Here is a 56343-nt window from a genome sequence, read left to right as displayed (position 1 = left end):
CGTCGCTGCTGCATCCGTTCGGCACCGACAACTTCGGCCGCGATATTCTCTCCCGCGTCATCTGGGGCGCGCGCCTCGATCTGCAGATGTCTCTCATCGGCGTCACCTTCCCCTTCCTGATCGGTACGACGGTGGGTTCGATAGCCGGCTTTTACGGCGGTATCGTCGATGCGCTGTTCATGCGCCTCGTCGATATCATTCTCGCCTTCCCCTTCCTGGTGCTGATGCTGTCGATCATCGCGATCCTCGGTCCCGGCCTCGGCAGCTTCTATATCGCCATGGCGCTGGTCGGCTGGGTCTCCTATGCGCGGCTGATCCGGGCGCAGATGCTGGTGCTAAAAAGCAGCGATTACGCGGTCGCCGCCGTCAGCCTCGGCTTCAGCCGTCCGCGCATCATGTTCCGGCACCTGCTGCCGAACGCGGTCGCCGGCTCGATCGTCTTTTCGATGTCGGATGCGACGCTGGTGCTGCTGAGCGGCGCCGCCGTCAGCTATCTCGGTCTCGGCGTCCAGCCGCCGATCGCCGAATGGGGCGTGATGGTCGCGGAAGGACAAAGCTTCATTACCACCGCCTGGTGGATCACGCTGTTTCCCGGCCTCTCCATCGTCTGCCTCGCCTTCGGCTTCAGCATGCTGGGCGATGCTCTCGGCGAATTGCTGGGGGTACATGAATGAGCGGCTCCGTGCTCTCCGTCCGCGATCTGACCGTGAGGGCGCATCTCGATTCCGGCACGCGCACGCTGCTCGACGCGGTCTCCCTCGATCTTGGCAGGGGAGAAATTCTCGGTCTCGTCGGTGAGAGCGGTTCGGGAAAGAGCCTGTTCTGCCGCTCGCTGGTGCGGCTGCTGCCCTCCTCACTGCTGAAGATCGAGAGCGGTTCCGTACTGCTCGAAGGAAGCGACCTGACGCGGATCGACGATAGGGAGATGCTGCAAGTGCGCGGCGGCGAGATCGGCATGATCTTCCAGAACCCGACGAGCCACCTCGATCCGGTCATGCGGATCGGCGACCAGGTCGCCGAGGGCATTCGCCACCACCAGGGCCTCGGCGCCCGCGAGGCCCGCGCCGCGGCGGTCGAAATTCTGTCGCAGGTCGGTTTCCCCGATCCCGCCCGCCAGTACGACAGCTATCCGCATGAATTTTCCGGCGGCATGCGCCAGCGGGCGATGATCGGCGTTGCGTTGTCCTGCAATCCGAAGATCCTGATCGCCGACGAGCCGACCACGGCGCTCGACGTGACCATCCAGGCGCAGATCCTGCGGCTGTTGATCGACATTCGCGACCGGCGCGGCCTGTCGATCATTCTCATTACCCATGACCTCGGCATCGTCGCCCAGACCTGCGACCGCATTGCCGTGATGCGCAGCGGCAAGCTTATTGAAGTGGGGCCGAAGCGTGCGATCCTGGCGCGGCCGCAGCATCCCTATACGGTCAGCCTGGTCGACAGCCACCCTTCCATATCGGGCGAGCAGCCCGCGCCGCCGTCCGTTCATGGGGACACAGGCGGATCGGCCAGGCCGCTGCTGGAGGTCGACGATCTGCATGTGCGCTTCAGGGGCGGCGGCCTGTTCAAGGGCGGCGCCAAGACGATCAGTGCCGTCGCCGGCGTCAGCTTGAGGATCATGCCGGGCGAAACCGTCGGCATCGTCGGCGAATCCGGCAGCGGCAAGAGTACGCTTGCCCGCGCCGTGCTCGGGCTGACGCCGCTTTCCGCCGGCCACGTTACCTTCGACGGTGTCGATCTGGCGCAGCAGAGGAAGGCGGGCTTGGCCAAGCTCAGGCGCGAAACGGCGATGGTGTTCCAGGATCCCTACAATGCGCTGAACCCGCGGCTGACGATCGGGCAGATGCTGGCCGAGGTGTTGAAGGTCCAGGGCAAGGTCGCCAGGGCCGAGATCCCGGCGCGCATCGGCGAACTGCTCGATCTCGTCGGCCTCGAGCGCGAATTCGCCGACCGCAAGCCGCGCAGCATGAGCGGCGGCCAGTGCCAGCGTGCGGGCATTGCTCGCGCGCTCGCCGTCGATCCGAAGTTGATCATCGCCGACGAATGCGTGGCGGCACTCGACGTCACCATCCAGGCGCAGATCATCGAGCTTTTCCGGCAGCTCACCGCGAAGATGAACCTGACGCTGATGTTCATCGCCCATGATCTCGCCATCGTGCGCGATCTCTGTGAACGTGTCGTCGTGATGTATCGCGGCGAGATCGTAGAGGAAGGCGGCTCGGAAGAGGTCTTCGCCCGGCCGAAGCACGCCTATACCGCGGCGCTGATCGCAGCCATCCCCGATATCGATCCCGACAAGCCGCTGCTGCAGGGCGCCGGCCGCAGCCACGATCCGCAATCCACATCAAGCAAGCGCATGCCATAACAACGAAGGGAACGACTCATGACGAATAACTGGAAATCGATCGGGCTTGCCGCCCTGCTCGCCGGGCTGACGCTCGGCGCAAGCTATGCCGAGGCCGCCGGCGTGCTCACCATCGGCCGCCGCGAGGATTCGACGACATTCGATCCGATCAAGACCGCACAGAACATCGACAACTGGGTGTTTTCCAACGTCTACGACGTGCTGATCCGCGTCGACAAGACGGGCACCAAGCTGGAACCGGGGCTTGCCGAAAGCTGGACGATCTCGGATGACGGACTGACCTACACCCTCAAGATCCGTGAAGCGAAATTCTCCGACGGCTCGCCGCTGACGGCGGAGGATGCGGCCTTCAGTCTGTTGCGCATCCGCGACGATGCCGCCTCCCTCTGGAGCGATTCCTATAAGGTGATCGACACGGCAGTGGCGACCGATCCGCACACGCTGACGATCAAGCTCAAGAACCCGTCCGCGCCATTCCTGTCGACGCTGGCGCTGCCGAACGCGTCAGTCATCTCGAAGAAAGGCATGGAATCTCTGGGCGCAGATGCCTATGCGGAAAAGCCGATCGCATCCGGCGCCTTCGTGATCGACGAATGGCGGCGCGGTGACCGCGTCATCCTCAAAAAGAACCCGAATTTCTGGGAAGCCGACCGCGTCAAACTCGACGGCGTCGAATGGATCTCGGTGCCCGACGACAACACGCGAATGCTGAACGTTCAGGCCGGCGAACTGGATGCGGCGATTTTCGTTCCCTTCTCCCGCGTCGAGGAACTGAAGAAGGATCCAAATCTCAAAGTCGGCATCGACGCTTCGACCCGCGAGGACCATCTGCTGATCAATCACGCGCATGGCGCGCTCGGCAAGAAGGAAGTCCGCCAGGCGCTGGATCTTGCCATCGACAAGAAGGCGATCGTCGACACCGTCACCTTCGGCCAGGGCACTGTGGCCAATTCCTACATTCCAAAGGGCGCGCTCTATTATTACGCCGACAATCTGCAGCGACCCTATGATCCCGCGAAGGCCAAGGAAATGCTGGCGGCCGCCGGCGCATCCGACCTGACGCTGAATTACGTGGTTCGCGCCGGCGACGAGGTGGACGAGCAGACGGCCGTCTTGGTCCAACAGCAGCTGCAGAAGGCCGGCATCACCGCCAATTTGCAGAAGGTCGATCCGAGCCAGGAATGGGATATGCTGGTTGCCGGCGACTATGACATCTCGGTCAACTACTGGACGAACGACATCCTCGATCCGGACCAGAAGACCACCTTCGTGCTCGGCCACGATTCCAACAACAACTATTTGACCAACTACAAGAACGAGGCGGTGAAGGAGTTGGTGGCGAAAGCCCGTCTCGAGCTCGACCCCAAGAAGCGTGAAGCCATGTATGTCGATCTGCAGAAGATGGCCAAGGACGACGTCAACTGGATCGATCTTTATTACAGCCCCTACATCAACGTCTCGCGCAAGAATATCGACAATTTCTACCAGAACCCGCTCGGCCGGTTCTTCCTGGAGGATACGGTCAAGAACTGAGTTCGGGCAGCATGCAAATGCTCCGTCGCCGTAAAGGCGGCGGAGTTCCACTTCTTGCTGCGACACGTCGCTGGGGCCGCCTGCCTACTCGGCGGCCGCGAGCTTGTCCTGCGTCTTCGTGTCGAAGTCGCTGGCGTCGTGACGCTCGTGCAATTGGCTCGAAGGGTCGCCGGAGAGGCGGTTGACCATCCGGCCGCGCTGTACGGCCGGCCGGCTGTGGATGGTATCGGCCCAGCGCTGGACGTTCTTATAGTCCTCGACCTGCAGGAATTCGGCCGCGCCGTAGGTCCAGCCCTTGACCAGCCCGCCATACCACGGCCAGACGGCAATATCGGCGATCGTATATTCGCCACCTGCCAGATACTCGCTTTCGGCGAGGCGGCGATCGAGCACGTCGAGCTGGCGTTTCACCTCCATGGCGAAGCGGTCGATCGCATATTCGATCTTCGTCGGCGCATAGGCGTAGAAATGGCCGAAGCCGCCGCCGAGATAGGGTGCGCTTCCCATCTGCCAGAACAGCCATGACAGGCATTCGGCGCGGGCGGCCGGCTCTGTCGGCAGGAAAGCGCCGAATTTCTCAGCGAGATAGGTAAGGATGGCACCGGACTCGAAGACGCGGATCGGCTTTTCGCCGCTGCGGTCCATCAGCGCCGGGATCTTCGAGTTGGGGTTGATCTTGACGAAATCGCTGCCGAACTGGTCGCCATCGCCGATCCGGATCAGCCAGGCGTCATATTCGGCACCGCTATGGCCAAGGGCCAGCAACTCCTCGAGCATGATGGTGACCTTCTGGCCGTTCGGCGTTCCGAGCGAATAAAGCTGCAGCGGATGACGGCCGATCGGAAGCTCCTTCTCATGTGTCGGCCCTGCTATCGGGCGATTGATGCTGGCGAACTGGCCGCCATTCGCCTTGTTCCAGGCCCAGACTTTCGGGGGTGCGTAATCGGAAGAACCGCTCATCTTTCAAACTCCTGGCATTGATCGGACAGAGCGCGGCGGCAATCGGCTGGCCACCGCATTTTTCCTGACATAGCAGAGGCGATGCGGTTTGTCAGAGGTGTCGGGGCGGCTTCACACAATCGTCAGAATATTAGCAAATGCAGGAGAAAGGCCGCATCAGAGCTCCGCGTCGACAAGACGCCTGCCCGTCGCGGCCTGAACGCCGTAGATGAGCTTCTCGCCGGGATCGGCCGTGCCGGGGCGCAGCGTTACGTTCAGGCCGCCCCCTCGCCTTCATGATTGACCGCCGTCCTGGTGCCGGAGGAGAACATGATCAGCGCGAAGAGCGGTTCGGTGCCGAGGGCGCGCGCCCAGTGGCGGACATTGCGGGGAATGCGGATGGCGTCGCCGGCTTCGAGCCGGTAAAGTGCATCGCCGAGCTTGTGCTCGCAATGGCCGGAAATGACGTAGAGGATCTCCTCGCAATCGGGATGGGAATGCAGCTGGTTGCGCTCGCCGGGATTGATGCGGCAGGTGCCGAAGGTCATCTCGGCGCCCGGTGTGCCGTCGCCGGTGATCTTCCAGTTGAGTTCGCCCCAGGTGGTCGGCATGAATTCGCCGCCGGATTTCCTGAAAATCACATCTGTCTCGGTCAAGGCTGTCTTTCCCCCATTCAGAGATTGGTGGTGACGCCGGCATCCGCGCGTCTAAAAAAGTCGAAGAGCTTCATGATCTCGCGGGCGATTTCCAGCGTGCCCCGGCTGATTGATGTGCCGGCGAGGATCGCATCCGTCAAATGCAGGATCTCGGGCACATAGCCGAGATAGAAGAGATTGCTGTTGTAGAGCTGGCCGAGCGAATGCTCCGGCTCGTAGATGAGCGCGGCATTCTCGTCCGGCTGGATGAAGCTTGCGGCGCGGCCATAGGACGGCAGATCCGCCCTGCGGAAATAGGTCAGCCGGCTGCCGTTTTCGACGATCGCATTGGCGCCTTCGCCGATGATCTCGACCCGCTCGAAGCTGCTGCCGCCGGATTGGCCGGCGGCAAGGTGCAGTGTGCCGATCGCGCCGGAGCGGAAGCGCAGGCTGGTGACGGTCGCCCCCGACAGCGCCTCCCATTCATAGCTCGCGCGTTCGATCTCGCCGCCGAGGAAATTAAGGATCGCGCCGGGATGATAGATGTGATCGAGGAAGCTCTGCATCTTGACGAGATCGGTGCGGTCCTCGGGTCTCGGCAGGCTCTGGGGATAACGGACATTGATCGAGGTCAGCCGGCCGAAGCCGGGCGAGCCGATCAAATCCTTCAGCTTCTCGATCGTCGGGAAGAAGGTCTTCTTGAGACCGGTCATCACCATGCGGCCGGCTGCAGCACTTGCCGCCTGCAGCCTTTCGATGTCTTCCATAGTCGCGGCGGTCGGTTTTTCCATCCAGACATGCGCGCCCGCGGCGAGCGCGTCGAGCGCCAGATCCGTTGCCTGCACCCGGCCGTCGGGATGGTAGGCGGTGACGAGAAAGACCAGCTCCGGCTTTTCCTGCTCCAGCATGTCGCGGTGATCGGTATAGGCCTTGCCGGCGCCGAAAAGCTTGGCGAATTTTTCGGCGCGACCGAGATCGAGATCGCAGATGCCGGCGATCTCGACCGGCGCATACCGCAGCGCCGGGTAGATATTGCGGTAGGCATGGCCGCCGGCGCCGATAAAGCAGGCTTTGATGCGGTGGTCGAATTCGAAATTGTAGCGGATTTCCCGCTGGACGTGATGCGACATGGTCAGCCCTTGATTGCCCCCTGGGTCAGCCCCTCGGTGAAACGGCGCTGCATCAGGATGTAGAGAAGAATGATCGGCAGGAATGAAATGACCGTCCCGGAGAAGACCAGACGGTAGTCGGAGGCATAGGTGCTGGCGAAACGCACCAGCCCGAGCGGCAGGGTCTGCACTTCGGGGCTGATCAGCACGATCAGCGGCAGAAAGAAATCGTTCCAGGTGGAGAGCGCGCTGATGATGACGAGCGCCTGCACCGCCGGCGTCGAGATCGGCAGGAAAACCTTGGTGAGGATCTGGAGATGCGAGGCGCCGTCGATCTTGGCGGCCTCGATCAGATCATCCGGCACGCCGATGAAGAAGCTCCGCATCAGGAATATGCCGAAGGGGATGCCGTTGCTGACCTGCACCAGGACGATGCCAGTCAGCGTGTTGACGAGGTCGAGCCCGAAGAGCACCTGGTAAAGCGGAATGACGATCGCCTGGACCGGCACGGTGAGGCCGAGAATGAAGGCGTAGAACAGCCATTCGCGGCCGGGAAAGCGGATCTTGGCCAGCGCATAGCCGGCAGGGGCGCAGGTGATCAGCGACAGGGTGACGACGCCGACGAGGTTGATGAGGCTGTTGCCGACGAGATCGCCAAATCCGCCGATCTGCCAGGCATCCAGATAGTTCCGCCACATCAGGTCGGCGGGCCAGGTGAAGGGATCGGCCTGGCCGATCTCGGCTTCGGTCTTGAAGCTGGAGATCAGCAGCCAGACGAAGGGGGCGAGGATCAGGATCAAGACAGGCGTCAGCGCCAGCGCCACCGGCCATTCGCGATTGCGCCTACTCATTGCGCAAGCCTCGCACGCCAGCGGTTGAAGACGATGGTGATGACGATTGCCAGCAGGCTGAGCAGGATGCAGAGCACCGCCGCCAGCCCGTGATCCTGGGACTGGAAGGCGAGCCGGTAGATATAGGTCGTGATCAGTTCGCTCTGGTAGAAGGGGCCGCCATTGGTCATGACGAAGACCGTCGCAAAGCCCTTCAGGCCATTGATCATCGCCAGCGAGACGACGAAGGTCATGACCTCGCGAAGCCCCGGTAGCGTCACATAAATCAGCTTCTGCAAGGCGTTGGCACCGTCCACCTCCGCCGCGTCGTAAAGCGAGCGGTCGATATTCTGCAGCCCGGCGATGAAGAGCAGCATATAGAGGCCGAAGCCCTGCCACGAGCTCGCGACATTGACGGAAAACAGCACCAGAGCGGGATCGGAAAGCCAGCCTTGCGTGAAGGCGCCGAGCCCGATCCGCGTCAGGGCCGTGTTCAGGAGGCCGAAAAACGGATCGTAGATATTGGCCCAGATGACGCCGACGACGGCCAGCGACACCAGATGCGGCAGGAAGAAGGCGGTGCGGAAGAAGACCTGGGTGAAACGCAGCCTGCTGACGGCGAGGGCCAGCAGAAGGCCGAGCCCGCCTGCCATCACCACATGGTAGGCGAGCCAGACGAAGGTATGGACGAGGCTCTTCCAGACGATCGGATCATGCGCCGCCTTTGCGTAATTGCCGAAGCCGACGAAGATCGCGGAGGTGTTGAAACCGGCCGAACTGTTGAAACTCAGCCAGAAAGTCGCGGCGATCGGCAGCAGGGTGAAGACGGCATAAAGGCCGAGCGCCGGCGCCATCAGCCAGAATGCGGTGCCGGCATCCCGATCGGCTGAGCCGGACCCGGCCGCCCGGGGTTTGGACATATGGGCGAATGTTCCGCCCGTATGTCCTGCCGCGGCAGGGGGAGTGCTGAGAGAAGCCACGACCTTGCTGCCTGATGTTTCGGGGATGGCCACTATTTCGCCTCTGCCATCTTCGCCTGGATCTGCTTCATGCCGTCCTCGCCGCCGATCTGGCCGGAGATCAGGCCCTGGATGACCTGGAAATAGGTGTCGAGCACCGGCCCGGGCAGATAGACGCTCGGATTGTAGCCGACGCCGCCGGCCGCGGCCGCGAAGATCTCCTTGAGCACCGGCGTCGGCGGTTCGAGGCCGGGGATTTCGCGCGGATAGATCATCGTGCTGGCAGGGTCCTGGGCGCGTTTCTTCATCACCGCGTCCGACAGCATGAAGTCGATCCATTTCATCGCGAGTTCAGGCTGCCTCGAATTGACGGGGATCAGCCAGCTCCAGCCGACGCCGCCGGTCGGAATCGCCGCGCCCTTGATGTCGGAGGGCATCGGTGCATAACCGGCGTTAGTGAGGTCGTAGCCGGCCTTGCGGGCATTGGCGGTGAACCAGGGGCCGGCAACGAACATGGCGGCGCGCTTGTTGAACCAGAGCCGCGAGGCGCCGTCGAGATCGAGACCGGCCATTTCCTTCTTGATGTCGCCTGCCTCGACCAGCTTCTGCAGCCGGATGGCACCGGCGGCGACGGACGGGTCGTCCCACGCAATTTCGCGACGCAGCGCCTTGCCGATCACCTCCTTACCGCTCGCCGACTGCAGCAGGTTGCCGAAGAGATGACCGGCGCTGCCCGTCGTGCGCGGACCGATGGCGATCGGCTGCAGGCCGGTCTCCTCGATCGATTTCATCAGCGCTTCGAATTCGCTCCAGGTGGCTGGGATCTTCCAGCCGGCCTGCGCGAAAATGTCCTTGTGGTACCAGATGCCCAGCGCATCGAGCCCATCGGGAACCTCATAGATCTCGCCGGCGAACTGGCCCTTCAGCTCGGTGTAGAGCCAGGGATAGATCTTGTCCTTCCAGCCGCGCTTTTCATATTGCTCGGTGAGCGGCATCACCTGCTTGGCGTTCTTGACGACGCTGATGCGGCCGATGCCGGAGTTGGTGAGGATCACGTCCGGTCCGGCATCCGACTGGATCGCCGCCTGCACGGCGCCGTTGCTGATCGTGCCGGTCGGCGGCATGAATTCGACGGTCACACCGGGATTGGCTTTTTCGAAATCGGCCTTGATGCCGTTCCAGAGCTGCGCGACCAGCGGCTCGGTGATCTGCTCGGGCCCCCACATCTTCAGGGTTTCAGCATGTGCCGCCAGCGAGCTTGCGGCGATCATCGCCGCCAGTGCGGTGCTGCGGGCAAGTAATTTCAGCATTGTTCCCTCCTCCGGGCCGCTCCGCGGCCCATGTTTTTCGGTTGCTGAAGGAGACCTCCCTCTCCTTCATGTCCTTCGGCTAACCCTTCTGAAAGCGCGCCATGACGGCCTGCTGGACATCGCTGATATGCGCGTGCATCAGCGCTTTGGCGCGGGCAATGTCGCGCGCCCTGAAAGCCTGCAGGATCTGATCGCGCTCCTCGGCCGCCCTTTCGGCCAGATCGCGGCTCTCATTGGCGATCGAGCGGCAGATCTGGATCTGCAGTGCGAGTCGCGCCAGCGTTTCGATCAGCGGCGCGCTCCCCGAAAGCTCGGCAATGGTCTCGTGGAATTCCTTGTCGCGAATGCCGTAGGTTTCCATGTCGCCGCGGCGCAATGCGGCCACTGCTTCATCCAGGATACGCTCGAAGTTTGCGATATGCCGGTCGCTCATCTCCGGAACGGCGAGCTCGACGGCGAAGCATTCGAGCGTCTTGCGCAAATTATAGAGGTCGTCGATCTCTTTCGGCGTGAAGCTGCGCACGAAGAAGCCGCGATAGGGCTTGATCTCGATCAGCCCTTCCTTGGCGAGCGTGCCGATCGCCTCCCGGAATGGCGTGCGGCTGACCTGCAGCCGTTCCGTCAGTTCTTTTTCGTCGATCGAGACGCCGCTCGGCAGCTCACCCGAGACGATCAGGCGAACGATTTCCTCGTAGATCCGCTCGCGAAGGGTGAGGTGGCGCGGTGCGTTCATGGTTTCCATTTCCGTCTGGCGTTGATGAATTAAGTATGCAATATGCGAAAGAATATACAATATGAAAAATACATAAAAAGGAATTTTATCGAAAGCTCACAGAGAAAGTTTGAAAAAGGAGGAAAAACAATGGGAAAGGTCTATATCGTCGGCACCTGCGACACCAAGAGCGCGGAACTGAATTACGCCAGGGAGGTGGTTCGTGCGGCCGGCGCCGATGCCATCCTGGTCGATGTCGGAACGCTCGGGGATAACGCCGGCGCCGATATCCGGGCGCGGGAAGTGGCCGAATTTCATCCCGAGGGCGCGGCGGCCGTGCTGGGGCAGACCGATCGGGGAACGGCGGTTTCGGCCATGGCCAAGGCGCTGACGGCATTCCTGACATCACGCAGCGACATCGGCGCCGTTCTCGGTCTCGGCGGTACCGGCAATACCGCGCTCGTCACGGAAGCGATGCGCGCACTTCCCATCGGCCTGCCGAAACTGATGGTCTCGACGGTCGCCTCCGGCAATGTCGCGCCCTATGTCGGGCCGAACGATCTGACCATGATGTATTCGGTCGTCGACGTCGCCGGCCTGAATGCGATCTCGCGCAAGGTGATCGGCAATGCGGCGAATGCGGCGGCCGGCATGGCCGGCAATCCCATTCCCGCTTCGAGCGATGATCGGCCGGGCATCGGCATGACCATGTTCGGCGTCACCACGCCTTGCGTCACGCAGATCCGTGAGATGCTCGGCAAGACGCATGAAATCTACGTCTTTCACGCGACCGGCGTCGGCGGGGAGTCGATGGAGAAGCTTGCCGATTCCCGCCTGCTGCAGGGCGTGATCGACGTGACGACGACGGAGGTTCCCGATCTCCTCGTCGGCGGCGTCTTTCCGGCGACCATGGATCGCTTCGGCGCCATCATCCGCACCGGCCTGCCCTATGTCGGCTCGGTCGGCGCCGTCGACATGGTGAATTTCGGCGCGCGGGAAACCGTGCCGGCGCCTTTCCGCGACCGCAGGCTTCATGTCCACAATGCCCAGGTGACGCTGATGCGCACCACGCCGGCGGAAAACGGCCGGATCGGCGCCTTCATCGTCGAGCGGCTGAACCGGATGCAGGGGCCGGTCCGTTTCCTGCTGCCGCTGCAGGGCGTTTCGGCCATCGACGCCGCCGGTCAGCCGTTCCACGATCCGCAAGCCGACGCGGCGCTGTTTGCCACCATCCGCGCCGGCTGGCGCAATGCGGAAAACAGGCGCCTTGTCGAGATAGACGCCCATATCAACAGCCCGGAATTCGCCGCGGCACTCGTTGCCAACTTTCATGACATCCATGCCTCAAGGAGGGAATTTTGACCCGCATCGATAGAAGCGACATTCTGAACAGGCTTCGCCGCAAGATCGCCGAGGGCCGGCCGATCGTCGGCGGCGGCGCCGGCACCGGCCTTTCCGCCAAGAGCGAGGAAGCCGGCGGCATCGACCTGATCGTGATCTACAATTCCGGCCGTTACCGCATGGCCGGACGCGGCTCGCTGGCCGGCCTGCTCGCCTATGGCAATGCCAATGAGATCGTCAGGGAGATGGGCCGCGAGGTTCTGCCGGTCGTGCGCCACACGCCGGTGCTTGCCGGCGTCAACGGCACCGATCCCTTCATGCTGCCCGATCTCTTCCTCGACGAACTGAAGGCGATGGGCTTTGCCGGCATCCAGAACTTTCCCACCGTCGGGCTGATCGACGGCACCTTCCGCGCCAATCTCGAAGAAACCGGCATGGGCTTCGATCTCGAGATCGATATCATCGCCCGCGCGCACGCCAAGGACATGCTGACGACGCCCTATGTCTTCAGCGCTGAGGACGCCATGGCCATGACCCGGGCCGGCGCCGATATCGTCGTCTGCCATCTCGGCCTGACCACAGGCGGCGCGATCGGCGCCGAAACGGCGCTGACGCTCGACGGATGCGTGGAGAAGATCAACGCCTGGACGGATGCCGCCAGATCCGTGCGCGACGATGTCATCGTGCTCTGCCACGGCGGTCCGATCGCCATGCCGGCGGATGCCGCATACGTGCTCGCCCGCTGCAAGGGATGCAACGGCTTTTACGGCGCAAGTTCGATGGAGCGATTGCCGACCGAAGTCGCGATCAGGGCACAGGTCGAGGATTTCGTAAAGATTTAGGCGCGGCTTGGACCGGCCGTACGCCAGCTGCCGGCGCCCCGGTGTGGGGCGCCGGCAGCGGGTAAGTGCTACGGCATGACCATCGCACCGGCGGTTTCCGGGGAGCCAAGGATCTCGTCCAGCCGTCTGACCAGCACGCGGCTGCCCTTGACGTCGTCGGCCAGCCTGGAGAAAACATCAGCCATGCCGCGAAAAATCTCCGCTGCCGGATCGTCCTTTCCCAGGAAGTCGGCGATCTCCTGCATTTCGGCGACCCAGCGGTAGGCTTTCGGATACATGTCGGGAATGGATTTCGACAGTTTGATGTCGATATCGGGGAGGCTTTCAGAGAGTTCGGCCTTCAGGCTTTCGGCAGCGCCAGAGCGGGATGCGGCCAGCAGCATTGCGGCGCCGAGGCCGATAAAACCCTTGTTGATGCCGGCATAACACATCTTCAGCGCCGAAGCCGCGCCGAGCGGGCCGTCGAGCTTGCGGACCCGCAAGCCGTAATCTTCGAGCAGCCTGCTTCGCTCCGCGCTATCGCCGCTGATATAGATGGCCGGCCCTGATTTGCCGGGAACCGGCGGCCCGCCGATGATAGCGCCGTCGAGAACCTCTACCCGGCTGCCGTCGAACCGCGCCGCCAGCGCCTGCATGGTTTTCGGCGCGATCGCGTTGAGGTCGATAAAGGGCGGCGGTGCCGGCATGCTCGACGATATCTCCGCGACCAATTCGGCGACGCCGATCGCTTCCGCCGGCGGAACGATCGACAGGATCAGCTCGGCCTCCGCCAGCGCCCGGCGTCCGACCGGCACCATGCCGGCTGTCTTGGCGCGCGCAATCGTCTGATCGCTTCTACCGTCGAGATGGGTCAGCACCGTGGCGCCATGGTCGATCAGCCGTCTGGCGACAGCGCTTCCCATTGCGCCCGCTCCGATGATTGCGAAATTCGGCATGTGAAACCTCTATGGTGTGACGACATCGCATGAGAGCTACCGCCGATCGGGCCGCCGTCAACTGCGACAAGGCGGCAGGATGCTCGTGTCGAAAGCGGGCGGCGGCTTTCCCGTGCACGCCGCCGCTTCACTGACGGACTTGATTTTGGTCAAAGCAGGCGTCGTCGATCTAGGTAAGATCACGGCAATGGCTGGCATTCGAGGATATTGATTTCAATGTATCGCACGATCATCTGCGGCATCGGCATGGGTTCGAGGCGGACGGCAAACCGCTTGCTGCGCCGGGCTGCGGCGCTTGTGGACGAAGGCGGAACCATCCTCGTCATGCATGTCATCGAGAATGTCCCGCAGCGTCGCCTGACCGGCATTCCCGAGGAAACGGAAACGGCCGCCATCGTCGACGCCGAAAAGAAGCTCGTGTCGCTCTGCAAGGAGTTGGGAATCCCTGTGATGATCGAGGTTCGCATCGGCGTTGCCGCTTCCCTGCTGGTGTCGGCCGCAAGGGAGAGAGCGGCCGATCTCATTCTGCTGTCATCCCACGTGCCCGATATCACCGACTACGTCTTCTCCTCGATCGTCGAGAAGGTCGTGCGTCATGCGGGATGCTCGGTTCTCGTCGATCGGCGTTCAGACGACGCGCATGAGGGCTCCGCGCCCCAAACCGAAGACGCCGTTCCGCTCTGAGCTCTGGCAAGTTCCCGCCGATCACGGGATCACCGGCTTGAGGTGCCCCGTGGGTTGCCCCTCCCCGGCGGCGGCCCGACAACCTATATCAGTGCCAAGCCAACCAGCAGCATGGACTGCCCGACCGGAGATATGCATGAGCCAGGATCCCTATGAGCTTCTGGGCGTGAAGCGGGATGCGACGCAGAAGGATATTCAGAGTGCGTTCCGCAAGCTCGCCAAGAAACTTCACCCCGACCTTAACCCCGGCGACAAAAAGGCAGAGGACCGGTTCAAAGATATTTCGACCGCTTACGAGATTTTGAGCGACGAACAGAAGCGGAGACGTTTCGACCGCGGCGAGATCGATATGACGGGCGCCGAGCGGGCGCAGCGCAGCTATTACCGCGACTATGCCTCGACGAGCGGTGCCAATGATCCCTACCGCAACAATTCCGGCTTTGCCGATTTCGCCGACATCGACAATACCTTTGCCAATTTCTTTTCGCGCCGCGCAGGCGGCGGCAGGACGCGCAGCCACGGCCAGGATCGGCGTTTCTCCATGGAGGTCGATTTTCTCGAGGCCGTCAACGGCACCAGGACCGAGATCAAGCTGCCGGATGGGCCGCAGCTCGATGTGCAGATCCCGCCCGGAACCCGCGACGGCCAGACTTTGCGGCTGCGTGGCAAAGGTGAACCGGGCCTTGGCGGCGGGCCGGCGGGCGATGCCCTGATCGAAATCCGTGTGGCCCCCCACCGCTTTTTCACGCGCGACGGCGACGACATCCGCCTGGAACTGCCAATCTCGCTTGGCGAGGCGGTGCTCGGCGGCAAGGTTCGCGTGCCGACACCTTCGGGACCTGTCAACGTGACGCTGCCTGCGCACTCGAATACGGGCAAGGTCCTGCGCCTCAGGGGCAAGGGCGTTCCAAAACGCGGCGGCGGACACGGCGACGTCTATGTCTCCTTGAAGATCGTGCTGCCCGATAATCCAGACGAACGGCTGGCCTCCCTGGTGAAGGAATGGGCGGCGGCAAATCCATACGATCCGAGGAAGAATATGGAGGCCTGATCATGGATGATCATGAGTTCCGTCTTTGCCTGAAAATCGATGTCGTCCAGCTCGACTTCTGGGTCGAACGGGGCTGGTTGATTCCGGAGATGTCAGGCGAAGGGCGGCAGTTTCACGAGGCCGATGTCGCCCGCGGCCGGCTCATCCTCGATCTCATGGGCAATATGGGTGTCAACGAAGCCGGCGTCGATGTCGTCATGGATCTGGTCGACCAGCTTCACGGAATCAGGGGAACGATGGGCAAGCTGGTGACGGCCATCGGCCGGCAGGACCGGCAGGTTCAGCAGCGGCTCATCGAGAGCCTCGAGGATATCGACCGCTTTTGAGGAACCGGCCGCATGCGGCGGCTCTCCTCACGTGGTGAACCAGTAGCGGACGATGTGGAAGAACAGCGGTGCGGCGAAGGTGATGGAATCCAGCCGGTCGAGCACGCCGCCATGGCCTTCGATCACATAGCCCCAGTCCTTGGCGTTGAGATCGCGCTTGATCGCCGAGAGCACGAAGCCGCCGAAGAAGCCGGCAACGACGATGACCGCGCTGACGGCTGCCGCCTGCAGGAGTGAGAACGGCGTCAGCCGGTAGAGCAGCGTTCCGACAAGGATCGCCGAGGCGCCGCCACCGATGAGGCCCTCGAGCGTCTTCGACGGGCTGATGTTCGGGGAGAAACGATGTTTTCCCAGAAGCTTGCCCCAGACATACTGGAAGACGTCGCTGAGCTGCACGACGATAACGAGATAGACAAGAAGAAGCGCCGGCGGCGTGCCGGTCTCAAGCATCAGGAGCGCGGGCGCATGGCTGATCGAATAGACCGTCAGCATCAAGCCCCATTGCACCCTGGCGGTTCGCGCCAGGAATTCCTTGACGTCACCCGTGAGCGTCGCCACTGCCGGCAGGATCAGGAAGGCATAGACCGGAATGAAGATCGCAAAGAGGCCGTACCATAACGTTCCGAGCAGCACATAGTGCAGCGGCAGGACGACGAAGAAGGACAGGAACAGCGCCAGGTGATCGCCGCGCCGTGACGGCGTCAGCGTCCAGAATTCGCGCAGCGCCATGAAGGACAGGAATGCGAACAGGATGACCACCGCCGTATCGCCGAGCAGGATCGCGCCGCCGAACACCGCGACCATGATCCACCAGGAGCGAATGCGGGCATTGAGGTTCTGGACGGTGGCGACGGAGCCGGGCTCGGTCGCCCGCCGCTGCAGGATGAAGCCGATGGCGGAGGCGACGGCGAGCAGGCCGAGGATCGCGGCAAGGACGATGGAGAAAAGGCTGGTCATGCGGTGCGCCCTCCGTCTGCCAGCTCGATGACCGCGGCGCGGGCCCGCGCCAGGAATGCGTCCTTGCCTTCGCCGGGTTCGACACGCAGCGGCTTGCCGAAGCGCGCCGTGCAGGTGATCGGCACGATCAGTATGCTTCCCTTCGGCAGGATGCGCTGCAGATTGTCGAGATGGATCGGCACGAGATCGACATCGGGGAAGCGGCAGGCAAGGCGATAGATGCCGCTGCGGAATGGAGCGATCTCCTCGGTGGCGCTTCTCGTGCCTTCTGGAAAAATCAGGATCGAACGCCCTTCCTCGAGCAGGCGCTCGAGCGGCTCCAGCGGGTTGCTGTCCGGCAGAGGTTTGCGGTCTATCAGAACGGCGCGCAGGCCTTTCTCCGCGATGAAACGGCGGAGGGCGCTGGTTCCCCAATAGTCGCGCGCCGCTACCGGATGGGTCAGCCGCCGCACCTGATACGGCAGGGCGGCCATGACGGCGACCGTATCGACATGGCTGTTGTGATTGGCGAAATAGATGCGGCGGCGCGTATCGGGCGTGCAGCCCCGCCACTCGCTTCGGGCGCCGACCATGATACGGACGAACAACACAAGGAGGCGACGGACAAGCGCGGTCATAGTCTCTCCAGCGAATGGGAAAGCGTTATCGCACGGGTGGTGCAGGTGACAAGGCTGCCGGCCGCGATGATGATGGAGGGGGTGATCGGATGTGAGGTGAACAGGATGAGCGCCGCGCCGATGCCGGCAAACAGGATCGAGAGAAGCGAAATGCTGTTCAGCGTGACGCCGGCGCGCGCCAGCCACGCACTCAGGCCGATCGCCCAGGACGACGACCGGCTCGCGATCGGCCGCCGCGAGACGTCCTGTTCTTCACCCATTTTCTTGTTTCCCCAACCCGACAGTTCTCTGCATATCCTGCAAATATCGTCGCGCCAAGCCCTGCAGGTCCGGTCCGAGCTCCCTTGCGCCGAAGCGAAGGACGCGTTTGTTGGGATGGAAATTCACAACCAGGAGGCGCGGCGGGATCGAGGTGCAGCCTGCCACGCCACGTTTCTTTCCGCCATGTCGCGACGCCCTGCAGGCACGTAAAAATTCGGCGGGTGAGGAAGGAGCCTAAAGGGGTCGATCAGCCTGATTTTTAAGCCTGTTCTCTCCTTGACACCTTTTTAGGCGCTACTATGATTTTTGAACCAGATGGTAAAAAAAAGGGGAGCAATCGATGACCAAAGACATCCTGATTTCACGCCGGGCAGTGATCGCATCGGGCATTGCGCTCGGCGTGAGCAGCTTCGTCCCGCTCGCAAGGGCTGCCGCCCCGCTGAAAGTTGCCGGCATTCATGCCTCGCCGGTCGAAAACGCCTGGAATTCCTGTCTTCACAAGGCCCTTCAGGACGCTGCCAAGGAAGGCGTCATCGAATATGTCTTTTCCGAAGGTGTCTCCGGCACCGATTATCCGCGCGCCATGCGCGAATATGCCGAACAGGGCAACAAGCTGATCATCGGCGAGGCCTATGCGGTGGAGAAGGAGGCCCGGCAGGTCGCGGCCGACTATCCTGATACGGCTTTCGTGCTGGGTTCCAGCGGCGAGCAGGCCGGCCCCAATTTCGGCGTCTTCGGCACGTGGAATCATGACGGCGCCTATCTGGCCGGCATGCTTGCGGGCAAGATGACCAAGTCGAACGTCGTCGGTTCGGTCGGCGCCATTCCGATCCCCGAGGTCAACATGCTGATCAACGCCTTTGCCGCGGGCGTCAAGGCCGTCAATCCCGATGCAAAGCACCTGGTCTCGTTCATCGGCACCTTCTTCGATCCGCCGAAGGCCCGCGAGGCCGGTCTCGCCCAGATCGACGCCGGCGCCGATATCCTGTTCGGCGAGCGCATCGGCACGGCCGATGCCGCCAAGGAACGCGGCATCAAATCGGTCGGCTCGCTGGTCGACTACACGCCGCGTTATCCCGATACGGTCTTCGCCAACGCCATGTGGTATTTCCGCCCGATCCTGAATGCCGCGATCGCCGATGTCGCTGCCGGCAAACCGGTCGGCCGGAACTACACGTCCTACGGCCTGATGAAGGAAGGCGGCAGCGATATCGTCTTCGTCAAGGGCGTTGCGCCTGCCGAGGCTGAGGCCGCTATGGAAACCAAGCGAGCGGAGATCAAGGCCGGCACCTTCGAAGTGCCCAAGATGATGGACGAGCCGAAGTAGTTCGGTTGATGCGGGGCGACGCGACGGAACTGGCGGCAGCGATCAGGCATGGCAGCCTGAGCGCTGCAGAAGCGATGCAGATCTCCCTCGAGGCCGCCGCGCGGCATGCGCCGCTCGGCGCGATCGCCTATCTCGACGGCGCTTTGGGTCTCGCGGCCGCAAAGGCCTGCGACGAGGAACGGCAGCGCGCGCCCGATCGTTTCGCGGCGCGGCCCTTTGCCGGCGTGCCGACCCTGGCGAAGGATCTCGGCGGTCCCTTCCGCGGACTGCCGGTAACGGCCGGTTCCCGCCTCTTCGAGAGAAAGGGCGGGGAAGCCGATTCCGATCTCGCTTCGCGGTTCCGCGAAGCAGGCTTTTGTCTGTTCGGCCTGACGACGAGCCCGGAATTCGGCCTTTCGCTCGCCAGCGAACCGGCGATCGGGCCTGTCTGTCGCAACCCGCTCGATCCCACGCGCACTGCCGGCGGCTCGTCCGGCGGTGCGGCGGCAGCGGTTGCCGCCGGCATCGTCGCGATTGCCCATGCCACCGATGCCGGCGGCTCGATCCGCGTGCCTGCCGCCTGTTGCGGCCTGGTCGGAATGAAGCCGACCCGTGGCGCCATCCCCGGCGGACCTTCTTTCGGCAACCACCTTGCCGGCATTGCGAGTGAACTGGCGGTCTGCCGCTCGGTGCGGGATACGGCGCTGACTTTTGATCGGCTGAGTGGCAATGCACGCGGACCCGTTCCGGATCCCTCTCCCGCCGATGTCGACACCGGCCGTTTGCGGATCGGCCTGCTGACCGACACCGGACAGGCCTATCCGACCGAGGATCGCCGCCTTGCAGCCGTTGCGGACGCAGCACGTGTGCTCGAAAAGGACGGTCACATCATCGTTCCCTTAGCCTGGGCCGATTTGGAATGGAGCGTCGCTGCCAGCAGCCGTGCCTTCGCCGATATCGTTTCCGTCAACCTCGCCGCGCTCATCGAGGCGGCAGCCCTTGAGGAAAGCAGGGCCGAGCCTCTCACGCAGGCTTTTGCGATGCGCGGGCGGGCGCTTTCAGCCGCCAGGCTCTGGCATACGTTGAACGATGCAGTGCTGGTAAGCCATGCGGTCTGGGGGCTGTTCGATACGGTCGATTGCATCCTGATGCCGATGCTTGCCTCTGCGCCCCTTGCGATCGGCTCGTTTCCGACCGATCATGCCGACACCGATCTGCATCTGGAGCGAATGACTGCGTTTGCGCCGCTTGCCTGCCTTGCCAATGTTTCGGGTTTTCCTGCTTTGACGCTGCCTTTCGGACAGGATGAGCACGCCATGCCGCTGTCGGTGCAGCTCGTGATGCCGATGGGTCGCGAGCGGGGGCTTCTGTCGCTGGCGGCGCGCCTGGAGGCCGAGGGGCGATGGCAGCACCGTTTTCCGGTGGCGGGGTTGCCGTCATGACCGGGCCTGTTCTGGAAATTGTCGGCGTCAGCAAACGCTTCGGCGCCAACCTTGCCAATGACGATATTTCCATGACGCTGGCCAGGGGCGAGGTCGTCGCCCTGCTCGGCGAGAACGGCGCGGGCAAGACCACGCTGATGAGCATCCTTTTTGGCCACTACATGCCGGATGCCGGCCGAATTTTGATCGACGGCGCCGAGCTGCCGCAGGGCAAGCCGCGCGCGGCAATCCGCGCCGGCGTCGGCATGGTGCATCAGCATTTCTCGCTCGCGCCCAATCTGACCGTCCTGGAAAATGTCATGACCGGCACGGAAGGCCTCTGGTCCTGGCGATCGGCAACATCGGCGGCGCGCAAGAAGCTCCTGGCGATTTCGGAGCGCTTCGGTCTCCAGGTCGATCCGGATGCCCGCCTTGGCGACCTTTCGGTCGGCGAGCAGCAAAGAGTGGAAATCCTCAAGGCTCTCTACAACGATGCCCGCATCTTGATCCTCGATGAGCCGACGGCGGTGCTGACCAACATCGAAGCCGAGCGGCTGTTCACGACCCTGAAGGAAATGGCCCGCCAGGGCCTGTCGCTGATCTTCATCTCGCATAAGCTCGACGAGGTGATGGCGGCGGCAGACCGCATCGTCGTGCTGCGCGCTGGCAGGATGGTCGCCGAGCGCAGGGCGTCGGAAACGAACAAGGCGGAACTCGCCGAGCTGATGGTCGGGCACCGCGTAACGCGGCCCGTTCGCGAACCGTCGACACCCGGTCACGTTGCACTCGAGGCTTCGGGCGTGACCGTGCGAAGCGGCGGCATCGATCGTCTGAAATCGATCAGCTTCCGGCTGCATCAGGGAGAGATCCTCGGCATTATCGGCGTCTCGGGCAACGGCCAGGCGGCGTTGGCGCATCTTCTCTCCGGCACGCTGGCGCGCAGCAGCGGCGACCTCAGGCTGTTCGGCGAAGTGGTCGGCAATCTTGGCGTCGCCGACGTCGTCGACGCCGGCATCGGCCGCATTCCCGAGGACCGCAACCATGAGGGCGTGATCGGGGAAATGGCGATCTGGGAAAACGCCGTGCTGGAGCGCATCGCCTCGCCGGCATTCTCGCGCCATGGTCTCGTCAACCGCAAGGCCAGCATAACCTTCGCGCGCGCGATCATCGACGGCTTCGACGTTCGCGGCGGCGGCCCGGCGATCCGTACGCGGCTGCTGTCCGGCGGCAATATGCAAAAGCTCATTCTCGGGCGCAGCCTCTATCGGCGGCCGCGCATCCTGATTGCCGCCCAGCCTGCCCGCGGCCTCGACGAAGGCGCCGTTGCCGCCGTGCATGCGCGCCTGCTGGAAGCCCGTCGGCAGGGGACTGCGGTGCTGCTGATCTCGGAGGATCTTGACGAGGTGATCGCGCTCGCAGACCGCATACAGGCGATCGTCGGCGGCCGGCTGTCGCCGCCCGTCGATGCCGATGGCGCCGACGCCCGCAGGCTGGGGCTGATGATGGCCGGCGAATGGCAAGAGACCCGCGAGGCCGATCATGCGATTTGAGCGCCGCGAGCACCGCCCGCTTTACCTGCTGATCGCCACACCCGTCATCGCCATCATCGCGGCTCTGGCGCTGGCCGGCATCTTGATCTCGATCGCCGGCGCACCTGTTCTGGACGCCTATTGGCGCATCCTGACCGGCGCCTTCGGCTCGCGGCTTTCGGCGACCGAAACGCTGACGCGGGCAACGCCACTGATGCTGACCGGACTTGCCGCCGCCGTCGCTTTCCGCGCGCGGCTCTGGAATATCGGCGCCGAGGGCCAGTTCTATCTCGGCGCCATCGCCGTTGCGGCGGCAAGCTCGAAACTGCTGGGCAATCTTCCCGCACCCCTTCTCATTCCGCTGCTGCTGCTTATCGGCGCCATCGCCGGCATGGTGCTGATTTTGATCCCGCTGTGGCTGAGGTTGCGCTTTTCCGTCGATGAGGTCGTCACCAGCCTGCTGATGAATTTCATTGCCGTGCTTTTCGTCTCGATGCTCATAGACGGCGTTCTCAAGGATCCGCTCGCCTTCGGCTGGCCGCAGTCGCAATCCGTCAGCGATCACGCCATGCTGCCGAAGCTGATCGCCCGCTCGCGCCTGCATATCGGTTTGGCGATTGCGATCGCCCTGGCGGTCGCCGTCCACTTCGTCCAGTCCCGCACGGTGTTCGGCATGCAGTCCCGCGCAGCAGGCCTCAGTCCCGCCGGCGCGGTCTTCGCAGGCGTGCCGCTCGGCAGGACGCTGGTAAAGGTCGCCTGTGTTTCGGGCGGGCTTGCGGGCCTCGCCGGCGCGATCGAGGTGATGGGCGTCAAGGGTTATGTGACGACGGACCTGTCACCCGGTTTCGGCTATGCCGGTATCGTCGTCGCCATGCTCGCCAACCTCAATCCGCTCGGCGTCGTCTTCGCTGCCATATTTACGGCCACGATGTTCGTCGGCGCGGACGGCATGAGCCGGGGTCTCGGCATCCCGACCTATATTGCCGACGTTACGGTGGCGCTGTCGCTGCTGACGATGCTGATCGCATTGTTCTTCACCCAATACAGGATAAGGCGATGACGCAATTGTTCGATATCATCGCTTCCGCCGGGCTCTGGGCGGCAATCCTGCGGATCGCCACGCCGCTGATTTTCGGCACGCTCGGCGCCCTGCTCTGCGAACGGGCCGGCGTGCTCAATCTCGGTATCGAAGGCATCATGACCTTCGGCGCGATGATCGGCTGGCTTTCCGTCTATCACGGCGCCGATCTGTGGACCGGCCTGCTGATCGCCGCGGTCGCCGGCGGCATCTTCGGCCTGCTGCATGCGTCGCTGACGGTGACGCTCGGCCTGTCCCAGCACGTCTCCGGCCTCGGCGTCACCCTCTTTGCCTCCAGTTTCAGCTATTATGTCTTCCGGCTGATCGTGCCGCTTGCCAATACGCCGCCGACCATCGTGCCGTTCCAGCCGATCGCCATTCCCGGCCTCTCGACGCTGCCATTCATCGGCCCGGCCTTCTTCACGCAGACGGCGCCGACCTATCTTGCGATCCTTATCGCCCTCTTGATGGCCTACATCATCTTCCGAACTCCCGTGGGGCTCGCAATCCGGATGACCGGTGAAAATCCGCATGCAGCGGAAGCCCAGGGCGTCAATCCGATGAAGGTGCGATACGGTGCAGTCATCATCGGCAGCGCGCTGATGGGAATGGGCGGCGCTTTCCTGACATTGTCGGCGTTCAACAGCTTCTTCCCGACCATGGTGCAGGGGCGCGGCTGGATTTGCATCGCGCTTGTCGTGTTCGCCTCCTGGCGGCCGGGCCGCGCGCTGTTCGGGGCCCTGCTCTTCGCCTTCTTCGATGCCTTTCAGCTTCGGCTGCAAACGACGTTAAGCGGACTCGTACCCTATCAGCTCTTCCTGATGACGCCCTATATCCTTTCCATTGCGGCTCTCGCCATCATGGCCCGCCGCGCCCGCGTCCCGCAGGCGCTGATGCAGCCCTATCGTCGCGGTGAACGGTGAAGCCGCCTTTTCCAACGAGGTTCCGATGTTCGATCTAATCGTCAGAAACGCAAATCTCCCTGATGGCCGAACCGGCATCGACATCGGCATTGAGGGCGACAGGATCATTGCCGTCGAGCGCAATCTGCAGGCGCACGCGCCGGAGGAAATCGATGCAACCGGCAGGCTGGTCAGCCCGCCTTTCGTCGATCCGCATTTTCACATGGACGCCACGCTATCGCTCGGCCTGCCGCGGATGAACGTGTCGGGTACGCTGCTCGAAGGTATCGCGCTCTGGGGAGAGCTGCGCCCGATCGTGACGAAGGAGGAATTGGTCGACCGCGCGCTGCGCTATTGCGATCTCGCGGTCACGCAAGGCCTGCTTTTCATCCGCAGCCATGTCGATACGAGTGATCCCAGACTGGTGACCGTCGAGGCGATGATCGAAGTCCGCGAAAGGGTCGCGCCCTATATCGATCTGCAACTGGTCGCCTTTCCCCAGGACGGCTATTACCGCTCGCCGGGCGCGATCGACGCGCTCAACCGGGCGCTCGATATGGGCGTCGATATCGTCGGTGGCATTCCTCACTTCGAACGGACGATGGGCGACGGCACGGCGTCGGTCGAGGCGCTCTGCCGCATCGCCGCCGATCGCGGCCTGCCGGTCGACATGCATTGCGACGAAACCGACGATCCACTCTCGCGCCATATCGAGACGCTGGCTGCGCAAACCATCCGCTTCGGCCTGCAAGGACGTGTCGCCGGCTCGCATCTGACCTCGATGCATTCGATGGACAATTATTATGTTTCCAAGCTCATCCCGCTGATGGCAGAGGCGGAGATCAACGTGATCCCCAATCCGCTGATCAACATCATGCTGCAGGGCCGGCACGACACCTATCCGAAACGCCGCGGCATGACCCGCGTCCGCGAGCTGATGGATGCCGGGCTGAATGTCTCCTTCGGGCACGATTGCGTCATGGATCCGTGGTATTCGATGGGGTCCGGCGACATGCTGGAGGTCGGCCACATGGCGATCCATGTCGCGCAGATGGCCGGCATCGACGACAAGAAAAGGATCTTCGACGCGCTGACCGTCAATTCGGCGAGGACGATGGAGATTGCGGCCTATGGCCTGGAGAAGGGATGCAATGCCGACCTCGTCATCCTTCAGGCAAGCGACACGCTGGAAGCGTTGCGGCTGAAGCCGAACCGGCTGGCGGTGATCCGCCGCGGCAAGGTCATCGCCCGCTCGGCGCCGCGCATCGGCGAGCTTTTCCTGGAGGGGCGCCCGACGCGGATCGACGGCGGTCGGGATTACACGCCGCGTCATTGAGATGCGACGGGTTTCCGGCTTCCCGGAGCAGTTTCAATTTGAGCCAAAATAATAGGGGTCGCGACGCAGCGACCCTTTCAATTCGCTCCGGCCTGAAAATTATTTCTTCGAAGCCTCATAGAGCGCCCTGGTGTCGGCGTTCATCGGATAGAGGCCGGGCAGCGGCACGCCTTCATCGATCCTGCTCATGATCCAGGCTTCCATGCGCTCCTGTTCCGGCGCTTCATCGAGCACGGTGTCGAGCAGATCGGCCGGGATCAACACCGCGCCGTCCTGGTCGACGACGATGATGTCATCGGGGAAGACCGCGACGCCGCCGCAACCGATCGGCTGCTGCCAGGCGACGAATGTGAGGCCGGCGACCGAAGGGGGAGCTGCGACGCCGCGGCACCAGACCGGCAGGTGGCTGTCGAGTACACCGGCGAGGTCGCGCACGACGCCGTCGGTGACGAGGGCCGCGACACCGCGCTTCTGCATGCGGGCGCAGAGGATATCGCCGAAAATGCCGGCGTCGGTGACACCCATCGCATCGACGACCGCAACGCAACCTTCAGGCATCGCCTCGATTGCGGCACGTGTCGAGATCGGCGAGGCCCAGGAGGCGGGTGTTGCCAGATCTTCACGGGCTGGAACGAAACGCAGGGTGAAGGCCGGGCCGACGATGCGCGGCTGGCCGGGCTTCAACGGAACGGCGCCGCGAATCCAGACGTTCCGCAGTCCCTTCTTCAGAAGAACGGTCGTCAGGGTCGCCGTCGAGACGGTCTTGAGGGTTGCTATCGCTTGAGCGTCGAGGGTCATGGTATCGTTTCCAATCGGGGTTCGTTCAGATGCTCTGGATCATGCCGCCGTCGACGCGGATCACCGATCCGGTGAGATAGGAAGCAGGTTCGCTCGCCAGGAAGGCGACGACATTGCCGTATTCTTCCGGCCGACCATAACGGCCGAGCGGAATGCCGCCGGTGCTCTCAGTGATGACGTCATCAATGGATCGGTTTTCGCGCTTGGCCTTCTGCTCATCGAGGAAGGTGATGCGGCCGGTGGCAATGCGGCCCGGCAGGACGATGTTGACGGTGATGCCGTCGCGGCCGACCTCGCGCGCCAAGGTTTTCGACCATCCCACCAGCGACAGGCGCAGCGCGTTCGAGATGCCGAGATTGGGGATCGGCGCGACCACGCCCGACGAAGTCGAGGTGACGATGCGCCCCCATTTGCGCGCCCGCATCCCGGGCAGGACACGATCGGCTATCGAGATGACGGAGAGCACCATGCTCTGGAAATACCGGTTCCAGATATCAGCGCCCTGGCCGGAGACCGTGGTCGGCGGCGGGCCGCCGGTATTGTTGATGAGGATATCGACCGGTCCGAAGTCACGTTCGATTGCGGCGACCTGCGCGTCGATCGAGGCGAGATCGGCAAGGTCCCATTGCAACGCCAACGCCTTGCCGCCTTCGGATACGATTGCGGCTGCGGTCTTTTGCGCGGCGGCGAGATCGATATCCGCAGCGGTAATTCTGGCGCCTTCGCGCGCAAGCCTGGCGGCGATCGCGCTGCCCAGTCCGCCGCCGGCGCCAAGCACAAGAGCCGTCTTGTCCGTGAGGCCCAAATCCATATCGCTCGTCTCCTCATATGGTCGAGCCATCTTTCGGAGCATCGGACTGTAAATAAAATATCGCTTTTGCTTTATTCAGGAGATAGAAAAACTATCGATGGACACGCGTTTTCTCGAAACATTCATTGTCGTTGCCGAACGGCACTCGCTGGCGCAGGCGGCCCAGCGGCTGAACCTGACGCCGGCCGCCGTCGCCCAGCGCATCCGTGCGTTGGAGACCGAATTGGGGGTGCGGCTGCTGGTGCGTTCCGGCCGCGTCATGCGGCCGACCGAGGCGGGTTTTGCCATTCTCGAACGCTGCAGGGACCTGGTGCGCGATACACGCGACCTGAAAGCGATGGCCGGTACCGCGACGATCTCGGGCGAGATGCGGCTCGGCGCGATCAACACGGCTCTGACGGGTCTTGTCCCCGGCATTCTCCACCGCCTTGCCCAGGATTTTCCGCTGATCGAGATCTTCATCCGGCCGGGGGCTTCGATGGATCTCTATATCGAGGTTCTGAACGGCGCGCTGGATGCGGCCTTCATCATCGAACCGCGATTTCCGATGCAGAAGACGCTGACCTTCAATACGCTGCGCCAGGAACCGCTCGTGCTGATCGGGCCGCGAGGCTTCGAGCGGGCCGATCCGCTCGAGCTGCTGAGGACCCAACCCTTCATCCGCTACGATCGCAACCAATGGGGCGGCCATATCGCCGACGAATATCTGCGCGAGATCGGCATTCGCCCCATCGAGCGTTATGAACTCGACGCGCTCGAGGCGATCGCGGTGATGGTCAATCGCGGTCTCGGGATCTCGGTCGTGCCGGATTGGGCGCCGCCGTGGCCGGCCGGGCTCGATATCGTCAAGCTGCCCCTGCCGCGTGCGTCGGCAATGCGCACGGTCGGCATTGTCGCGCCGCGTTCGTCGCCGCGGGCAAACCTCATCGCCGCACTTCTGCAAACCAGCCGCGCGGCGATGGAGGCCTGATGGCTCAGGCGATCTTCTGACGGACCGGTAGCTTCCAGCCGGGCCGGACGAAGTGGCAGGTATAGCCGTTCGGGATGCGCTCCAGATAATCCTGGTGCTCGGGCTCGGCCTCCCAGAAATCGCTCACCGGCACGACTTCGGTGACGACCTTGCCGGGCCACAGGCCGGATGCGTCGACATCGGCGATCGTATCCTTGGCGACACGCTCCTGCTCGGGGCTGGTATAGAAGATCGCCGAGCGATAGCTCGTGCCGACGTCGTTGCCTTGGCGGTTGCGCGTGCTCGGGTCATGGATCTGGAAGAAGAATTCGAGGATGTCGCGATAGCTGGTCTTGGCCGGATCGAAGATGATCTCGATGGCTTCGGCATGGGTCCCGTGGTTGCGGTAGGTCGCATTCGGCACCTCGCCGCCGGTATAGCCGACGCGGGTCGAAATCACACCGTTCAATCGGCGGACCAGGTCCTGCATGCCCCAGAAGCAGCCGCCGGCGAGCACTGCACGTTCTTCGGTCATTGGATGTCTCCTTGTTTGCCCAGAAATAGTGTCTCGCGTCGCCGATTTCCATACGGCGCAATGAGACGCGGCCTCGCTATCGTCCCCAAGGGAAGATGATGCTGAGGTCAATCAGGCTTTGATACGGAAGCCTTCCTTGAGCCAGGGATGCAGCGCCTTGCTGGCGGCGAGGATATCGCCCCGCCCGCTGACTTCGGCGCCGGAAAAACGGGTGACGATGCCGCCCGCCTCTTCGACCATCAGCGCCGAGGCACCGAAGTCATGGATCGAAAGCCCGTCCTCGAAAAAACCGTCCAGCCGGCCGCAGGCGACATAGGCGATCGACAAAGCCGCCGAGCCGAGGCGGCGCACGCCGGCCGTATTGGCCATCAGACGCTTGATGGCGTCGAAATAGGTTTCCTCGGCGACCGCCTTGACCTGGCCGGGGATCGGCAGGCCGGCGCCGATAAGCACGTTCTCGATGTCGGCGACATCGGCGCAGTGGATAGGCTCACCGTTGAGATAGGCGCCGCCGCCGGCCTCGGCGCTGAACAATTCGTCCTGCATGGCGTCATAAACGACGCCGGCGACCAGCCTGCCGCCTTCGGCGATGGCGATCGTCATGCCGAAATGCGGGACGCCCCAGGCGTAATTGGTGGTGCCGTCGATCGGGTCGATGTAGATGATCGGCGTGTCCGGCCCGCCCGTGCGGTTGCCGACGGCCTCTTCGCCCTGGATGGCATAATCCGGAAAGGCCTTCGTCATTTCCTCGACGATGATACGCTCGACGGCGACATCGATTTCGGTCTGGTAATCGCGTGGCGCCTTGGCCAGGATTTCTGCCGATGTCCGCCGCCGCAGCGAGGCTCGGGCCGTTTCTCCCGCCTTCAGGACCGTTTCGGCAAGCACGACGAGGCGGGGCGACGCGGCCGGCGAAAGACGCGCTGATATCGGGGAGGATGCCATGAGAAGATCCGGATGCTGCAGGTGAAACGCAAGTGACTCGTCCGAAAGCACTCCCTTCGCAGAGGCCGATGATGGTTTTATGAAGCTGACTGCCGCCCCTGTCCACCGGTTGTTATATCAGGCGGTCCGTCGATGCATCGAAGAGATGGATCTGAGCCGGGTCGACCGAAAGGCCGATCATGTCTCCTGTTTTGACCCTGTCACGGCGCGTCTCGACGATCGTCAGTTCCGGCTCGGTCGCCGCGACGATGAAGGTCGAGGAGCCGGTCGATTCGACGAAGGCAATCGGCACGTCGAAACTGCCCTGCCCGGGAGCGACAACCTCGATATGTTCAGGCCGGACACCTGCGATGAGCTTGCGTCCGGGCTCGATGGTGCGGTTCATGGCAAGTCTCTGCTTCACGGCGCCGAAATCCAGGATCAGGCTCTTGCCGTCTTCCGCGACGATCGCCGGAATGAAATTCATCGCAGGAGAACCGATGAAGCCGGCAACGAACCGGTTTGCCGGCCGGTCGTAGAGATCGAGCGGTGCGCCCTGCTGTTCGATGATGCCGTCGCGCATCACCACCACATGGTCGGCCATCGTCATCGCTTCGACCTGGTCGTGGGTGACATAGACGAAGGTTGCGTTCAGCCGGTCGTGCAGCGATCGGATTTCCTTGCGCATATGGACACGCAGCGCCGCATCGAGGTTGGACAGCGGCTCGTCGAACAGGAAGGCCTTGGGATGGCGGATGATGGCGCGGCTCATGGCGACGCGCTGGCGCTGGCCGCCGGACAGTTCGCGCGGATAACGCTTGAGGAGATGCGAAAGACCGGTTGTCGCCGCCACCTCCTCTGCCGCCTTCTTGGCTTCCGCCTTGGCGATGCCGCGAATGCGCAGGCTGTAGGTCAGGTTTTCCTCGACCGTCATGTGCGGATAGAGCGCATAAGACTGGAACACCATGGCGACGTCGCGCTTGCGCGGCGGCACGCCGTTCATCAGCTCGCCGGCGATCCGGAGGTCGCCGGTCGAAATGCTTTCAAGACCGGCAAGCGAGCGCAGCAATGTGGACTTGCCGCAGCCCGAAGGGCCGACGAGCGCGACGAAAGTACCCTTGGCGATCGACAGGTCGATGTTCTTCAGGGCGTGGAAGGCGCCGTAATATTTGTTGACGCCTCTGAGCTCGATCTGTGTGGTCATTTGAGGGCTCCAGAGGTGAGGCCGGATACGATGCGGCGCTGCAAGAGAACGAAGATGGCAAGGATCGGCGTCACATACATCGTCGCGTAGGCCATGATGTTGTTCCACTCGTTGGTGTTCGGCCCCATGAAGGAGTTGAGACCGACGCTTGCCGGCTGAAGGTCGACCGCCTGGATCATCGACTTCGAATAGACGAATTCGCCGAAGGCCTGCATGAAGATCAGGATGGCGCTGACGAGGATGCCGTTGCGGGCGAGCGGCAGCACGATGTTGAAGAAGGCGCCGACGCGCGAATTGCCGTCGACGAGGGCCGCCTCTTCCAGTTCCTGGGGAACGCTCATGAAGGTGGCGCGCACCAGGATGACGAAGAAGGGCATGCTCTTGGCCGCGACCGCGATGATGACGGCAAGCCTGGGATAAGAGAGCATGCCGATCTGCGAGAATCCGACGAAGATCGGCGTGATCATCAGCGAGGCTGGCAGGACCTGCAGCATCAGGATCAGGAACAGGCCGATATCCACCCAGACGTTGCGGTATCTGGCGAGCACATAGGCGCAGCCGACGCCGAGCAGCGTGATCAGCGCTACCGAGCCCAGCGCGATGACCAGCGAATTCCAGAGATAGCGGCCCATGCCGCGGCTTTCCCAGACATAGGTGTAGGTGCTCCATTGGGGTGCTGCCGGCCAGAAACTCGGCGGCGTGGCGAACATCTCCGAGCCGCTTTTCAGCGCGGTGATGTACATCCAGTAGAGCGGGAAGAGATAGATCGCCGCCATGACGATCGATATTGCCAGCATCAGCCGGTCGCGGTTCGTGGTCGTGCTCATCCGCGCACCTCATGACGTGTGGAGCGGACATAGACGACGGAGGCGAACATGACGAAGACGATCATGATGACGGAGATCGTCGCCCCCTTGGCGAAGTCATATTGGCGGAAGGAGAGGTCCCAGGCCCAGTACTGCGTGACATTGGACGAATTGTTCGGCCCGCCCGAGGTGATCGCGGCGAAAAGGTCGAACTGCTGCAGGGTGAAGATCAGCCCGAGCGCGATGATCGCGCCGATCGTCGAGCGCATCATCGGCAGCGTGATCGTCCAGAAGCGCTGCCAGACATTGGCGCCGTCGAGTTCGGCCGCTTCGTAGAGATCGGCGGGAATGCCGGCGAGGCCGACGGACAGCAGGATCATGTTGAAGGAGGTGCCGAGCCAGATATTGGCGATGATGACGGCATAGAGCGAATAATGCGGATCGGAGCGCCAGAAGATGTTGCCGGAGATGATGCCGCTTTCCCTGAGGATGAAGTTCAGCACGCCGAAATCGCCGGACAGAATCCAGTTCCAGATGGCGCCGACGACGAGGCCGGGCATCACCCAGGAGACGAGGAACAGACCGCGCATCCATGAGGCGCCGGGGAAATTGACCCAGAAGAACAGCGCCAGACCGAAGCCGATCAGAAACTGGCCGGCAATCGAGCCGGTGACGAAGATGACGGTGTTATAGAGGATCGGCAGGGTTTCCGGCTGCGCGAAGAGGTCGGTATAATTCTTGAAGCCGACGAAAGGACGCGAGAAGGTTCCGAGGCTGAACATGTCGACCTCCTGGAAACTCATCACCACATTGTAGATGAGCGGCAGCCCCGCCATCAGGAACAGAAAGCCGAGCGGGAAAGCGACGAGCACGATATCGAAACCGCGGCCATCCCTGACGCTCATCAGGATCCTTTTCATGCGTCCTCCGATGCTCCGATCGGGGCCGCCTGGCGCATGATGCGGAAGACGGCCCCTGCCGGGAGGAAATGGTTGAGTTTCCCCTTCTCCCCCGCGGGGAGAAGGTGCCCGATAGGGCGGATGAGGGGGCGGCGAACTCGGCGTTTGCTGTTCTTCACTTGCGTTCAGAACGTTCGTCGCTTGTGCTCCTCACCCCCCTCATCTGCCCTTCGGGCATCCGTACCTGGGTCGAGCCGCGTGTCTCGACCCGTCCTTCGGACCCCCGCCGGGGAGAAGAGGGAGCAAGCTTCACCCAAGTACAGCCTTGATCTTGTCCGCGGCCTGGTCGAGCGCGTCCTTCGGTCTCATCTGGCCGGTCAGTGCCGCCTGGATGGCGTCCTGGATCGCCTTGGAGATCTTCGGCCATTGCGGATGGGGGCCGCGCGGCTTGGCGTATTTCAGCTGTTCGAGGAAGACCTTGAGGGCGGCGTCCTTCAGCGGCTGGCCGCTTTCGGGGATGGAGATGTCGGAGCGGGCCGGAAGCTGGCCGAAATTCTTGAACATCTTGTCGTCCTGCGAGGCGAAATATTCGAGCGCCTTGAAGGCTTCGGCCGGATGTTTGCTGCTGGCGAAGATCGCCCAGTTGAAGTCGCCCATGGCCGACGACCGTTCAGCCCCTTCCTTGGGAACCGGAAGCAGGGTGACGCCCCAGTCGAATTTCGCTTCCTGCGTCATGCGGTCGAGTTCCCAGGGACCGGAGATCGCCATGGCCGCGTTGCCGGAGTTGAACGTGCCGGTCGAATCCCACTGGCCGCGCGTCAGCGTGTCGGGCGAAGCAAGCTTCTCGTCCATGATCGTCTTCCAGATCCCGAGCGCCTTCACCGCGCCGTCGGCATTGATATGCTCGTAGCTGCCGCCGCCCATCTGGGCCCAGGGGAGGAACTGGAAGGTGCCCTCCTCATTGGCCTTGGCCGAGAAAGCGAGACCGTAGATGTTCTTGGCGGGGTCGGTCAGCTTGCGCGCATCCTCGACCAGCTCGTCCCAGGTCTGCGGCGGCTTCGCCGGATCGAGGCCCTTCGCCTTGAACATGTCCTTGTTGTAGTAGAGCGCGATCGTGTTCGTCGCCTTCGGCACGCCGTAATATTTGCCGTCCCATTCGACCGATTTCAGTGGGCCGGGGAAATAATTGTCCGGCTTGATGACGGTCGACTTGGCGATCATGTCGGTAAGATCGAGGAAGGCGCCGCGCGACGAGAACATCGCATGCTCCGGATTGTCGACGGCGATGATGTCGGGCGCCTGGCCGGTGGCATAGGCGCGCATCGCCTCGGTGACGACGTCGTCGAACTGGATCAGCCGGTATTCGATCTTGATGCCGTTGTTCTGGGCGTTGAACTCCTTGACGAGGTTCGGCGCCGGCTGGGTGTCCTTATCAAGCGACCAGAGTGTCAGCGTGACGTCCTCGGCCTTGGCCGAAAGGCCGAACAGCGAAACGCCTGCAAGCGCCAGAGCGCCGAGAATTGCATATTTGCGGATAGCCATGGTTCTCCTCCTTTGTGGTTATCCCCGTTGCCGGCAATTCCTCCTTGCCGGCAACGATGTCATCAGGCCGGATCGACGACGAATTCGCCGCCCCGGGCATGCTTGAGGTGGTTCAGTGCATAGACCTGGCCGGTCATTTCCAGTTCGTCGCGGTAGACCGGGTCGTGCCAGCCTTCGATGTCGATCGAGCCGGACCAGCCGGCAAGCCGCAACTCGGAAATGATGTCGGTCCAGTTGCTGTCGCCGAAGCCCGGCGTGCGCATGAAGACGAATTTCTCCTTGCCGAAGATGCCGTGTTCCTTGATGACCTCCCAGCGGATGGTCGCGTCCTTGCCGTGGACGTGGAAGATTTTGTGCGCCCATTTGCGGATCTGCGGCATGGGGTCGATCAGATAGACCATCTGATGGCATGGTTCCCATTCCAGCCCGATATGGTCGTCCGGCGTCTCGTTGAAGATCAGCTCCCAGGCATCCGGATTATGGGCGATGTTCCAGTCGCCGCTTTCCCAGTTGCCGTCCATCGCGCAATTCTCGAAGGCGATCCTGATGCCCTTGTCGGCGGCACGCTTGGCGAGTTCGCTCCAGATCTGCTTGTAGCGCGGCAGGCTGTCGGTCAGCGGCTTGCCGCGGATGCGGCCGGTGAAACCGGCAACGCAGGTCGCACCGAAATGATGGGCATTGTCGATGCAGTCTTTCCAGCCCTGCAGGGTCTCGAGGTCGATTGCGCTCTCTTCCAGCGGATTGCCGAACATGCCGAGCGTCGAGATGGTGATGTCGCGGTCGCCGATCGCGTCGAGGCAGCGCTTGCCGAGTTCGGCGAGGTCCTGGCCCTTGGTCGTCTGCCAGAAGAAGGGCTCGAAGCTCTCGAAGCCGAGGTCGGCAATCTGGCCGATGCGCTGGGCGGCATCGCCCTTGTTGCCGCTGACCATGGTGCCGATGCGAATGGATTTTGCAGGGTTGCTCACGTCACGTCTTCCTATGCTGAAATTTCGATGCGTCGGCCGGTCTTGGCGCTTTCGATCGCGCCGAAGACCATCGCGAGGCTTCTGATATTGTCGGAATTGACCGTTTCGGGCTGTTTGCCGCTGCGGATCGCCGCGATGAAGTCGGCGATGACGCTGGCGTGGCCGTGGGTTTCGGCATCGTGTTCAGGACCGGGAACGTTTACGGCAGCAGAGCCGCGCAGAAGGCCGGGCTCCTCGCCGGCCACGGTCGCCTTGAAACTCTCCTCGCCATCCCAGGTCAGCATCCCCTTCGAGCCGACGAGACGCCACTGGCTTTCCCAGCTGGTACGTTCGCCCTCGGCGCACCAGGAGCCGCGATAGGTGAAGACGATGTCGTCGGAGAATTCGAAGATGGCATTGGCGGAGGCGCCGTGCCGGTACCACGAGCCCGCAGGATTACGCTCGACGCAATAGACGGCCAGCGGCTTCCTGTCGGCGACGTAACGCGCGGCATCGAAGGTGTGGATCGCCATGTCGAGAAGCAGCACATTGTCCATCTCCTCGCGGAAACCGCCGAAATGCGGCGCGAGGAAGAAGTCGCAATGAATGGCGGTGAGATCGCCGATCGCGCCGCTGTCGACGAAACGGCGCAGGCGCCGAATGCCGGAGATGAAGCGGCGGTTCTGGATGACGGCGTGGATTCGGCCGGTCTCGGCGGCGAGATCGATCAGCGCTGCCCCCTCGGCAAGCGAGGCGGCCATCGGCTTTTCGCTGAGCACATGGCAGCCGGCCTTGAGTGCGGTCGACACGACATCGTAACGGGCGGACGGAATGACGATGTCGAAGACCAGATCGGCCTTCGTCGCCGCGATGACCTCGGAGAGATCCGAACCGATGACCGCGCTGTCGAGGCCGAACTCGGCGGCGAGCTGTTGCGCCGTCTCGCGGTTGAGGTCGACGAGGCCGACAAAGGTGATGGAATCGGCGAGATCTGAGTTGGACGCGATGGCGCGCAACCAACCTTTGGACATAGCTCCGCACCCGCACAGAATGGCACTGAATTTCACGATTTCCTCCAGGGAATGGCGCCAACTCTCCTCGTGACACGCACTCCGTAAACGTTTACGACTGTAGGCGAAAACATTTTCCGGTGTCAATAGAGGCCAACTGCGAAATTACGGCCCAGGAGGGAATCGCAGCCGATGAAGGGAATCCGCCAGCTTGCCGAACACCTGGCTATTTCGATCGGCACGGTGTCCCGCGCCCTGAACGGCAGGCCGGATGTCAACGAGGAAACGCGCCGTCGTGTGCTGGCGGCGGCCGAGGCGCTCGGCTATGTCGCCAATCAGTCGGGGCGCAGCCTAAGACAAGGAGAGACGAAGGTTATCGGCCTGATGATCGAATCCAGCGCGGAGGCGGTCGAAAACGCTGACAACTTCTTCCTCGGCGTCACCAGCGGCCTGCAGCATGTCTTTACCCGCCACAAGCTTGATCTTCTTATGCTGCCCTGCCCGAGCGATGAAGACCCGTGCGAATATCTGAAGCGCATGGTAGCGAGACGTGTCGTCGATGCGATGATCATATCCAATATGCAGCGCGTCGATCGCCGTGTCGATTTTCTCTCGCGGGCAAGGATCCCGTTCATCGCCGTCGGGCGCAGTCTTTCGGCCGGCAACTTCCCCTGGATCGACCTCGACTTCGAAGGCGTCGCCGAGCGCGCCGTCGAACGGCTGGCCGCGCGCGGCCACCGCCGGATCGCGATCACGGCGCCGTCGAGTGAGGTCAACCTCGGCTACGTCTTTGTCGAGAGCTATCGCCGTGCGCTCGAGCAGCACGGTCTTCCCTTCGACCCGTCGCTCGTCATCCGCGTCAAATCGAGTGAACAAGGCGGCTACCGGGCGGCCCATGAACTGCTGCAGCTCGAAGACCGGCCGACGGCGGTGATCCTGATCTACGAGCTGATGGCGATCGGCCTCTACCGCCGCCTGATGGAATCGGGCGTCCAGCCCGGCCGCGATCTTGCGGTGATCGGCTTCCGCGATGCCCCGCGCGCACGATTTCTGCAGCCCTCGCTCAGCTGCTTCCGCATGTCGCTCTACGATCTCGGCGTTGCACTCGGCGAAATGCTGGTCGCCCGCATGCCGGCCTATCGAGACTTCTATTCCGATGCCGGTGGCAACATGATCTGGCCACTCGAACTGGTGGCAGGGGAAAGCGACGCGTTTCAGCTGACGGAGGCCTGAAGGTCGCCGGCTTCGGCCTCCCGCGCGAGCGCGGCAGAGGATATAATGGCTGGGTGACAAAAAATGTCTCGCGGAGCCCGATCATTCGAATTTAATCTCTATGCCAACCGGTATTTCGGGCCGAATATGGTTGCCGGTTTCGATCGATCAGGAGGGGTCATGACGGTGTCATTTATCTCGCGGCGCACGCTGATGAAGGGCGCTGCTCTGCTGCTTGCCTCGACGGCGCTCGCCCGCCAGGCGCTGGCGCAGACCGCGCCGAGCGGCGGGAGACTGGTCGTCGCAGCCGATTCCGAACCCAAGAACCTCAACCCTGCCATCGTCGCTTCGAACGGCGTCTTTTTCATCGCCAGCAAGGTGATTGAGCCGCTGGCCGAAGCCTCGTTCGACGGCAAGGACGGGCTTGCGCCACGGCTTGCCACCTCCTGGGAAGGCTCGGCCGACGGGCTTTCCGTCACCTTCAAGCTGCGCGACGGCGTCACCTGGCATGACGGCAAGCCGTTCACTTCGGTCGATGTTGCCTTCTCGGCCCTGAACATCTGGAAGCCGCTGCAGAATCTCGGCCGCCTGGTCTTCGCCAATCTCGAAGCCGTCGATACGCCCGATGACTACACCGCCATCTTCCGCTTCTCCAAGCCGACGCCGTTCCAGCTCATCCGCAATGCCCTGCCCGTCGTCACCAGCGTCGTCGCCAAACATATCTTCGACGGCAGCGATATCGCCGCCAATCCTGGTAATAACAAGCTTGTCGGCACCGGGCCGTTCAAGTTCGCCGAACACAAACCCGGCGAATACTACCGGCTGACGCGCAATGAGACTTATTGGGACAAGGACCAGCCGAAACTCGACGAAATCGTCTTCCGCGTGCTGCCCGACCGGGCATCGGCGGGTGCGGCGCTCGAGGCCGACGAAATCCAGCTGGCCGCCTTCTCGGCCGTGCCGCTGGCCGATCTCGACCGTATCTCCAAGGTCGACGGCATCAAGGTGATCTCGAAGGGTTACGAGGCCTTGACCTACCAGCTCGTCGTCGAGATCAATCACCGCCGCAAGGAGCTCGCCGACCTCAGGGTCCGCCAGGCGATCGCGCACGCCATCGACAAGAAATTCGTGGTCAACACGATCTTCCTCGGTTATGCCGCCGCCGCCACGGGCCCGGTGCCGCAGAATGCGCCGGAATTCTATACATCCGATGTCGCGGCCTATGATTTCAATCCGGCGGCCGCCAACGATATTCTCGACAAGGCGGGTTATGCCCAGGGGGCGGACGGCAACCGCTTCAAACTGAAGCTCCGCCCCGCGCCCTATTTCAACGAGACCCGCCAGTTCGGCGATTACCTTCGCCAGGCGCTTGCCGCGATCGGCATCGATGCCGAGATCGTCAATGCCGATGCGGCCGCGCACCAGAAGGCTGTTTACACCGACCACGATTTCGACCTCGCCGTCGCCCCGCCGGTGTTCCGCGGCGATCCGGCGATCTCCACCACCATTCTCGTTCAGTCCGGTACGCCTGATGGCGTTCCCTTCTCCAACCAGGGCGGCTATGCCAATCCCGAGCTCGACAAGATCATCAAGCAGGCCTCCGAAACCGTCGACACAGCGGCGCGCACCGATCTCTACCGCAAGTTCCAGCAGCTCGTCGTCGCCGATCTGCCGCTGATCAACGTTGCGGAATGGGGCTTTATCACCGTCGCCCGCGACACCGTCCTCAACGTTGCGGACAATCCGCGCTGGGCCGTCTCGAACTGGGGCGATACCGCTTTGCAATCGTGATAGAGCAATTTCAGTAAAAGTGTGCCGCGGTTTTGCGTTCGGAATTGCGTAAAAACAAAGAGATAAATCGGCGGCAATTTTCTTCCGGAGGCCTTATCCGGCGTGAAACGCGCAATCCTCCTCCTGCGGCGTAGGGCGATCAGCAGCCTTCCAGTGCTGCTGATCGTGGTGATCTTCACCTTTTTCCTGCTCGAATCTGCCTCGGGCGATGCCGTCGATGCCTATCTGGGCGCGATCGGCGGCGGCGATGCGGCACTCAGGCAGGCGCTGCGCGAAAGCTACGGCCTCGACCGGTCCGTGCTGGCACGGCTCTGGCTCTATCTTTCCTCGCTGGCGCGGCTTGATCTCGGCTGGTCGGTCGCCTTCGACCGGCCGGTCGGCGCGCTCATCGCTGAACGCCTGCCCAATACGCTGCTGTTGATGGGCAGCGCGACGGCGCTTTCTTTCGGCCTTGGTTCCGCGCTCGGCATCCTCGCCGGGGCGCGGCCGGGAAGCTTGCGCGACCGGCTGCTGTCGATCGGCTCGCTGATCGTCTATGCCATTCCGAGCTTCTGGCTCGGCCTGGTTCTGAGCATTGCCTTTTCGGTGAAGCTGCGCTGGTTTCCGATCGCCGGCATCGAGACGATCGCTTCGGGCAAGACCGGGTTTTCCCGCGCCGTCGACATATCAGATCATCTGGTCCTGCCGGTCGGCGCCCTTGCCCTGATCTATCTCGCCTTGTTCCTGCGGGTGATGCGGGCCGGCATGGCTGAGGCCTGGAAATTGGATTTCGTCCTTTTCGCCCGCGCCAAGGGCCTGTCGCGCAGCCGCATCGTGCTGCGCCATGTGGCGCGCAATGCGGCGCTGCCGCTCGTCACCATGCTTGGGCTGCAATCGGCGGCCATGCTCGGCGGCAGCGTGGTCATCGAGAGCGTCTTTGCGATCCCCGGTTTCGGGCGCCTGGCACAGGAGGCGGTCAACGGCCGCGACGCGCCGCTGTTGATGGGCATCGTCGTCACCAGTGCCGTTCTCGTCATTTCGGTCAATTTCTTCGTCGATCTTATCTATGCCGCGCTCGACCCGCGCATCGGCGCTTCGGAGGGCGGCGCATGAGCCGTCTCCAGCGTCTGCTCGGCACGTGGGAAGGCATGGCCGGATTTGCAATCCTGGCCATCCTGCTGTCGGTCGGGCTGCTTGCCCCGATCATTTCGCCCGGCGATCCGCTCAGGATCGCCGGGCGGGCGCTGCTTGCGCCCTTCACCGACCCGGCCTTTCCACTTGGCACGGATCGCCTCGGACGTGATGTGCTCGCCGGCCTGCTCTACGGCGCGCGAACCTCGCTTGCCGTCGGCCTCGCGGCAGCCTTTTCGGCCATGGTCCTCGGTGTCTGCGTCGGCATGGCGGCCGGATTTTCCGGCGGGTTCGTCGACGAGGCGTTGATGCGCGTGGTCGATGCCTTCCAGATCGTGCCGGGCTTCCTGCTTGCCCTCGCCTTCGTCAGCACCATCGGGGTGTCGACCCCGATCGTCGTGCTTGCCATCGCGCTTGGCGCCTGGGCCGATCCGGCGCGGCTGACGCGAGCCCAGGTGCTGGCGATCCGCGAGCAGGATTACGTCGCCTCGGCAAGGGTGATCGGCATGCATCCGGCGGAAATCGCCTTTCGCGAGATCCTGCCGAACGCCCTGCCGCCGGTGCTGGCGCTTTCCGCGACCATCGTCGCCGGCGCGATCCTCACCGAGGCGGCGCTTTCCTTTCTTGGCCTCGGCAATCCGAATATCGCCACCTGGGGTTCGATGATCGCCGAGGGCCGCAGCGTGCTGCGCTCGGCCGCCTATCTCTCCGTCCTGCCGGGCGCGGCACTTGCCGTGACCGTGCTCGGCGTTCATCTTTTCAGCGAGGGTCTCGGCAAGGCGCTTGGCGATGACGGCGGGAGGGCGGCGTGAGCGACATCTTCTGCAGCCTCCGGCAGCTTTCGGTCACCTATCGGCGCGGCAGGAACAATGCTGCGGCGCTCGACCGTGTCGATCTCGATATCGCCGCCGGCGAAAGGCTGGCGATCATCGGTGAAAGCGGCTCCGGCAAGAGCACGCTCGCCCGGGCGCTCGCCGGTCTTTTGCCCGAGGGAACGAAAGTCACCGGCGAGATGCTCTGGCCCGCCCTCGGCCACCCGCCCCGCCCGGGCCGCGATTTCGGCTTCGTCTTCCAGGATCCGGGCACGAGCCTCAATCCCGTCCTGACGGTCGGCGAGCAGATCGCCGAGGGCGCCAGGCGCCATCTCGGGCTCGGCTGGAAACAGGCCTCTATCCGAGCCGAGGAACTCCTTGGACGAGTGCGAATACCGCAGCCGGACAAGGCGCTGCGGGCCTTTCCGCATCAGCTTTCCGGCGGCCAGCGCCAGCGCGTGGCGATCGCGGCAGCGATCGCTGGCAAGCCCGCGCTGCTGATCGCCGACGAGGCGACGAGCGCCCTCGACGTCGTGGTCCAGGCCGAGATCGTCCGCCTGCTCGACGGGCTGGTGCGCGAGGACGGCATGACGCTGCTTTTCATCACCCATGACATCGCACTCGCCTCCGGCTTCGTCGATCGGATCGCCGTCTTCCGCGATGCGCGCCTCGTCGAGGCAGGTCCCGTGCGTTCGGTGCTTTCGGCGCCCGTGAGCAACTATACCGCCGCTCTCATCGCCAGCCATCGCGACCTCGCGACGCCACCCCTGATCGAAGAGCTGGCGCCATGAATCCTCTGCTGTCCATAGAAAACATCTCGAAGGGCTTTTCTTCCGCGGGCCGCCGGGTTGCCGCGCTCGACAATGTTTCGCTGACGATCGCAGCCGGGGAAACGCTCGGTCTGGTCGGCGCCTCCGGCAGCGGAAAATCGACGCTGTCGCGTATCCTGCTGCGGCTTCTCTCCTGCGATGCCGGTGCGATCCGTTTCGAGGGAGAGGATTGGCTGACGCTGAGAGGTGCTGCGCTGCGCCGCAGGCGGGCGCGCATGCAGATGGTGTTCCAGGATCCGCTGGCCGCCTTCAACCCGCTGGCGACGGTCGGTTGGGTGCTCGACGACCCCTTGCGCATCCACGGCGTCGTGTCGAAAAACCGGCGTGCCGGCGAGATCGCCATGCTCCTCGCACGTGTCGGCCTGCCTGCCGATTATGCCCGCCGGCCGGTCCGCGCGCTCTCCGGCGGTCAGCGCCAGCGTGTGGCGATTGCCCGGGCGATCGCCACACGGCCGTCGCTGCTGGTGCTCGACGAGGCGGTCTCGGCGCTTGACGTCACCGTGCGCGGCAGGATCCTCGAACTTTTAGTCGAGCTGCAGAAGGAGCACGGCATTGCCTGTCTGTTCATTTCGCACGATCTTGCCGTGGTGCGCGCCGTTTCCCACCGCATCGCCGTCATGGACGGCGGCCGGATCGTCGAGACCGGTCCGGCTGCGGCGGTTGTCGCCGCACCGCAATCGGCTGCCGGCCGCGCGCTCGTGGCAGCCGTTCCTCGTCTGGTGACCGAACCGTTGTGAAGGAGGCGCCCATGTTCGATCTCGGTTGGAATCCCCTGCTCGGCACGCCTTCGTACCCCGCGGAGCGCTACGCCATGCTCGCTGACAGGATCGGCCGCATTCTGCGCTGCCGGGGTGACGTCGTGCTGGTGCAGGCAGAGGCGGTGGTGGCGCTGGAAGCCGTGGCGGTCAGTCTCGCGCGTCCCGGCCTTTCGGCCCTCAACCTCGTCACCAGTCCCTATGGCGGCTGGTTCGGGCAATGGCTGCGGCGAGGCGGCGCAACCGTTCGGAATCTCGTCGCCGAGCCGGGCTTGCCGATCGAGATCGACGCCGTCGCCAAAGCGCTCGAGGCCGGCCCTCATATCGATGTGCTCGCCGTGGTTCACGCGGAATCTGCGAGCGGCATTCTCAATCCGTTGCCAGAGATACTCGCGCTTGCGCGCGCCCGCGGCATCGTCACCGTCGTCGATGCGGTCGCCTCGGTCGGCGGGCATCGGCTCGAGGTCGACGATCTCGGCATCGACATCGCGGTGATCGGCCCGCAAAAGGCGCTCGGCGGTCCGGCGGGTGTCTCTGCGCTCTCCGTCAGTCAGCGTGCCTGGGATCTCGTTCTCAAGGGCGGCGCGCCGCGCGACTCGATCCTGTCGCTGGCCGATCTGAAGCGCTGGATCGACGACGGTCGGCGCATCCTGCCCGGAACCCCGGCGCCGCTGGAATTCTTTGCGCTGGAGGCGGCCCTCGACCGCATCGAAACCGAGGGCTTAGAGAATGTCATTGCCCGCCATGCGCTGGCGGCATCGGCGACGTGGGCCGGGCTCGCCGCACTCGGCGCCCCGGCCTGGGTGCCGGCGGCAAAAGCGTCGAACCTGGTGACGGCGGTGCCGTTGCCGGAGGCACTGGAACCGGCTTCGGTGATCGCGGCCGCGGGGCGGCTGGGGGGCGACCTGACGGAAGCCGTGGGAACCGCGCCCGCCCGCCTCGTGCGGCTGAACCACACAGGCCCGCGCGCCGCATTCCAGACAGTGCTCTCGAATGTCGTGGGCTACGGCGCAGCCCTTAGGCAGACCGGCCGTCCCGCCGATATCGCCGCCGCTGCAGAGGCGATAGCCGCAGCCTACAGTCGCTGAATGTTATGTTCGGGTCTTGATAATCGCGGCTCGGCAAGGCAGGAGAGTGGCATCGCGGAGACCGGATGCAGATGTCGAAATTGCTGGATGCGCAGGGCCTGGAGATTTTGCACGAGGGGCATCGCACCCGTCTGAAATGGCACCGGCTGCGCAAACGTTTTGCCGATCCGCTGTTCTCCGCCGAAGTGATGGCGGAGGGATTTGCCGCAGGCGCATCGATGGAACTTGATCTGCGCGTGCGCGCCGACGGCGGTTTCGTCGTGCTGCACGACGAGGACCTCGAAGGGGAAACGACCGGTCATGGACCGATCGCCGAAAAGAGCCTCAGCGACCTCCGCGATATCAGGATGCAGGGGGGCGACCGGCCGCTGATCCTCAGCGAAGACCTCGCCGCCATGTTGCAAGCGGCCCACCCGGCCGCACTGCTGCAATTCGACATGAAGGACGACTACGAGGCGATCGGCGCGCAGGGCATCGCGCATCTCTCCGCGCATTTCCAGGAGATCGCCGCCTCGGTGATCGTCAGCGCCGGCAGTCTCGACCTCATCGTCGCGGTCAAGGAGAAGCTTCCCCATCTCCTGCGCGGCATCGATCCCACGGACAAGCTCTACGGGATCAGGAAGGCCGGCGGCTGGAAGGCTGTCGAGATCGAATTGCGCGCCGATTTGCGCGGTCCGACCGAACCGGACACGGTCTATCTTCACTGGCCGCTGATCCTCGATGCCGCCAATGAGGGTCTCGACATGATCGCGCTCTGCCAGGATGAAGGCAAACGCGTCGACGCCTGGACCTTTACCTTGAAGCATCCAGAGGCCGGTTTCAGCGAAGCGGAATGGCGGAACTTCCAGGCGCTGATGGCCCTGAAGCCGGATCAGATCACCACCGACGAGGCGCCGGCGACCGAACGCGCCTGGAGGCTCCGCATGGCGGGTTGACCGCGGGCGTCGACGCATGGCGCCGAAGGTGTAAGCGGCTTGCGGCCCCCTATTTCCCGGTTTGCCGGATGTTTTGTACAATTTGCATCATTTTAAACTTCTGAGTTTATTCATACCCGACAGTCAAATGTTGGTGTTCGATATGCAGGTTGTTGATACTGTAACAATTCCGCAACAAGCAGATTCCGGCTTACAGGAAGCATGGCGCCTCGGGTGTACAGGCCGTTCGGTTGAGGCACTCATGCTGGCCGGCGAAATTCTTGCCGAAGCCACGGCGCGGGGCGACAGCCGGCTCGCCGCACAATGCGACACGGATATTGCCTGGTATTGTTTTCAAACCGGCAAGGCCGAACTTGGCCTGACGCATGTCCGGCGGGCGGTCGACTTCTGGAAATTGACCGGAGAGCCCAGAGAAGAAGCCTATGCCCGGGCCTATTTCGGATGGTTGCTTCTGGAATTGGGCTTGCCGGAGGAAGCGATCGAAGAAGCGACCCGCGCGCTGGATCTCGCCGACAAGGCCGCGGACCTCAAAGCCCAAAGCCTCGCCACCAACGTCATCGGCATTATCTTCTGGTACAACAAGCAGCCTGACCGGGCCATCCTGATGAGCGAACGGTCTGTCGAACTTGCCAGGATGATCGGCAACAAGACCTATGAATGCTGGTGGCTCATCAATCTCGGCGGCGCCCATTCGGAAGGCGGCTATATCGCGCAGGCGCTCGGCAAGCCGGAGGAAGGCCGCCGGATGCTGGTGCAAGCGCTGGAACTGACCGATCAGGCGCTCGATATAGCCACCGAGATCGGCGACAGCTGGGCGGCTCGTATCTGTCTCGGCAACAAAGCCGATTACCACAGCCATCTCGGCGAGCACGAGAAGGCGCTCCAGTGCATGCTCCGCTATCAGCTGTTTCAGGAAAACAGCTATGTCAGGGACAGGCAGCAATATCTCTACACCTTGGGCCAGATCTACAACAATTACGGAAAATTCGAGGAGGCCCGATCGCTTCTCCTCGAGGCAGTCGACCTGATCGGCGACGGCGGCAGTTTCGATTCCTATATCCAGATCTATTTTTACCTGTCGCAGGCGCATGAAGGGCTGGGGCAGTTCGATCTGGCGCTGGAGGCACACAAGAAATACCATCAGGCCTATTTGCAGAATAGCGCCGAGAGAACCCAGCAGCGCGCGCGTCTGGCGGAAATCTACTACGAAACCAAGCGGCTCAAGGAAGTCGCCGACACCCAGTCGAAGCGTGCCGAAACGCTGGAAGCCTCCTATCAGAAACTGCAGGAGGAGACCGATATTCTCGCCAGCGCCGTTTATCTGGATGCGCTCACCGGGCTCTATAACCGCAAATATCTCGACAGCCGTTTCAAGGAACTGACCGCCGAGAAGCGTCCATATTCGATCGCGATGCTGGATGTCGATCACTTCAAGGCGATCAACGACAACTTCTCTCACATGATCGGCGACCAGGTTCTCAGCGCCATTGGAACCATATTGCGCAGCCAGCTGCGGGTTACCGATCAGGCAATTCGCTTTGGCGGCGAGGAATTCGTCGTCCTGCTCTCAGGCGCTCCCCGAGGGGCCGCCGATGTCTGCGAAAGGCTGCGTTCGGCCGTTGAAAACTGGGATTGGTCGGAGATCTGCAACGGGTTGCACGTGACGATCAGCATAGGCGTCGCCGGTACCCTCTCCGCCAAATCTCCGAACACCATTCTGGAGATCGCCGATCAAAATCTCTATGCGGCCAAAAAGAGCGGTCGCAATCGTGTTGTTTCGTAACGGGTGTTCCGCAGCCATCGGGCAAAGCCGCAATCAGGCGGTCAGTCCCTCGATGTCGAGGATGAAGGCGAATTCGCCGGCAAGCCCCGGCGCGTGAGCGATGACCGGCCCGCCATCCGCAAGCAGCTTGTCGATCGGCGGCATCGCCACCACAGCGCCGGCCTCTTCGGCGATCAGCGCGCCGGCAAGCATGTCCCAGGCATTGAGATGGCGTTCGTAATAGAGGTCGGCGGCACCCTCGGCGACGCGAACCAGGTCGATGGCAGCCGCGCCCATGCGGCGATAGTCGATGCCGCGTTCGTGCAGCCGCCGGGAGAGTGCGAGATAGTCGTCGAAACTCGTTTTGCGGGAATGGCCGAGGATGACCAGCGCATTGGCCGGATCGTCGGTTGCGGCGGCATGAATGGCAAGCCCATCCTTGAAGGCGCCGCCGCCGCGCACAGCATGGACGACCTTGTCCTCGGCAGCGTCGTAAACCACGCCGATCTCGATCCTGCCGCCGGCGACGAAAGCGATCGAGACGCCCCAATGACGGAAGCCCCTGATATAATTGGTCGTGCCGTCGATCGGATCGACGACCCAGGCGCCGACCCCGTCCGACAGTCCGCCGCTTTCCTCTCCCATGAACGTATCGTCCGGAAAGCGCGAGAGGAGCCCGTCGCGGATCGCCTGTTCGGCCCTCTTGTCGGCGACAGTGACGAAATCCTGCAATCCCTTGTTTTCGACGGCGAGGATGCCGGGGTCAGAGTCGCGCCGAAACCGGGCCGCTTCCCGTCCGGTCTCGAGGGCAACGGCGATCGCGACCTCCGCCCGGGCCCGGATGGCAGCGGCATCGAATGCGGAATTCATCAAGCGGTCCTTCTTCTTATCAGTGTCACCGGTGTAAATTCGACGCGCGCCGTCAGGTCCGGCTCGGCTATCCGGCTCATCAGCAGATCGACGGTCTGTTCGGCCTGGATATCGCAAGGCTGGCGGATCGTCGTTAGCTCATAGGCGGTCCAGCTCGCCTGCGGAATATCGTCATGGCCGATGATGGAGAGTGGCGGCGCGTCGTCGCGGCCGCGGCCCCGCATGATGCGGTCGAGGACGCCGCAGGCCATGTAGTCGTTGGCGCAGAACAAGCCGTCAATGCCGGATGCGGCAAGTTCGCCGGCCGCGTCATAGCCGCTGCGATAATCGTTGATCCTGATCTGCAGAAACTGCGGCTCGGCGCCGAGCTGCTTGCAGCGGGCAATGAAGGCCTCGCTGCGTCGCCGCGCCGTATAGGATATCGCGGGTGCGGCCATCACGGCGGGCTTTCGCACGCCGCTTTCGATCAAGTGGGTGGCGGCGAGATGGCCGGCCATGCGGTCGTCCGAGATGATGCGATCGACAAAAGGAATGTCGTTGCCCTTGTTGATCAGCACGATCGGCACGCCTTCGGCCGCACATTGCTCGCAGATCGTGGTCGGCGGTGCGTCCGAGGTGACGATGACGCCGGAGACGGCGTAATGCAGCAGCTGGCCGATGACCGTCGACGTATCCGCCTCCTGCGAGGTCGGCAGCAGGATCGGACGGAAATTGCGGGCAAGCAGCACTCTCGACAGATGCTCGATCTGCAATGTGCGGAACGGATTGTCGAGGCCGGCGGCGACGACGCCGACGAGATCGGAGCGTTTGTTGGTGAGGCTTCGGGCAAGGTAGTTCACCCGGTAGCCGAGCTCCTTGGCGGCCTGATAGACCTTTTCCCGGGTCTTCGGTGAGACGCTGGCGTCTGGTGTGAAGGCACGTGAGACGGCCGCGCGCGAGACGCCGGCCACCCGCGCCACGTCGAAGGAGGTTACCTTGCGCGGTCCCTTATCCCTGTCTGGCAACTGCTTTTTCCCTCTCTGCCGACGGCCGCATCAGATCGGGCAGATCCGTGCAGATGCCGAGAACCGGAAGCTTCATGATATCGTCGAGAATGGCCGGCCGCTCCTCGTGCCAGAGCACGATCTCGCGGCCCGCCTCAAAGGCACGCTGCATCAGCGCGTCGCTTACCAGGTCCTGCGGCCGCGCGCCTGCCCTCTCCCAGCAGAGATGCAGAATATCGGCGCCGGCCTCGTCGCCCAGCGCATGCGGATCATGGCCGACGCGGATCAGCACCGAAAGCGGGAAATCGCAGCCCGCGTCCCTGAGTTCGCGCACCTGCGCCGTATCGAAGGAGCCGAGGCAGGCAAAACGCTGGTTCATCTCGGCAAGGTGGCGCCAGCAGCGCAGGCCGATCCCGGACGCCTTCAGCTCGACATAGAGACCGGTTCCGGTCTCCCGGGCGAGAGCGGCGACTTCCGAAAAACGCGGCACGTCGACGCCGTCAAGGGCGGCGAGCTCGGCAGCCGTCATTTCGGAAATGCGTCGGTCGATGCCGAAGACGCGCTCGAGATGGTCGTCATGCGAGACGACGACCACGCCGTCGCCGGTCAGCTGCGTGTCGAGCTCCCACATCTCGGCGCCGAGTTCGGCGGCGCGGCGGAAGGCGGCGAGCGTGTTCTCGCGTTCATGGCCGCTGGCGCCGCGATGGCCGATGCAGAAGGGAAGCCGGCCCTTGGCCGCTGGCCAGCCATAGCGCTCGAAAAAAGCCGAAAAATCGCGAGTCATCAAATCCTCCTGCCATTTTCGTCGAAGACGAACACGCCACGGCTGTCGATCGCCCAGGTGACATGGTCGCCGACATGGATATCGTTGCGCACCGGCTGAATCGAACGCAACAGCGGGCCACCTGCAAGAGCCACGTCGTAGAGGTTTTCGCGGCCCTGTGTCTCGGCGAAGGTGATCTTGCCGGTGACGGGGGTATCACCCGCCGGTGTGAAATGCTCGGGCCTGACGCCAAGCATCAGCTTGCTGCCCTCGGCGGCGCCGACAGTGCCTGGCAGCGGCACGCGGATCTCGCTCTCGGGGATGATGAAGGCACCTTTGTCCATGACGCCGCGCAGGAAGGTGATCGGCGGATTGCCGAGGAAGCCGGCGACGAAAGCGGTTTTCGGGTCATTGTACATTTCGGCCGGCGTGGCGATCTGGACGATCTCGCCCTCCTTCATGATGGCGATGCGGTCGCACATGCTCATCGCCTCCACCTGGTCATGGGTGACGAGAATGGCGGTGATGCCGGTCTCGCGCTGCAGCCGGCGGATTTCCGAGCGCATTTCGAGGCGCAGCTTGGCGTCGAGATTGGCGAGCGGTTCGTCGAGCAGCAGCACATCAGGCTTGCGGATCAGGGCGCGGGCCAGCGCCACGCGCTGCTGCTGGCCGCCGGAAAGCTGCGCCGGTCGGCGTTCCATGAGATTGTCGATGTGGACAAGCCCGGAAATGCGATCGACCTCCTTGCGAATGTCTGAGACAGGCACGCCCTTCACCTTCAGGGGAAAAGCGATGTTTTCGGCGACCGTCATATGCGGGTAGAGCGCATAGGACTGGAAGACGACGCCGACATTGCGGGCCTGGCTCGGCAGGTCGGTGACGTCGCGGTCGCCGAAGAGGATGCGTCCGCTGGTCGGCCGGTGGATGCCGCAGACCGCGAAAAGCGTCGTCGATTTGCCGCAGCCGGAAGGCCCGAGCAGCGCCAGCATCTCGCCGTCGCGGACTTCGAGCTGCATGTTCTCGATGACCTTGGTGGAGCCGAAGCTCTTCGAAAAATTGTCGAGGAGGATGCGCATCAGCCTTTGCTCCCGCCGCCGTAGATGTTCATCAGATATTTGTTGAAGAGCGCGTAAGCGATCAGCACCGGAATGAGGTAGAAGAGGCCGACCGCCTTGAACATATTGAAATCGTAATTGTTGTCGTCGGCGAGGAAGCCGGCGAGATAGACCGACAGCACCTGCACGTCATTGCCCGGCGCCAGCACCTGCGGCAGGATGAATTCGCCCCAGCCGGCGAGGAAGGAAAACAGGCCGAGCGCCATGATGCCGGGCTTGACCTGCGGCAGCACGAGGCTGCGCCAGACCCGGAAGCGCGAGGCGCCGTCGACGACGCCGGCCATTTCGATTTCCCAGGGCACGGTGTCGTAGAAGCCCTTCATCAGCCAGATGCCGAGCGGCAGGTCGATCGCCGCCTTCACCAGGATGACGCCGATCAGCGAATTGTAGAGGCCGATCATCTGCAGCACGATGAAGATAGCGATGATCAGCGTCACCGACGGGAAGGCATGCAGCACCATGACGCCGGCAAGGAAGAAGCCGCGCGCCGGCACGTTCAGCCGCGACAGCACGTAGCCGGCCATCGACGAGACGATGAGCACGAGGCTGGTGGTGCAGGCCGAAAACAGCAGCGTATTCACCGTCACCTGCCAGATATTCGCCTTGCCCGCCGTCGTCTGCCACAGGAAACGCCAGTGATTGAGCGTCAGGCCGGAGGGCAGCAGCGCATCCGGCTGCTTCACCGTCACGGTGTCGAGGAAGAGATAGACATACATCAGCAGCAGCGGCAGGCTGACGATGGTGAGCGCCGTTATGACGGGCCAGCTGCGATAATTTGCCGAGGGCTGCGATTGTTCGGCCATGGTCAGTCCTCGATCAGGGGCTTGGCGACAAGCGTGCCGTAGTTGAAGACGCGCAGATAAAGGAGCGACAGCATCACGCCGATGACGACGAGCACCAGCGCCATGGCCGCGCCCAGCCCGTATTCGAGATTGCCGGCATAATTCCTGAGCGCGGTGTGATAGGCGGAGAGCGCCCAGACCTCGGTCGCGTTGCCCGGTCCGCCATTGGTGGCGAGCAGGATTTCATTGAAAGAGGCGAGCAGCGACAGCGTCTGGTAGCAGGTGACGAAGAGGATCGGCCAGCGCATCTGCGGCAGGATGATGTAGCGGATCTGCTGCCAGCGCGAGGCGCCGTCGACCTCGCTGGCATAGAACTGGCTCTTCGGAATGGCCTTCATTGCCGAGGAGAACACCAGCATGCCCATCGAGGCGCCGATGAAGCCGTTGATCAGCACGACGAAGAACCAGGCATTATAAGCGTTGTCGAGCAGGTAGTTCTTCGGCGGATAGCCGAACTTGCCCATCAGGATCGAAATGAAACCGGTATCCCAGGCGAGCCATTTCCACAGCATGACGTAGATGACGACGGGGGTGATGCGCGGCAGAAGCCAGATACCGCGAAAGATCGAGGCCGGCGTCGGCGGCATATAATGCGTCCAGATGGCGAGCAGCAGGGCATAGCCGACATTGAAGAGCGTCAGCACCAGCGCGACGTAGAGCGCAGTGTTGAAGAGCACCCGCGCCATATCAGGCGAGGTGGCGATGCGGGAGAAATTGTCTGATGTCCAGGTCCAGCCGGTATAGGTGGCCTCGGCCACCGTTTCCTTCTGTTCCTGAGTCAGCTTGAGACCGAGGGTGTCCAGCGCCGAAAACAGCTGTTCCTTGCTGTCGAAGCGGGTGTTGACGACGGAGCGGTTGAACTGTTCGGAGATCTGTTTGACCGCGCGCGTCGAAGGCCGGTCGGCGAGATCCTTGATCATACGCTCGGCTTCGCGGCGCGTCGGGAAGACCTCGCCGGCATGTTTGGCGCGCAGCTCCGCGGCGATACCAGGCGCAAGGCCGAGACCCTCGACGGCCTTGAGGCCCGCCTCGTCGATCGCGTAGCGCGGTTCGGCCATCTCGGCGGCGATGTCGGGCATGGCCGACTTCAGTGGGATCAGGGAATTGGGTGCGATCTGATAGACGCCGCCGGAAATGCCGGTTGCGGTCGTCATATTGGTCATCGAGAAGACCGCCGTCAGAACCACCGGCATCAGGAAGAACAGGACGATCATGATCGCCGCAGGCGCGATCATCACCAGTCCAAGCCCTCTGGACGATTTCATGGAAGCCTCCTCGCGGGACGGACCGGGCAGCGGGGTCGCCGCTGCCCGGAAGAGTGCTTCGACTTTAGCGGATGACGATCTTGTCGCCGAGCGTGCTCTTCAGCTCGTTCTCGGCATCGCCGATGGCGGCGTCGACGGTCTTGGCGCCGGTCCAGGATGCCTCGAGGTTCTTCCACATGATGTTCCAATATTTGCCGAAATCGGAATTGTTCGGCATCGCATTGGCATGCGGCAGCAGGCGCTCGGTGGCTTCGCGAGCCCAGCGGTCGTCCGCATAGAAGTCCACTTCGGCTTCGGCTTTGGAGATGCCGAGATGGGCGGATTTGATCGCATGCAGCGCGTTGATGCGCGGTTCGGAGGCGATCGTGATCAGCTGAGCGGCGATCTGTGTATCTTCATCGCTGTGTCCTGCGGTCAGCATGTAGACGAGCGGATGCGTCAGCGTGTTGGCCTTGCCGCCCTCGCCGGCCGGGATCAGCGTGAAGACGATGTTGTCGAAGAAATCCTTCAGGCCTTCCTGGTTGACGAGGCGGGCATAATGCCAGGTGCCGGCGTCCCAGATGCCGGCCTTGCCGGTGGCGACTTCCTTCCACCACTGATCACCCGGCATGCCGATATGGTTCTTCTTGGTGACGCCCGTTTTCACGGCATCGGAGATGAACTGATAGGTGCGGGTCATGGCCGCCTTGTCGAAAACGAGCTTGCCGTTTTCTTCCATCGTGCCGCCGAAGCTCGTGTAGAACTGCCAGTAGTCAGGGCCGTTGCTGGGGCGCGGATAGAAGCCGTAGCCGGGCTGGACGAGACCCTTGTCCTGCATCTTCTTGGCGTCTTCGAGCAGGTTCTTCATGGTGTACTTGCCGTCCTGAACGTTCTGCGGCAATGCATCGAGATCGGCGTCGCTATAGCCGATCGCCTTCATGTAAGGCCTCCAGAAGAACATCGGGCGGGATTCTGCATCCTGCGGAATGCCGTATACGGTGCCGTTGTAGGAGGCGATCTGCATCAGGTTTTCGTAGATGCCGTTGAGCGGCCAGGCGTCGAGATCAACGTGATCCTCGATCGGAACGATAAGGCCGGCCTGTGACCAGGGCGCGATATCTTCATGACCGCTGGCGACGATGTTCGGGGCGGTCTTGGCTTCCGCGGCAAGCGTCAGCGCCTGCTTGAAATCGTCCCAGCCGGAATAGGGCTTCTTCTCGATGGTGATCTTCAGGTCTTCACCCTTGAGCGCGGCTTCGCGCTGCAGCTGCTGGGCTGCGATCTCGATGGCGTCGAGGCGATAGGTGTCGTTCGGGCCGGTGCCGCCGGCCCAGACGCTGATGGTAACGTCCTTGGCAAGCGCAAAGGCGGAGGTCGAGGCCAGGATGGCGGCCGCGATCGTAAGGGATTTCAACGTCGGCAAAATGGTCATTTTCTTCGTCTCCCTGGAAGAGCAGTGTGAAGCCTCTTGGCGGGTCAGCACTGTCGCTTGACGGCCGTTCCGAAACCCCACGAAAACGTGACATGTCCCGCTCTATGGGCTCAACGTAACGGCCGAATGACAAAATTGAGCACGTGTGCAAAATTATTATGACGATGTCCGAAAGACTTGCAAGCGACGGTTTTCAGCGGGCATGTTTTGCGCTTCAAATTGCGCTTATGCTGGGCTAGCATCACGACATGAGCCTTGAATCCGTCCGCGCCTTCCTCCGTGCGCATGCCCCCGATATCGACATCATCGAAACCGCCGAGAGTTCCTCGACGGTTGCCCTTGCCGCCGAGGCCCATGGCATCGAGCCCGCCCAGATCGCCAAGACGATCTGCCTGCGCGTCGGCGAGCAGATGATGTTGGTTGTCGCCGGCGGGACGGCCCGCCTCGACAATCGCAAGTTCAAGGACACGTTCGGGGCCAAGGGGCGCATGCTCGATGCCGAAGAGGTCGTGGCGGTCACCAGCCATCCGGTTGGCGGTGTCTGCCCCTTCGGCCTGCCCTCGCCGCTGCCGATCTATTGCGATATTTCGCTCAAACGCTTCGACGAAGTCGTCCCGGCGGCCGGCTCGACCAATTCGGCCGTGCGCATCGCCACAGGGCGGCTGGCGGAGTTGACCGGGGCCAGCTGGGTCGATGTCTGCCAGTAAAGCAGCGGAAGAACTTCACACGCGGGAAAGAATACCTATATGACATCTCGATATGCCGCGATGTGCATGACAGGAGATTAGGAATGCCGAGTGCCGTTTCGCGTTTTGCCAAGGTCGCGGCCATTGCCGTACTGACGAGCGCTACCGTTTTTGCTTCGCTCGGGGATGCCGAGGCGCGCCGCGCCGGCGGCGGTTTCGGAAGCCGCGGCACGCGCACCTTCCAGGCTCCGCCTGTCACTCAAACTGCGCCTGCTCCGGCCGCGCCGATCGAACGGTCGATGACGCCACGCCCGCAGATGACGGCGCCCGCTGCCGCGCAACAGCCCTTCGGCGCCCAGCGCCCGGGCCTCTTCGGCGGTTTCGGCCGGTCGATGATCGGCGGCCTGATCGCCGGCGGCCTTCTCGGCATGCTGCTCGGCCACGGTTTCGGCGGCGGCTTCGGCTTCCTCGGCATGCTGCTGCAGATCGCGCTGATCGGCGGCGCCATCATGCTGGCGATGCGTTATTTCGCCAATCGCCGCCAGCCCTCCTACGGGGTGAGCGGCCAGAGCCGCTCCTATAATATGTCGCCTACCAACAATTCGTCCTTCCAGATCCCCGCGATCGGTTCGGGCGCTTCTTTCGGCCAATCGTCGCGCGGCAACCGCCCGAGCGACGAGATCGGGCTGGCACAGGCCGATCTCGATCAGTTCGAGGAATTGCTGACCAGCATTCAGACCGCTTACGGCGCTGAGGATTATGGCACGCTGCGCCGGCTGACGACGCCCGAGGCCATGTCCTATCTTGCCGAGGAACTCGGCGAAAACGCCACCAACGGCGTGCGCAACCGCGTCTCCGACGTCAAGCTGCTGCAGGGCGATATTGCCGAGGCCTGGCGCGAAGACGGCCAGGAATATGCAACGCTCGCCATGCGTTACTCGTCGATCGACGCCATGGTCGAACGCGACAGCGGCCGTGTCGTTTCCGGCGACGACCGCCGTCCGAGCGAAAGCACCGAGGTGTGGACCTTCGTGCGCAAATCGGGCGCTGACTGGAAGCTCGCCGCGATCCAGGGCACCGAGCAGCGCGCCGCCTGAGGTGGCGCGCTTACCCTGGCTTAATTCACCGCGACCGGTTTGGAGCGCATGCGGGAGACCGTCTCGCGTTCCGCCCTTTTGCAGCGCATCGGCGGCAAGCCGCGATCCATCAGGTCCATATCTTCCAGCACCATATCGCCCATCTTCTTGAAGGCGCTGTCGAGGGCGCCGGCCCGATGCGCCGAGCGGATGAAGCCTTTCAGGCTGCGCACCGGATGATCGGGCGGCAGCGGCTCTTGCGGATAGACGTCGCTCGCCGCGACGATATGGCCTGACGAGACGGCCGCCATCAGCGCATCGAAATCGACGACATCGGCGCGGCTGAGCAGGATGAAGGCCGCACCCTTGCGCATGCCGGCGAAGGCCTCGGCGCCGAGAAATCCCTTGTTTTCGCTGGTGACTGCGGCGACGACGAAGACAAAATCGCTCTTCGTCAGAACATCCTCCAGGCTTGCCGGTTCGACGCCGTTTTCCTCGAGGATCGATTGGGGCAGCCAGGGATCGAACACCCTGATGCGCGCCCTGAAGCCGGACAGCACCCGGTGCAGCGCCCTGCCGAGATCGCCGAAGCCGATAATGCCGATCTCGGAACCGGCGACGAGCCGCGCGCTCGCATTGCCCTCCCCGCCCCAGAGTTCGTTGCCTTCGCGAAAGGCGACGTCCGCATCGACGATGCCGCGCGCCAAGGCCAGCGCGAAGCCGAGGCCGATTTCAGCGACCGGCTCGGCGAAGACCTGGCCCGTCGTCACGACATGAATGCCGCGCTGGAAGAGCACGTCATAGGGCATGTTGTTCAGGAGATTGCTTTCGACGTTGAGGATCGAGCGCAGGGCCGGCATTCTGGCGAGCGTTTCGGCCGAAAGCGGCGGCTGGCCGATGATGTAGCGCGCCCTGCCGAGGATCTCGTCGCCGAGTCTGGCGATATTTTCCGGGTCGGCTTCGACAATTTCGTATTTCGCGTGCAGTTCGGCGCGCGCCTCGTCGCTGAAGATCAGATCCAGCGTGCGCGGTTCGGGTGCACTGATCGCCAGCGGCCGTTCGATAATGCTCATGCGCATCCTCCTCCATGGCGGCGATTGGGCCGCCTTAGCCGAACGATTGATAGCTGCTGCGTGAAGCCCTTTCCAGTTGGCGAGGAGGAATATGAACCGGGCGGCGTCGAAACGCCCCGGCCTTGCGCAGTCTGGCGCCAGAAGAAAGCAATCGAAAGCGGCATTTGCCTATCGGATAAGCAATTGAATTGGTTGGCATTTGCTGGTTTTTCGTTGACGATGCAATTTCCTTGAACTAGCGTGATGCGCGCGACTTTGAACCATGCCGATGTTCGGCGGCCGCAGGAATTTGCAATTTCACGAGGGAATCGAGCAATGAAATCAGCACTCAAGAGCGTCCTTGTTGCTTTGGCTGCCGTCGCGCTTCCGGCCGTTGCCTCGGCGCATCCGGCCATCGGCGAAGCCGCCGGCTTCAGCCATGGCTTTGCTCACCCGATGTCCGGCCTCGACCATATGCTTGCAATGGTGATGGTCGGCGTTTTTGCCTTTCAGCTTGGCGGCCGCGCCACCTGGCTCGTGCCGACGACCTTCGTCCTAGTGATGGCGCTCGGCGGAGCCCTC

General features: G+C 63.1%; 55 protein-coding genes and 1 pseudogene (2 of these 56 only partly in view). 27 read left to right on the top strand and 29 right to left on the bottom strand.

Features of this window, described 5'->3' with window-relative positions:
- The 3 genes in view from CO671_RS21405 to CO671_RS21395 are tightly spaced (at most 18 nt apart) and all read left to right on the top strand, a layout consistent with a single transcriptional unit that may run on beyond the window.
- Positions 1-674: the 3' portion of an ABC transporter permease gene (locus CO671_RS21405; RefSeq protein ID WP_097607617.1), read on the top strand. The gene continues 178 nt to the left of window position 1, outside the view; the window shows 674 of its 852 coding nt (coding positions 179-852); the start codon falls outside the window, past its left edge; it ends in the stop codon at positions 672-674.
- Positions 671-2368, top strand: coding sequence for an ABC transporter ATP-binding protein (locus CO671_RS21400; protein ID WP_097607616.1), 1698 nt, complete (start codon positions 671-673; stop codon positions 2366-2368). Before CO671_RS21405 ends, CO671_RS21400 begins: the two co-directional genes overlap by 4 nt.
- 18 nt (positions 2369-2386) lie before the next feature.
- On the top strand, positions 2387-3901 hold the full coding sequence (locus CO671_RS21395) for an ABC transporter substrate-binding protein (RefSeq protein WP_097607615.1): 1515 nt from the start codon (positions 2387-2389) through the stop codon (positions 3899-3901).
- A gap of 84 nt (positions 3902-3985) precedes the next feature.
- Here CO671_RS21395 and yghU read toward each other — a convergent pair whose 3' ends face one another.
- The 7 genes from yghU to CO671_RS21360 all read right to left on the bottom strand — a co-directional run bounded on the left by yghU (position 3986) and on the right by CO671_RS21360 (position 10416).
- The gene (gene yghU, locus CO671_RS21390) at positions 3986-4861 is read right to left on the bottom strand and encodes a glutathione-dependent disulfide-bond oxidoreductase (protein WP_097607614.1); all 876 of its coding nucleotides are present in this window, start codon (positions 4859-4861) and stop codon (positions 3986-3988) included.
- A 254-nt stretch (positions 4862-5115) separates the two neighbouring features.
- Positions 5116-5496, bottom strand: a complete 381-nt coding sequence (locus tag CO671_RS21385; RefSeq protein ID WP_097607613.1) for a cupin domain-containing protein — start codon at positions 5494-5496, stop codon at positions 5116-5118.
- 17 nt (positions 5497-5513) lie between these two features.
- Positions 5514-6605 carry a Gfo/Idh/MocA family oxidoreductase gene (locus CO671_RS21380; protein ID WP_097607612.1) on the bottom strand — a complete coding sequence of 364 codons (1092 nt, stop codon included), beginning with the start codon at positions 6603-6605 and terminating at the stop codon, positions 5514-5516.
- A 2-nt stretch (positions 6606-6607) separates the two neighbouring features.
- Entirely contained in the window at positions 6608-7435 is an 828-nt protein-coding gene (locus tag CO671_RS21375) for a carbohydrate ABC transporter permease (RefSeq protein WP_097607611.1), read from the bottom strand.
- Positions 7432-8334: a sugar ABC transporter permease gene (locus tag CO671_RS21370; RefSeq protein ID WP_097607610.1), complete on the bottom strand. Its 903-nt coding sequence runs from the start codon at positions 8332-8334 to the stop codon at positions 7432-7434. Before CO671_RS21370 ends, CO671_RS21375 begins: the two co-directional genes overlap by 4 nt.
- A gap of 92 nt (positions 8335-8426) precedes the next feature.
- Complete coding sequence (locus CO671_RS21365; RefSeq protein ID WP_097607609.1) at positions 8427-9683, bottom strand: extracellular solute-binding protein; 1257 nt, start codon at positions 9681-9683, stop codon at positions 8427-8429.
- 79 nt (positions 9684-9762) lie between these two features.
- Positions 9763-10416 (bottom strand): GntR family transcriptional regulator, encoded by a 654-nt coding sequence (locus CO671_RS21360; RefSeq protein WP_064685297.1) that lies wholly within the window; start codon positions 10414-10416, stop codon positions 9763-9765.
- A 129-nt stretch (positions 10417-10545) separates the two neighbouring features.
- Here CO671_RS21360 and CO671_RS21355 point away from each other — a divergent pair, with 129 nt between their 5' ends.
- Together CO671_RS21355 and CO671_RS21350 are read left to right on the top strand one after the other, a co-directional pair.
- Entirely contained in the window at positions 10546-11757 is a 1212-nt protein-coding gene (locus tag CO671_RS21355; protein ID WP_097607608.1) for a Tm-1-like ATP-binding domain-containing protein, read from the top strand.
- Positions 11754-12578: a phosphoenolpyruvate hydrolase family protein gene (locus tag CO671_RS21350; RefSeq protein ID WP_097607607.1), complete on the top strand. Its 825-nt coding sequence runs from the start codon at positions 11754-11756 to the stop codon at positions 12576-12578. Before CO671_RS21355 ends, CO671_RS21350 begins: the two co-directional genes overlap by 4 nt.
- A gap of 68 nt (positions 12579-12646) precedes the next feature.
- Here the strand turns inward: CO671_RS21350 and CO671_RS21345 are convergent, their stop codons facing one another.
- Entirely contained in the window at positions 12647-13513 is an 867-nt protein-coding gene (locus CO671_RS21345; RefSeq protein ID WP_097607606.1) for an NAD(P)-dependent oxidoreductase, read from the bottom strand.
- A 216-nt stretch (positions 13514-13729) separates the two neighbouring features.
- Here CO671_RS21345 and CO671_RS21340 point away from each other — a divergent pair, with 216 nt between their 5' ends.
- The 3 genes from CO671_RS21340 to CO671_RS21330 all read left to right on the top strand — a co-directional run bounded on the left by CO671_RS21340 (position 13730) and on the right by CO671_RS21330 (position 15574).
- A complete protein-coding gene (locus CO671_RS21340) occupies positions 13730-14197 on the top strand; it encodes a universal stress protein (RefSeq protein WP_097607605.1) in 468 nt (155 codons plus the stop codon).
- Between the two features lie 136 nt (positions 14198-14333).
- Positions 14334-15248, top strand: a complete 915-nt coding sequence (locus CO671_RS21335; protein ID WP_097607604.1) for a J domain-containing protein — start codon at positions 14334-14336, stop codon at positions 15246-15248.
- Between the two features lie 2 nt (positions 15249-15250).
- On the top strand, positions 15251-15574 hold the full coding sequence (locus CO671_RS21330; RefSeq protein WP_097607603.1) for a chaperone modulator CbpM: 324 nt from the start codon (positions 15251-15253) through the stop codon (positions 15572-15574).
- A 27-nt stretch (positions 15575-15601) separates the two neighbouring features.
- Here CO671_RS21330 and CO671_RS21325 read toward each other — a convergent pair whose 3' ends face one another.
- The 3 genes and pseudogenes from CO671_RS21325 to CO671_RS21315 all read right to left on the bottom strand — a co-directional run.
- Positions 15602-16531: a phosphatidate cytidylyltransferase gene (locus CO671_RS21325; RefSeq protein ID WP_097607602.1), complete on the bottom strand. Its 930-nt coding sequence runs from the start codon at positions 16529-16531 to the stop codon at positions 15602-15604.
- A complete protein-coding gene (locus CO671_RS21320; protein ID WP_097607601.1) occupies positions 16528-17148 on the bottom strand; it encodes a lysophospholipid acyltransferase family protein in 621 nt (206 codons plus the stop codon). The genes CO671_RS21325 and CO671_RS21320 overlap by 4 nt, the downstream gene beginning before the upstream one ends.
- Before the next feature lie 53 nt (positions 17149-17201).
- Positions 17202-17408 (bottom strand): annotated as a pseudogene (locus CO671_RS21315) (hypothetical protein); the annotation flags it as partial.
- A 341-nt stretch (positions 17409-17749) separates the two neighbouring features.
- Here CO671_RS21315 and CO671_RS21310 point away from each other — a divergent pair.
- Genes CO671_RS21310 through CO671_RS21285 form a run of 6 tightly spaced genes read left to right on the top strand, consistent with a single transcriptional unit; the run spans position 17750 to position 24981 of the window.
- On the top strand, positions 17750-18736 hold the full coding sequence (locus CO671_RS21310) for a BMP family protein (protein WP_097607600.1): 987 nt from the start codon (positions 17750-17752) through the stop codon (positions 18734-18736).
- An 8-nt stretch (positions 18737-18744) separates the two neighbouring features.
- Positions 18745-20157 (top strand): amidase, encoded by a 1413-nt coding sequence (locus CO671_RS21305; protein ID WP_097607599.1) that lies wholly within the window; start codon positions 18745-18747, stop codon positions 20155-20157.
- The gene (locus CO671_RS21300) at positions 20154-21686 is read left to right on the top strand and encodes an ABC transporter ATP-binding protein (protein ID WP_097607651.1); all 1533 of its coding nucleotides are present in this window, start codon (positions 20154-20156) and stop codon (positions 21684-21686) included. Before CO671_RS21305 ends, CO671_RS21300 begins: the two co-directional genes overlap by 4 nt.
- Entirely contained in the window at positions 21676-22725 is a 1050-nt protein-coding gene (locus tag CO671_RS21295; RefSeq protein ID WP_097607598.1) for an ABC transporter permease, read from the top strand. The genes CO671_RS21300 and CO671_RS21295 overlap by 11 nt, the downstream gene beginning before the upstream one ends.
- On the top strand, positions 22722-23666 hold the full coding sequence (locus CO671_RS21290) for an ABC transporter permease (protein WP_097607597.1): 945 nt from the start codon (positions 22722-22724) through the stop codon (positions 23664-23666). The genes CO671_RS21295 and CO671_RS21290 overlap by 4 nt, the downstream gene beginning before the upstream one ends.
- 25 nt (positions 23667-23691) lie before the next feature.
- The gene (locus CO671_RS21285; protein WP_097607650.1) at positions 23692-24981 is read left to right on the top strand and encodes an amidohydrolase family protein; all 1290 of its coding nucleotides are present in this window, start codon (positions 23692-23694) and stop codon (positions 24979-24981) included.
- Positions 24982-25080: 99 nt separating this feature from the next.
- Here CO671_RS21285 and CO671_RS21280 read toward each other — a convergent pair whose 3' ends face one another.
- Positions 25081-25779 (bottom strand): ribonuclease activity regulator RraA, encoded by a 699-nt coding sequence (locus CO671_RS21280; protein ID WP_097607596.1) that lies wholly within the window; start codon positions 25777-25779, stop codon positions 25081-25083.
- 25 nt (positions 25780-25804) lie between these two features.
- Entirely contained in the window at positions 25805-26590 is a 786-nt protein-coding gene (locus tag CO671_RS21275) for an SDR family oxidoreductase (RefSeq protein WP_097607595.1), read from the bottom strand.
- A gap of 97 nt (positions 26591-26687) precedes the next feature.
- On the opposite strand from CO671_RS21275, the gene CO671_RS21270 reads away from it, so the two are divergent.
- Complete coding sequence (locus tag CO671_RS21270) at positions 26688-27560, top strand: LysR family transcriptional regulator (protein WP_097607594.1); 873 nt, start codon at positions 26688-26690, stop codon at positions 27558-27560.
- Positions 27561-27564: 4 nt separating this feature from the next.
- On the opposite strand, the gene msrA is transcribed toward CO671_RS21270, so the two are convergent.
- The 8 genes from msrA to CO671_RS21230 all read right to left on the bottom strand — a co-directional run bounded on the left by msrA (position 27565) and on the right by CO671_RS21230 (position 35460).
- Complete coding sequence (gene msrA, locus CO671_RS21265; protein WP_097607593.1) at positions 27565-28074, bottom strand: peptide-methionine (S)-S-oxide reductase MsrA; 510 nt, start codon at positions 28072-28074, stop codon at positions 27565-27567.
- 111 nt (positions 28075-28185) lie between these two features.
- Positions 28186-29019: an inositol monophosphatase family protein gene (locus CO671_RS21260; protein WP_097607649.1), complete on the bottom strand. Its 834-nt coding sequence runs from the start codon at positions 29017-29019 to the stop codon at positions 28186-28188.
- 112 nt (positions 29020-29131) lie between these two features.
- Positions 29132-30202: an ABC transporter ATP-binding protein gene (locus tag CO671_RS21255; protein WP_097607592.1), complete on the bottom strand. Its 1071-nt coding sequence runs from the start codon at positions 30200-30202 to the stop codon at positions 29132-29134.
- A complete protein-coding gene (locus CO671_RS21250; RefSeq protein ID WP_010031033.1) occupies positions 30199-31029 on the bottom strand; it encodes a carbohydrate ABC transporter permease in 831 nt (276 codons plus the stop codon). The genes CO671_RS21255 and CO671_RS21250 overlap by 4 nt, the downstream gene beginning before the upstream one ends.
- On the bottom strand, positions 31026-31928 hold the full coding sequence (locus CO671_RS21245; RefSeq protein WP_003595640.1) for a sugar ABC transporter permease: 903 nt from the start codon (positions 31926-31928) through the stop codon (positions 31026-31028). The genes CO671_RS21250 and CO671_RS21245 overlap by 4 nt, the downstream gene beginning before the upstream one ends.
- Before the next feature lie 288 nt (positions 31929-32216).
- Positions 32217-33449, bottom strand: coding sequence for a sugar ABC transporter substrate-binding protein (locus tag CO671_RS21240; protein ID WP_097607591.1), 1233 nt, complete (start codon positions 33447-33449; stop codon positions 32217-32219).
- Between the two features lie 62 nt (positions 33450-33511).
- A complete protein-coding gene (locus CO671_RS21235) occupies positions 33512-34414 on the bottom strand; it encodes a sugar phosphate isomerase/epimerase (RefSeq protein ID WP_097583331.1) in 903 nt (300 codons plus the stop codon).
- 11 nt (positions 34415-34425) lie between these two features.
- Positions 34426-35460: a Gfo/Idh/MocA family oxidoreductase gene (locus CO671_RS21230; protein WP_097607590.1), complete on the bottom strand. Its 1035-nt coding sequence runs from the start codon at positions 35458-35460 to the stop codon at positions 34426-34428.
- A gap of 135 nt (positions 35461-35595) precedes the next feature.
- Here CO671_RS21230 and CO671_RS21225 point away from each other — a divergent pair, with 135 nt between their 5' ends.
- The 9 genes from CO671_RS21225 (at position 35596) to CO671_RS21185 (ending at position 45719) form a co-directional block, all read left to right on the top strand.
- Positions 35596-36636, top strand: coding sequence for a substrate-binding domain-containing protein (locus CO671_RS21225; protein ID WP_097607589.1), 1041 nt, complete (start codon positions 35596-35598; stop codon positions 36634-36636).
- A 159-nt stretch (positions 36637-36795) separates the two neighbouring features.
- Positions 36796-38406 carry an ABC transporter substrate-binding protein gene (locus CO671_RS21220; RefSeq protein WP_097607588.1) on the top strand — a complete coding sequence of 537 codons (1611 nt, stop codon included), beginning with the start codon at positions 36796-36798 and terminating at the stop codon, positions 38404-38406.
- Positions 38407-38508: 102 nt separating this feature from the next.
- Positions 38509-39498 (top strand): ABC transporter permease, encoded by a 990-nt coding sequence (locus CO671_RS21215; RefSeq protein WP_097607587.1) that lies wholly within the window; start codon positions 38509-38511, stop codon positions 39496-39498.
- Entirely contained in the window at positions 39495-40328 is an 834-nt protein-coding gene (locus CO671_RS21210; protein ID WP_097607586.1) for an ABC transporter permease, read from the top strand. The genes CO671_RS21215 and CO671_RS21210 overlap by 4 nt, the downstream gene beginning before the upstream one ends.
- A complete protein-coding gene (locus tag CO671_RS21205) occupies positions 40325-41119 on the top strand; it encodes an ABC transporter ATP-binding protein (protein ID WP_097607585.1) in 795 nt (264 codons plus the stop codon). The genes CO671_RS21210 and CO671_RS21205 overlap by 4 nt, the downstream gene beginning before the upstream one ends.
- Positions 41116-41895 (top strand): dipeptide/oligopeptide/nickel ABC transporter ATP-binding protein, encoded by a 780-nt coding sequence (locus tag CO671_RS21200; RefSeq protein ID WP_097607584.1) that lies wholly within the window; start codon positions 41116-41118, stop codon positions 41893-41895. Before CO671_RS21205 ends, CO671_RS21200 begins: the two co-directional genes overlap by 4 nt.
- Positions 41896-41906: 11 nt before the next feature.
- Complete coding sequence (locus tag CO671_RS21195; RefSeq protein WP_097607583.1) at positions 41907-43001, top strand: aminotransferase class V-fold PLP-dependent enzyme; 1095 nt, start codon at positions 41907-41909, stop codon at positions 42999-43001.
- Positions 43002-43066: 65 nt separating this feature from the next.
- A complete protein-coding gene (locus CO671_RS21190) occupies positions 43067-43936 on the top strand; it encodes a glycerophosphodiester phosphodiesterase family protein (RefSeq protein ID WP_097607582.1) in 870 nt (289 codons plus the stop codon).
- 127 nt (positions 43937-44063) lie between these two features.
- Complete coding sequence (locus CO671_RS21185; protein WP_097607581.1) at positions 44064-45719, top strand: tetratricopeptide repeat-containing diguanylate cyclase; 1656 nt, start codon at positions 44064-44066, stop codon at positions 45717-45719.
- A gap of 33 nt (positions 45720-45752) precedes the next feature.
- Here CO671_RS21185 and CO671_RS21180 read toward each other — a convergent pair whose 3' ends face one another.
- The 7 genes from CO671_RS21180 to CO671_RS21150 form a co-directional block, all read right to left on the bottom strand.
- A complete protein-coding gene (locus CO671_RS21180) occupies positions 45753-46568 on the bottom strand; it encodes an inositol monophosphatase family protein (RefSeq protein WP_097607580.1) in 816 nt (271 codons plus the stop codon).
- A complete protein-coding gene (locus CO671_RS21175; protein WP_097607579.1) occupies positions 46568-47572 on the bottom strand; it encodes a LacI family DNA-binding transcriptional regulator in 1005 nt (334 codons plus the stop codon). Before CO671_RS21175 ends, CO671_RS21180 begins: the two co-directional genes overlap by 1 nt.
- Complete coding sequence (locus CO671_RS21170) at positions 47556-48335, bottom strand: glycerophosphodiester phosphodiesterase (protein ID WP_097607578.1); 780 nt, start codon at positions 48333-48335, stop codon at positions 47556-47558. The genes CO671_RS21175 and CO671_RS21170 overlap by 17 nt, the downstream gene beginning before the upstream one ends.
- Positions 48335-49390, bottom strand: a complete 1056-nt coding sequence (locus CO671_RS21165; RefSeq protein ID WP_097607577.1) for an ABC transporter ATP-binding protein — start codon at positions 49388-49390, stop codon at positions 48335-48337. Before CO671_RS21165 ends, CO671_RS21170 begins: the two co-directional genes overlap by 1 nt.
- The gene (locus tag CO671_RS21160; RefSeq protein ID WP_097607576.1) at positions 49390-50232 is read right to left on the bottom strand and encodes a carbohydrate ABC transporter permease; all 843 of its coding nucleotides are present in this window, start codon (positions 50230-50232) and stop codon (positions 49390-49392) included. Before CO671_RS21160 ends, CO671_RS21165 begins: the two co-directional genes overlap by 1 nt.
- Before the next feature lie 2 nt (positions 50233-50234).
- Positions 50235-51536 (bottom strand): sugar ABC transporter permease, encoded by a 1302-nt coding sequence (locus CO671_RS21155; protein WP_097607575.1) that lies wholly within the window; start codon positions 51534-51536, stop codon positions 50235-50237.
- Between the two features lie 64 nt (positions 51537-51600).
- Positions 51601-52947, bottom strand: coding sequence for an extracellular solute-binding protein (locus tag CO671_RS21150; RefSeq protein ID WP_097607574.1), 1347 nt, complete (start codon positions 52945-52947; stop codon positions 51601-51603).
- Positions 52948-53195: 248 nt separating this feature from the next.
- On the opposite strand from CO671_RS21150, the gene CO671_RS21145 reads away from it, so the two are divergent.
- On the top strand, positions 53196-53654 hold the full coding sequence (locus tag CO671_RS21145) for a YbaK/EbsC family protein (RefSeq protein WP_097607573.1): 459 nt from the start codon (positions 53196-53198) through the stop codon (positions 53652-53654).
- Positions 53655-53737: 83 nt separating this feature from the next.
- Positions 53738-54730 carry a Tim44 domain-containing protein gene (locus tag CO671_RS21140; RefSeq protein WP_097607572.1) on the top strand — a complete coding sequence of 331 codons (993 nt, stop codon included), beginning with the start codon at positions 53738-53740 and terminating at the stop codon, positions 54728-54730.
- Positions 54731-54750: 20 nt separating this feature from the next.
- Here the strand turns inward: CO671_RS21140 and CO671_RS21135 are convergent, their stop codons facing one another.
- Positions 54751-55782 carry a hydroxyacid dehydrogenase gene (locus CO671_RS21135; RefSeq protein ID WP_097607571.1) on the bottom strand — a complete coding sequence of 344 codons (1032 nt, stop codon included), beginning with the start codon at positions 55780-55782 and terminating at the stop codon, positions 54751-54753.
- 315 nt (positions 55783-56097) lie between these two features.
- Here CO671_RS21135 and CO671_RS21130 point away from each other — a divergent pair, with 315 nt between their 5' ends.
- Positions 56098-56343 carry the beginning of a HupE/UreJ family protein gene (locus CO671_RS21130; RefSeq protein WP_097607570.1) on the top strand. The gene runs 354 nt beyond the window's last position, so the window shows 246 of its 600 coding nt (coding positions 1-246); its start codon is at positions 56098-56100; its stop codon lies off the right edge, out of view.

Origin of the sequence: Rhizobium sp. M10, from assembly GCF_002531955.1 — a bacterium.
Taxonomy (GTDB): Bacteria; Pseudomonadota; Alphaproteobacteria; order Rhizobiales; family Rhizobiaceae; genus Rhizobium; species Rhizobium etli_C.
Note: the sequence above shows the minus strand (reverse complement) of the source record. Positions and strands in the feature narration are given on the sequence as shown.

What these genes read in the sequence shown, in the direction of transcription:
- CO671_RS21400 (WP_097607616.1), top strand. Translation starts at nt 671, where the DNA reads ATGAGCGGCTCCGTGCTCTCCGTCCGCGATCTGACCGTGAGGGCGCAT.
- CO671_RS21395 (WP_097607615.1), top strand. Translation starts at nt 2,387, where the DNA reads ATGACGAATAACTGGAAATCGATCGGGCTTGCCGCCCTGCTCGCCGGG.
- yghU (WP_097607614.1), bottom strand. Translation starts at nt 4,861, where the DNA reads ATGAGCGGTTCTTCCGATTACGCACCCCCGAAAGTCTGGGCCTGGAAC.
- CO671_RS21380 (WP_097607612.1), bottom strand. Translation starts at nt 6,605, where the DNA reads ATGTCGCATCACGTCCAGCGGGAAATCCGCTACAATTTCGAATTCGAC.
- CO671_RS21375 (WP_097607611.1), bottom strand. Translation starts at nt 7,435, where the DNA reads ATGAGTAGGCGCAATCGCGAATGGCCGGTGGCGCTGGCGCTGACGCCT.
- CO671_RS21370 (WP_097607610.1), bottom strand. Translation starts at nt 8,334, where the DNA reads ATGTCCAAACCCCGGGCGGCCGGGTCCGGCTCAGCCGATCGGGATGCC.
- CO671_RS21365 (WP_097607609.1), bottom strand. Translation starts at nt 9,683, where the DNA reads ATGCTGAAATTACTTGCCCGCAGCACCGCACTGGCGGCGATGATCGCC.
- CO671_RS21360 (WP_064685297.1), bottom strand. Translation starts at nt 10,416, where the DNA reads ATGAACGCACCGCGCCACCTCACCCTTCGCGAGCGGATCTACGAGGAA.
- CO671_RS21355 (WP_097607608.1), top strand. Translation starts at nt 10,546, where the DNA reads ATGGGAAAGGTCTATATCGTCGGCACCTGCGACACCAAGAGCGCGGAA.
- CO671_RS21345 (WP_097607606.1), bottom strand. Translation starts at nt 13,513, where the DNA reads ATGCCGAATTTCGCAATCATCGGAGCGGGCGCAATGGGAAGCGCTGTC.
- CO671_RS21340 (WP_097607605.1), top strand. Translation starts at nt 13,730, where the DNA reads ATGTATCGCACGATCATCTGCGGCATCGGCATGGGTTCGAGGCGGACG.
- CO671_RS21335 (WP_097607604.1), top strand. Translation starts at nt 14,334, where the DNA reads ATGAGCCAGGATCCCTATGAGCTTCTGGGCGTGAAGCGGGATGCGACG.
- CO671_RS21330 (WP_097607603.1), top strand. Translation starts at nt 15,251, where the DNA reads ATGGATGATCATGAGTTCCGTCTTTGCCTGAAAATCGATGTCGTCCAG.
- CO671_RS21325 (WP_097607602.1), bottom strand. Translation starts at nt 16,531, where the DNA reads ATGACCAGCCTTTTCTCCATCGTCCTTGCCGCGATCCTCGGCCTGCTC.
- CO671_RS21320 (WP_097607601.1), bottom strand. Translation starts at nt 17,148, where the DNA reads ATGACCGCGCTTGTCCGTCGCCTCCTTGTGTTGTTCGTCCGTATCATG.
- CO671_RS21310 (WP_097607600.1), top strand. Translation starts at nt 17,750, where the DNA reads ATGACCAAAGACATCCTGATTTCACGCCGGGCAGTGATCGCATCGGGC.
- CO671_RS21305 (WP_097607599.1), top strand. Translation starts at nt 18,745, where the DNA reads ATGCGGGGCGACGCGACGGAACTGGCGGCAGCGATCAGGCATGGCAGC.
- CO671_RS21300 (WP_097607651.1), top strand. Translation starts at nt 20,154, where the DNA reads ATGACCGGGCCTGTTCTGGAAATTGTCGGCGTCAGCAAACGCTTCGGC.
- CO671_RS21295 (WP_097607598.1), top strand. Translation starts at nt 21,676, where the DNA reads ATGCGATTTGAGCGCCGCGAGCACCGCCCGCTTTACCTGCTGATCGCC.
- CO671_RS21290 (WP_097607597.1), top strand. Translation starts at nt 22,722, where the DNA reads ATGACGCAATTGTTCGATATCATCGCTTCCGCCGGGCTCTGGGCGGCA.
- CO671_RS21285 (WP_097607650.1), top strand. Translation starts at nt 23,692, where the DNA reads ATGTTCGATCTAATCGTCAGAAACGCAAATCTCCCTGATGGCCGAACC.
- CO671_RS21280 (WP_097607596.1), bottom strand. Translation starts at nt 25,779, where the DNA reads ATGACCCTCGACGCTCAAGCGATAGCAACCCTCAAGACCGTCTCGACG.
- CO671_RS21275 (WP_097607595.1), bottom strand. Translation starts at nt 26,590, where the DNA reads ATGGATTTGGGCCTCACGGACAAGACGGCTCTTGTGCTTGGCGCCGGC.
- CO671_RS21270 (WP_097607594.1), top strand. Translation starts at nt 26,688, where the DNA reads ATGGACACGCGTTTTCTCGAAACATTCATTGTCGTTGCCGAACGGCAC.
- msrA (WP_097607593.1), bottom strand. Translation starts at nt 28,074, where the DNA reads ATGACCGAAGAACGTGCAGTGCTCGCCGGCGGCTGCTTCTGGGGCATG.
- CO671_RS21260 (WP_097607649.1), bottom strand. Translation starts at nt 29,019, where the DNA reads ATGGCATCCTCCCCGATATCAGCGCGTCTTTCGCCGGCCGCGTCGCCC.
- CO671_RS21255 (WP_097607592.1), bottom strand. Translation starts at nt 30,202, where the DNA reads ATGACCACACAGATCGAGCTCAGAGGCGTCAACAAATATTACGGCGCC.
- CO671_RS21250 (WP_010031033.1), bottom strand. Translation starts at nt 31,029, where the DNA reads ATGAGCACGACCACGAACCGCGACCGGCTGATGCTGGCAATATCGATC.
- CO671_RS21245 (WP_003595640.1), bottom strand. Translation starts at nt 31,928, where the DNA reads ATGAAAAGGATCCTGATGAGCGTCAGGGATGGCCGCGGTTTCGATATC.
- CO671_RS21240 (WP_097607591.1), bottom strand. Translation starts at nt 33,449, where the DNA reads ATGGCTATCCGCAAATATGCAATTCTCGGCGCTCTGGCGCTTGCAGGC.
- CO671_RS21225 (WP_097607589.1), top strand. Translation starts at nt 35,596, where the DNA reads ATGAAGGGAATCCGCCAGCTTGCCGAACACCTGGCTATTTCGATCGGC.
- CO671_RS21220 (WP_097607588.1), top strand. Translation starts at nt 36,796, where the DNA reads ATGACGGTGTCATTTATCTCGCGGCGCACGCTGATGAAGGGCGCTGCT.
- CO671_RS21210 (WP_097607586.1), top strand. Translation starts at nt 39,495, where the DNA reads ATGAGCCGTCTCCAGCGTCTGCTCGGCACGTGGGAAGGCATGGCCGGA.
- CO671_RS21200 (WP_097607584.1), top strand. Translation starts at nt 41,116, where the DNA reads ATGAATCCTCTGCTGTCCATAGAAAACATCTCGAAGGGCTTTTCTTCC.
- CO671_RS21195 (WP_097607583.1), top strand. Translation starts at nt 41,907, where the DNA reads ATGTTCGATCTCGGTTGGAATCCCCTGCTCGGCACGCCTTCGTACCCC.
- CO671_RS21190 (WP_097607582.1), top strand. Translation starts at nt 43,067, where the DNA reads ATGCAGATGTCGAAATTGCTGGATGCGCAGGGCCTGGAGATTTTGCAC.
- CO671_RS21185 (WP_097607581.1), top strand. Translation starts at nt 44,064, where the DNA reads ATGTTGGTGTTCGATATGCAGGTTGTTGATACTGTAACAATTCCGCAA.
- CO671_RS21180 (WP_097607580.1), bottom strand. Translation starts at nt 46,568, where the DNA reads ATGAATTCCGCATTCGATGCCGCTGCCATCCGGGCCCGGGCGGAGGTC.
- CO671_RS21170 (WP_097607578.1), bottom strand. Translation starts at nt 48,335, where the DNA reads ATGACTCGCGATTTTTCGGCTTTTTTCGAGCGCTATGGCTGGCCAGCG.
- CO671_RS21165 (WP_097607577.1), bottom strand. Translation starts at nt 49,390, where the DNA reads ATGCGCATCCTCCTCGACAATTTTTCGAAGAGCTTCGGCTCCACCAAG.
- CO671_RS21160 (WP_097607576.1), bottom strand. Translation starts at nt 50,232, where the DNA reads ATGGCCGAACAATCGCAGCCCTCGGCAAATTATCGCAGCTGGCCCGTC.
- CO671_RS21155 (WP_097607575.1), bottom strand. Translation starts at nt 51,536, where the DNA reads ATGAAATCGTCCAGAGGGCTTGGACTGGTGATGATCGCGCCTGCGGCG.
- CO671_RS21150 (WP_097607574.1), bottom strand. Translation starts at nt 52,947, where the DNA reads ATGACCATTTTGCCGACGTTGAAATCCCTTACGATCGCGGCCGCCATC.
- CO671_RS21145 (WP_097607573.1), top strand. Translation starts at nt 53,196, where the DNA reads ATGAGCCTTGAATCCGTCCGCGCCTTCCTCCGTGCGCATGCCCCCGAT.
- CO671_RS21140 (WP_097607572.1), top strand. Translation starts at nt 53,738, where the DNA reads ATGCCGAGTGCCGTTTCGCGTTTTGCCAAGGTCGCGGCCATTGCCGTA.
- CO671_RS21135 (WP_097607571.1), bottom strand. Translation starts at nt 55,782, where the DNA reads ATGAGCATTATCGAACGGCCGCTGGCGATCAGTGCACCCGAACCGCGC.